Origin of the sequence: Ramlibacter sp. 2FC, assembly GCF_005503345.1 — a bacterium.
Classification (GTDB): domain Bacteria; phylum Pseudomonadota; class Gammaproteobacteria; order Burkholderiales; family Burkholderiaceae_C; genus SCMQ01.
Genome location: NZ_SCMM01000013.1, coordinates 1 through 57,671 on the forward strand (window position 1 = coordinate 1; position 57,671 = coordinate 57,671).

Consider the following 57,671-nt stretch of genomic DNA (forward strand, 5'->3'; position numbering starts at 1 on the left):
GGCTGCGCAGCGCCGACAGCTTGGGCGCGACGCGGGGGTTGGCGGGCTCGAGCTGCTGGGCGCGGCTCCAGGCCTGCGCGGCGAGCCGGGCCTGGATGTCGCCGAGGTTCTCATGGGCCGTGGCGTAGCCGGGCTTGAGCTGTATGGCCATCTCGAGCGACTGGCGCGCCTCGTCCAGCCGGCCCTGGGCCGCCTGCAGCGCAGCCAGGTTGTTGTAGGGCTCGGGCAGCTCGGGGTAGTCCTCGGTCAGGCGCGTGAAGGTGGCCAGCGCCTCGACGGCCTGTCCGGTCTCGGTCTGGATCACGCCCTTGAGAAAGCGCAGCTGCGGATCGCGCGGCCGGGCGGCCAGCTGCCGCTCGACCAGGGTCATGGCCTGCGCATGCTGGCCGGTTCGCACCAGCTGCTGCACCTCGGCATGGGCGTCGGCCCGGGCCAGTCCTGCGGTCAGGGCGAGGGCCAGGCCCAGGGCCAGCAGCGGTCCCGAAGGACGCCGGCGGCGAGGCTGCGAGAGGGCGAGCGGGGCTTGCATCATGGCACGGGACAGCGGGGTCAGAGGGCGGTGGCAAGCCCGAACGCGGGGGCTTATACTGGCGGGATTGTAGCCGAGGGGGGTCTGCCGACTTCGGTCATCAAGTCCGTCACACCATCCCGGAAAAGCCTGCCAGCGCGTGCGCCCGAGCCACGATGGCGGCGCCGGCTTTTTCCAGTTTCTCCTTCTTGTTCATGAGCTTGCGCATCTACAACACGCTGTCGCGTGCCCTGGAGCCTTTTTCGCCGCTCGAACCCGGTCATGTGCGCATGTACGTCTGCGGCATGACGGTCTACGACCTGTGCCACCTCGGCCATGCGCGTTCCATGGTGGCCTTCGACGTGGTGCAGCGCTGGCTGCGCGCCAGCGGCCTGCGCGTGACCTACGTGCGCAACATCACCGACATCGACGACAAGATCATCCGGCGCGCGCTGGAAAACGGCGAGTCCATCCGCAGCCTGACCGACCGGATGATCGCGGCCCTGCACCAGGACGCCGATGCCCTGGGCATCGCGCGCCCCGACCACGAGCCGCGCGCCACCGACTACGTGCCGCAGATGCTGGCGCTGATCGACCGGCTCGAGCAAAAGGGCCTGGCCTACCGCTCCGCCAACGGCGACGTGAACTACGCGGTGCGCAAGTTTCCCGGCTACGGCAAGCTGTCGGGCAAGTCGCTCGACGAGCTGCACGCGGGCGAGCGCGTGGCCGTGCTCGAGGGCAAGGACGATCCGCTCGATTTCGTGCTCTGGAAGAGCGCCAAGCCCACCGAGCCGGAGGAGGTGAAGTGGGACAGCGCCTACGGCCGTGGCCGCCCGGGCTGGCACATCGAGTGCTCGGCCATGAGCTGCCAGCTGCTGGGCGAGAGCTTCGACATCCACGGCGGCGGCGCCGACCTGACTTTTCCGCACCACGAGAACGAGATCGCGCAGAGCGAGGGCGCGACCGGGCACCCGTTCGCGCGCACCTGGATGCACAACGGCTTCATCAACGTGGACAACGAGAAGATGTCCAAGTCACTGGGCAACTTCTTCACCATCCGCGACGTGCTCAAGGCCTTCGACGCCGAGACCGTGCGTTTCTTCGTGGTGCGCAGCCACTACCGCAGCCCGCTGAACTACAGCGACGTGCACCTGAGCGACGCGCGTGGCGCGCTCAAGCGCCTGTACACCGCGCTCGACCTCGTGGCGCCGGAGCAGGTCGCGATCGACTGGGCCGAGCCCCATGCGGCGCGCTTCAGGGCCGCGATGGACGAGGACTTCGGCACGCCCGAGGCCGTGGCCGTACTGTTCGAGCTGGCCGGCGAGGTCAACCGCAATCGCTCGGCCGAAATGGCCGGCCTGCTCAAGGCGCTGGGCGGCTGCCTGGGCCTGCTGCAGGACGATCCCAAGGCCTTCCTGCGCGCCGGCGCCAGCCTCGACGAGGCGGCCATCGTGCAGCAGATCGAGGCGCGCGCCGCGGCCAAGAAGGCCAAGGACTTCGCCGAGGCCGACCGGATCCGCAACGAACTGCTGGCCCAGGGCATCGTGCTCAAGGATTCCCCCACCGGCACCAGCTGGGAGGCGGCCCAGTGAGCGCATGCGGTATACGGTGCAGGACAAGCACCTGAAGGACGGTCGATGGCAGCCACAAAAACAACAGCCCCCACGCTCATCACCCCGGACTACTGGGAAGACGCCTGCAAGTACCTGGCCCGCAAGGACCGGGTCATGAAGCGCCTGATTCCGCGGTTCGGCGACGCCTGCCTGCAGTCACGCGGCGACGCCTTCACCACCCTGGCGCGCAGCATCGTCGGCCAGCAGATCTCGGTCAAGGCGGCGCAGTCGGTCTGGGACAGGTTCGCGGCGCTGCCGCGCAAGATGACGCCGGCCAGCATCCTGAAGCTCAAGGTCGACGACATGCGCGCGGCCGGCCTCAGTGCGCGCAAGGTCGAGTACCTGGTCGACCTGGCGCTGAACTTCGACGCCGGCACGGTGCATGTCAAGGCCTGGGAGGCCATGGAGGACGAGGCCATCGTCGCCGAGCTGGTGGCGATCCGCGGCATAGGCCGCTGGACCGCCGAGATGTTCCTGATCTTCCACCTGATGCGGCCCAACGTGCTGCCGCTGGACGACGTGGGACTGATCAACGGCATCAGCCACAACTACTTTTCCGGCGATCCGGTCAGCCGCAGCGACGCGCGCGAGGTGGCCGATGCCTGGAAACCGTATTGCAGTGTGGCGACTTGGTATATTTGGCGATCCCTTGAACCCGTGCCGGTGGCTTACTGAGCGATGGACGGGATCTTCCGGCCCCAGGCGGCGCCGGGGGCAAGTGGCATTACAAGGAGAATGACGTTGGCCAAACGAACCTTTCTCGATTTCGAGCAGCCCATCGCGGAGCTCGAGACCAAAATCGAAGAACTGCGCTATGTACAGACCGAATCGGCGGTCGATATTTCCGAAGAGATCGACCAGCTGAGCAAGAAGAGCCAGCAGCTCACCAAGGACATCTACTCGGACCTGACGCCCTGGCAGATCACCAAGATCGCGCGCCATCCCGAGCGGCCCTACACGCTGGACTACGTGAACGAGATATTCACGGATTTCGTCGAGCTGCACGGCGACCGCCACTTCTCGGACGACCTGTCCATCGTCGGCGGCCTGGCGCGCTTCAACGGCAGCGCCTGCATGGTGATCGGCCAGCAGAAGGGGCGCGACACCAAGGAGCGCGCCATGCGCAACTTCGGCATGAGCAAGCCCGAGGGCTACCGCAAGGCCCTGCGCCTGATGAAGACGGCCGAGAAGTTCAAGCTGCCGGTGTTCACCTTCGTCGACACGCCCGGCGCCTACCCCGGCATCGACGCCGAGGAGCGCGGCCAGTCCGAGGCCATAGGCCGCAACATCTACGAGATGGCCCAGCTCGAGGTGCCCATCATCACCACCATCATCGGCGAGGGCGGCTCGGGCGGCGCACTGGCGATCAGCGTGGCCGACCAGGTGCTGATGCTGCAGTACTCGATCTACTCGGTGATCAGCCCCGAGGGCTGCGCCTCGATTCTCTGGAAGACCAGCGAGCGGGCGCAGGACGCGGCCGACGCGATGGGCATCACGGCGCACCGGCTCAAGGCCCTGGGCCTGGTGGACAAGATCGTCAGCGAGCCGGTGGGCGGCGCGCACCGCGACACCAAGCAGATGGCGGCCTTCCTCAAGCGCGGCCTGAACGATGCCTGGCGTCAGCTCGGCGACCTCAAGGTCAAGGAACTGCTGGACCGCCGCTACGAGCGCCTGCAGAGCTACGGCCGCTTCAACGACACCAAGGCCGACAAGTAAGCCCCAGCTCGTCCCGGGCTGTCGGCGGCAAGCCATGAGCCAGACCCTGCCGCAGGCGCTGGCCGCTTTCCGGCCCGGCCTGCCGCTGGCCGTGGCGCTCAGCGGCGGTGCCGACTCCACGGCCCTGCTGCTGGCCTGCGCGCGCCAGTGGCCGGGCCAGGTGCGCGCCATCCACATCCACCACGGCCTGCAGGCCGCGGCCGACGATTTCGAGCGCCATTGCGTGGCGCTGTGCGCTCGGCTGGCCGTGCCGCTGGCGGTGCGCCGCGTCGACGCGCGCCACGCGCCCGGCGAGAGCCCCGAGGACGCAGCGCGCCGGGCCCGCTACCAGGCTTTCGCGGCCGTGGCCAGCGAGGCCTGGCCCGAGGCTCCGGTCGCCGACATCGCGCTGGCCCAGCATGCGGACGACCAGGTCGAGACCCTGCTGCTGGCGCTCTCGCGCGGCGCCGGCCTGCCCGGGCTGGCGGCCATGCCGGCGTGCTGGGCGAGCGGAGGGCTGAACTACCACCGGCCGCTGCTGGCCGTGCCCGGGCCCGCCGTGCGGGACTGGTTGCGCGAGCAGGGCGAGCCTTGGGTCGAGGACCCGAGCAACACCGACCAGCGCTTCACGCGCAACCGCATCCGCGCGCGCCTGCTGCCGGCGCTGGCGGCCGCCTTCCCGCGCTTTCGCGACACCTTCGCGCGCAGCGCCGCGCATGCGGCCCAGGCCCAGCAGCTGCTGGCCGAGCTCGCGGCCGAGGACCTGGCGCGCCTGGAGCAGCCGCCGCTGATCCGCCCGCTGCAAGCGCTGTCGCGCCCGCGCCAGGCCAATGTGCTGCGCCACTGGCTGCGCAGCGTGCATGGCACCACGCCCAGCGCGGCCCAGCTGGCCGAACTGCTGGACCAGGTCGCGGCCTGCCGCACGCGCGGCCACCGGCTGCGCCTGAAGGTCGGCGCCGGCTACGTGGTGCGCCAGGGCGAGGCCCTGGGCTGGCAGGCGGACTGAGGGCGGCCTCGGGTCGAGTTGGTACAATTGCACGGTTTTGCCGGAGATCCGCGCGAGACCTTTTCCCGGCGCACCCGGCGACAACGCCGGCGGCCCGTCCGCCGCGCCCCCACTGCTTTTTCCGTATCACACCAATGGCATTGATCGTTCACAAATACGGCGGCACGTCGATGGGCTCGACCGAGCGCATCCGCAACGTCGCCAAGCGCGTGGCCAAATGGGCGCGGGCCGGCCACCAGATGGTGGTGGTGCCCAGCGCCATGAGCGGCGAGACCAACCGCCTGCTGGGCCTGGCCAAGGAGCTGGCCCCGGCCAAGCCCGACGCCGCCTACAGCCGCGAGCTCGACATGCTGGCCGCCACCGGCGAGCAGGCCTCGTCGGCCCTGCTGGCCATCGCGCTGCAGGCCGAAGGCCAGCAGTCGGTCAGCTACGCCGGCTGGCAGGTGCCGATCAAGACCAACAGCGCCTACACCAAGGCCCGCATCGAGTCGATCGACGACGAGAAGGTGCGCGCCGATCTGGAGGCGGGCAAGGTGGTGATCATCACCGGCTTCCAGGGCGTGGACGAGGAAGGCCATATCACCACGCTGGGCCGTGGCGGCTCCGACACCTCGGCCGTGGCCGTGGCGGCCGCGATGAAGGCCGACGAATGCCTGATCTACACCGATGTCGACGGGGTCTACACCACCGACCCGCGCGTGGTGCCCGAGGCGCGCCGCCTGCATACCGTGAGCTTCGAGGAAATGCTGGAGATGGCCTCGCTGGGCTCCAAGGTGCTGCAGATCCGCTCGGTCGAGTTCGCCGGCAAGTACAAGGTGCCGATGCGCGTGCTCTCCAGCTTCACGCCCTGGGACATTGACATCCACGAGGAAGCCAAATCCGGCACCTTGATCACTTTTGAGGAAGACGAACAAATGGAACAAGCCGTCGTTTCCGGCATCGCGTTCAACCGTGACGAAGCCAAAATCTCCGTGCTCGGCGTGCCCGACAAGCCCGGCATCGCCTACCAGATTCTGGGCGCCGTGGCGGATGCCAATATCGAGGTCGATGTGATCATCCAGAATGTCAGCAAGGACGGCAAGACCGACTTCAGCTTCACGGTGCACCGCAACGACTACGCCAAGGCCATGGACCTGATCAAGGACAAGCTGGTGCCGGCGCTGGGCGCGCAGGAAGTGGTCGGCGACACCAAGATCTGCAAGGTCTCGATCGTGGGCATAGGCATGCGCAGCCATGTGGGCGTGGCCAGCAAGATGTTCCGCGCGCTGTCGGAGGAGGGCATCAACATCCAGATGATCTCCACCTCCGAGATCAAGACCTCGGTCGTGATCGACGAGAAGTACATGGAGCTGGCCGTGCGCGCGCTGCACCGCGCCTTCGACCTCGACCAGGCCTGAACGCAGCTTCGGAAGCCGCCGTTTTCTCTGGCATAATGACGTCTTCCTTTGGAGACGTGACCGAGTGGCCGAAGGTGCTCCCCTGCTAAGGGAGTATGGGGTGTAGAGCCTCATCGAGGGTTCGAATCCCTCCGTCTCCGCCAGAACAATGAACCCCGCCTTGTGCGGGGTTCAGTGTTTTTGGGGTTCGGGAGGGTGAGAACCCTCGCAGGGTTCGCTCAACGAGCGTCCGGGGACTCTCATTGGCCGTGCGCAGCACGGGGGCGAAGCCCCGAGAAATTCGCGCAAGACGAATTTCGAGCCATCCCTGCGCTGTGCTGGCTCAAGCGCCGCATCCTTTTGTGCAAACAACGACGCTTGGGTAACACCGAAGGGGCGACGTCCTGGTCGTCTACAAGCTCGACCGCGTGGTGCGATCGCTGAAACACCTACTCCAGGTCCCTGACGAGCTGCAGGCCAAGGGCGCGGAGTTCCGGTCGCTGACCGAGAGCATCGGCACCTCTGCACCGAGGTGCACCACATCATGCACAAGTGAGTTTTCGCGTGCGAAAATTTGCTGGAAGGTAAACTACCGCCATGGAACTCGAGATCTACAACGCCTTTGTCAAGGCCGGCATCAGCGAATCGGACGCCAAGGCCGCCGTCGAGTCGATCAGCAAGGAGATCGACAAGCGGTACTCCTTGCACTCGGAAGCCCTGGCCACCAAGACGGACCTGGCTGAGGCCAAGGTCGAAATCATCAAATGGACCGTGGGAACCATGTTCGCGTCCGTAGCCCTCTTCGCGACGATCACGAAGCTCTGGCACTGACCAGGCCAGACGAGGAAAAAAACCGCCTTCGGGCGGTTTTTTATTGGATCAGTTCCTGCTCTGGGCCATTCAGGCCATGGCATCGAGCTTGGCCTCGCTGGGAAGCGCTGGCGGGACCGGGAAGCCCCTGGCATCGACCAGGGCGGCGACCTGGTAGGCCTGCTTCTTGACGTCGCCGAACTCCGTCTCGCTCGAACCGATCTCGGGTTCGACCTTGACACGGCGGCCGTCGTCGTGGCAGGTGCACTGGCCTCGCCACACGGCGCAGCCGGCGTAGGCCCGGACCGGCTTGCCGGACTCGAGACTTGCTGCACCAGTTGCTGAAGCACTTGCCATCGATGCCGACGCCGCGGACTGCGGGCCGAACGCGGGAACTGTGACGCGTCACAGCCGAGCGCGACATCTCAAAAGCGGGTACCTTATGCCAAGAAGGAGATGGTCATGCCCCGCAAAACACCCATTGAGCGCTATCGCAACATCGGCATCAGCGCCCACATCGACGCCGGCAAGACCACGACCACTGAGCGGATTCTTTTCTATACCGGAGTGAATTACAAGCTCGGCGAAGTTCACGAAGGCACGGCGACCATGGACTGGATGGAGCAGGAGCAGGAGCGTGGCATCACCATCACGTCCGCCGCGACCACAGCGTTCTGGAAAGGCATGGCCGGCAATTACCCCGAACACCGGATCAACATCATCGACACGCCGGGGCACGTGGACTTCACGATCGAAGTCGAGCGCTCGATGCGCGTGCTCGACGGCGCGGTGATGGTCTACGACGCGGTCGGTGGCGTGCAGCCGCAGTCGGAAACCGTCTGGCGCCAGGCCAACAAGTACAAGGTGCCGCGCCTCGCGTTCGTCAACAAGATGGACCGCGTCGGTGCCGACTTCTTCCGCGTGCAGCGCCAGATCGGCGAGCGCCTGAAGGGGGTCGCGGTGCCGGTGCAGATTCCGATCGGCACCGAGGACCACTTCCGGGGCGTGGTCGATCTCGTGAAAATGAAAGCCATCGTCTGGGACGACGTCAGCCAGGGCGTGCATTTCGAGTATGGCGAGATTCCGGCCGGTCTTGTCGATACCGCGAACGAATGGCGCGAAAAAATGCTCGAAGCCGCCGCCGAGGCGAGCGAGGACCTGACCGGCAAGTACCTGGCTGGCGAGCCGCTTACCGAAGACGAGATCAAGCGGGGGCTGCGCCAGCGCACGATCGCGAGCGAAATCGTTCCGATGCTGTGTGGCAGCGCGTTCAAGAACAAGGGCGTGCAGGCGATGCTCGACGCGGTGATCGACTACCTGCCCTCGCCCGCGGACGTGCCGGCGATCCTCGGCCACACCGAGGACGAAGGGCAAGCCGAGCGCCATCCGGGCGACGACGAGCCGTTCGCGGCGCTGGCCTTCAAAATCATGACAGATCCGTATGTCGGGCAACTGATCTTCTTCCGCGTGTATTCGGGCGTGGTCAGCGCGGGCGACACCGTGTACAACCCGACCAAGGGGAAGAGGGAGCGGCTCGGACGGATCCTGCAGATGCACGCGAATGCGCGCAACGAAATCAAGGAGGTCCGCGCGGGTGACATCGCGGCGGCGGTCGGACTGAAGGATGCGACCACGGGCGACACGCTGTGCGACCCGGACCAGGTGATCATCCTCGAACGCATGGTCTTCCCGGAACCGGTGATCTCGCAGGCCGTCGAGCCCAAGACCAAGGCCGATCAGGAAAAGATGGGGATCGCGTTGAGCCGGATGGCGCAGGAAGACCCGTCGTTCCACGTGCAGACCGATGAAGAATCCGGCCAGACGATCATCTCCGGCATGGGCGAACTGCACCTCGAAATTCTCGTCGACCGGATGAAGCGCGAGTTCGGTGTCGAAGCGTCCGTCGGCAAGCCGCAGGTTGCGTACCGCGAGACGATCAAGCAGGCGGTCAATGACGTCGAAGGAAAATTCATCAAGCAATCGGGCGGGCGCGGCCAGTACGGCCACGCGGTGCTGAACATCGAGCCGCTGCCCTCGGGCCAGGGCTACGAGTTCGTCGATGCGATCAAGGGCGGCGTGGTGCCGCGCGAATACATCCCGGCCGTCAACAAGGGCATCCAGGAGACCCTGAAATCCGGCGTGCTCGCGGGCTATCCGGTGGTCGACGTCAAGGCCACGCTGGTGTTCGGTTCGTACCACGACATCGATTCGAATGAAAACGCGTTCCGCATGGCCGGCTCGATCGCGTTCAAGGAGGGCATGCGGCGCGCCAAGCCGGTGCTGCTGGAGCCGGTGATGGCGGTCGAAGTCGAGACGCCGGAGGATTTCATGGGCAATGTGATGGGCGACCTGTCGTCGCGCCGTGGCCATGTCCAGGGCATGGAGGACATCGCCGGTGGCAGCGGCAAGCTGGTGCGCGCAGAGGTGCCTCTGGCCGAGATGTTCGGCTACTCGACCACATTGCGCTCCCTCACGCAGGGCCGCGCGACCTACACGATGGAATTCAAACGGTATGTCGAAACGCCGCCCGCGGTGTCGGCGGCGGTCACGCGCGACAAGGCCGGGTAAATACTCCCAGGCAAAGCCGAGGGCCTCCATTGACAGGCGCGATCCAGGTCCGCCAGCACCGCCAAGGGGCGGCCCCCGGGTCCAAGGGGTTCATGCCGGAGAAACGGTGTTCGTCTCGTGTTGGCAGAAGTTTTACCTGCTACCGAAGAAGCTTTCCCTGCAATCCGCACGTGCTCGCCGCCCGGCTCAGCGGCGCTGGCCGACCTTGTGGATCAGGCCGTCCAGCTCGGGGAAGTCGACGCGGCAGCGTATGCCGCCGGGCAAGCGGCCCTTGGGGTTGGGCAGTTCCAGGCGCACGCCGTAGGTGCCGCTGGCCGCATCGAAGACGCGGTCGACGATGCGCACCGTGGCTGCGTAGGCGCCGCCCAAGCCTTCGGGCACGACCTGGGCCTGCATGCCGGGCTTGAGGCGGCCGTAGGTCGCGAGCGGCAGCACCACCTCGACGCGCAGCGGATCGACCTGCGCGAGCTTGAGGATGGGCTTGCGGCCGTTGCCGGACTCGGCCAGGTCGCCCGGGTTCAGCATGCGGTCGACGACCACGCCGTTGAAGGGGCTGCGCAGTCTCTTCTGGTTCAGCAGGTCGATGCTGCGCTGGTAGTCCAGGCGCGCCAGCTCGCGGTTTTCCAGCGCCTCCTTGAGCTCGGACTCGGCGAGGTTCCTCTCGGTCTCGGCCTCGTCGCGGGCCTGGGCCGAGATGAAGCTCTGGCTGTGCAGTTCCCTGGAGCGATCGCTCTTCTTGCTCGCGTACGCCATGCGGTTTCTCGAGGCCGTGATCCGGCCCTCGGTCTCGGTGCGGTACTTGGCGGCGGCGGCGGAAGAACGCTCGACGGCCGACTCGAGCTCGACCAGGGTCTGGCCCGCCTTCACGTCGTCGCCGCGCTGCACGTGGATGCGGCGGATCAAGCCCTCGACCGCGCTACGGATCTCGACCACTTGGTTGGGCTCGAGCAGGCATTCGAAGGACTCGGCCTGGCCTGCCAGGGGCAGGATGGCCAGGGGCCAGGCCAGGGCCAGCCGGAGACGGTGGACGGTGCGGGTCCTGCGGTTGGGCAATGGGTTCATGGCTGCCTCCCTGAAAAAGCCAGCAGCTGGTCCAGCTGCCGGTCGTGCTTGAGGTTGCGGATGCGCACGCGCGCGTTCTTGCGCTCGGCGGCCGACTGGGCCAACCGGCGCAGGCCCTGGATCGCCGGCTCGGGCAGGGGACGCCCGCTGGCGCGCCAGGCCCGGGTCAGGCGTGCGCCCAGGGGCGCGTGGACGGCGAACAGCTCGTCCTCCAGGGCCACGAAGACGGCGCAGCTGCCGGGATCGCCCTGGCGCGCGCAGCGGCCGTACAGCTGGCGGTCGATGCGCCGCGACTCGTGGAATTCGGTCAGGATCACGTGCAGCCCGCCGCGCTCGGCCACGCCGGGCCCCAGGTGGATGTCGGTGCCGCGGCCGGCCATGTTGGTGGCCACCGTCACCCTGCCGGCCTGGCCGGCCTGGGCGATGACCCGGGCCTCGTCCTGGTCCTGCTTGGCGTTGAGCAGGGCGTGGGGGATGCCGCGTGCGTGGAGCACCGCGCTGATCTCCTCCGAGGCCTTGACCGAGCGCGTGCCGATCAGCACGGGCCGCTCGCCGGCCACGGCCAGGCGCTGCACCGCATCGGCCACGGCCTGCCACTTCTCGGCGCAGGTGGCGAACAGCCGTGGCGTCTCGTGGATGCGCCGGCTGGGCCGGTGCAGCGGGATGGCGGCCACGTCGAGCCGGTACACCGAGCGGATCTCCGGCGCCACCTCGCGCGCGGTGCCGGTCATGCCGGCCAGCCGCACGTAGCGCCGGAACAGGCGCTGGTAGGTGATGCGCGCCAGGGTGCGGCGCTCGTCGCTCAGGCTGCAGCCCTCCTTGGCCTCGATCAGCTGGTGCAGGCCGCGCTCCCAGCTGCGGTCGGGCAGGATGCGCCCGGTGGACTCGTCGACGATCTGCACCTTGCCCTCGGCCACCACGTAGTGCTCGTCGCGCCGGAACAGCAGCAGGGCGCTCAGCGCCTGGCTGACCAGGGCCTCGCGGCCGCGCGTGGAGGTCCAGGGGCCGCTCAGGGGTTCGGCGAAGGCGTCGATCTTCTGCTTGCCGGCGGTGCTCAGCTCGACGCGGCGCAGCCTTGCGTCGAGCCGGTAGTCCTCGCCGGCGACCAGCTCGCGCGCCAGGTCCAGCGCCTGGCCGCAGTGCTCGGCCGACTCGGTGTTGGGCCGCGTGCTCGAGAGGATCAGCGGCGTGCGGGCCTCGTCGATGAAGACGCTGTCGGCCTCGTCGACGATCGCAAAGTGCAGGCCGCGCATGACCAGGCGCTGGTCGCGGTCCGGGCCGCCGCCCAGCCGCTCCAGCGCCAGGTGCAGGGGGCTGTCGCGATGGCCGAGCGCGACGCGGTCGCGCAGGTAGTCGAAGGCCAGCTCCTTGTTCGTGCAGTAGGTCACGGCCTGGGCATAGGCCGCGCGCCGCGCGGGCTGCGCCATGCCCTGGACCACGGTGCCCACGCCCAGGCCCAGGAAGCTGTAGAGCGGCGCGAGGTCGGCGGCGTCGCGCTGCGCCAGGTAGTCGTTGACGGTGACCACATGCACGGGCTGGCCGGCCAGGGCGGCGGTGCAGGCCGGCAGCACCGCGGTCAGCGTCTTGCCCTCGCCGGTGGCCATCTCGACCAGCCGGCCCTGCAGCAGGGCCCAGCCGCCCATGAGCTGGGACGGGTAATGGCGTCGGCCGAGCACGCGGAAGCTGGCCTCCTGCAGCAGGGCGAAGCAGTCGGCGACCAGGGCCTCGGCGAAGCCCTCGCGCCGCAGGCGCGGCCGCAGGGCCTGCAGGCGCCCGGACAGCTCGGCATCGTCCAGCGCGTCCAGGCCCTGCGCATGCTGCGCCACCCGGTCCGCAAAGGCCTGTAGCCGCCCCGGGCGCTGGGCGCCGAAGCGGCGCCAGGGGGCGAGCGCGGCGCCGAACAGGCCCTGTGCGAGCTCGTCGTGCCAGGGCAGAGGGGGGTCGGCGCGCTCCGCGTGGGGGCGGGCGGCGATCTCGGCAGCGTCTGCGACAAGCATGGCCCTAGACATGGAAGTGGGTCAGGAAAAGCCGGCGCAGCTGGCGGTACCACTGCCGCGCCAGGGGTTCCCAGGGGTGCTCGAAGCGCACATGCACACGCTGGCCGAACAGGTCCGGGCGCGGCTCGCCGGCCAGCGCCACGTCGAACTGGAACAGCCGTTCCAGCGCCTTCGTGCCCTGGCTGTCCTGCGGGTCGACCGAGATCTGGCCGCCGCCCTGGCGGGCCAGGGCCCGGCTGGGCAGCTGCGCCCCGCCGGCCGGGACCTGGCGCACCAGCCGGCCCTCGAGCACCTGGTGCAGCGCCGGCGCCGGCCGCACCTGGACCCGCTCGGCCGCCAGGCGCACCAGATCGACCTCGGCCTGCGTGACCACCACGCGTGCCAGGGCCTGGTGGCGCTGGTCGGTCAGGTAGCCCAGCAGTTCGCCCTTGCGGTAGTAGCGCCCCGTCAGGTCCGCCGCCTGGGGCAGCTCGAAGCTGCCGTCGCTGCCGGCCACGGCGATCAGCGCGGCCGCCTTCTCGCGCACGCGCGCCAGCGTGGCCTGCTCGCTGAGAAGCTGCTGGCGCAGGATCTGCGCCTGCGCGGGGCTGACGACGAACTGGGCGGCGTAGCCGGCCTCGAGCTCGGCGACCCGGGCCTCGGCCAGCCTCAGCTCGGCCTCGAGCGCCGGGTCCTCGAGCCGCGCGAGCGGGTCGCCCCGGGCCGCGCGCCGGCCCGGCTCGGTCAGCAGGCTGCGCAGGAAGCCGTTGCCGCCGGCCCGCACCATGGCCTCCTCGGGCAGCCAGACCACGCCCTCGGCCTGCGAGCGAAACGGCATGGGCACGGTGAACAGGAACAGCAGCACCAGCGCCAGGCCGCCGCCCACCACGGCCAGGGCGCGTCGGCGGTTGCGCTGCAGCCGAGGGCTGAGCACGAGGTGGCGCAGGCCCTTGGCCAGCGGCAGCACGGCCATGGCCACCAGGGCCCAGATGGCGAGCAGCACGCCGATGAAGAAGAACTCGCCGGCGATGAACAGGGCGATCGCCACCGTGACCAGCACGCGGTAGATCGAGGAGGCCAGGCCGTAGCACAGCAGCCAGGCTTTTTCGCTGGCGGAGGCCGGCGGCGGCGTGGCGTCGGCGCTGCCCAGCAGGTAGCGTTCGAGCAGGTAGCCCCAGTAGCGCAGCGCGCGCTGCGCGAGGTTGGGCATCTCGACCAGGTCGGCGAGGATGTAGTAGGCGTCGTAGCGCAGCAGCGGATTGCCGTTGAAGATCAGGGTGGACACGCCTGCAATCAGCAGGGTGTTGAACAGCAGGGCGCGCAGCGTGCCGGGCTCCACCAGCAGCCAGGCGTAGAAGGCCAGGGCCGCGATGAAGAGCTCGACCAGCATGCCGGCCGCGCCCACCAGGGCGCGCCGGTAGCGGGACTTGAACACGCTGGCCGCCGAGGCGTCGACATAGGGCACGGGCATCAGCACCAGCAGCATCAGGCCCATGTCGTGCACCTCGCCGCCGCCGGCCTTGGTGGCCATCGCATGGCCCAGCTCGTGCAGGGCCTTGACGAGCGGGAACACCAGCCACAGCAGCAGCAGGTTGTCCACTGCCAGCACGCGGTCCGAGAAGTTGTGCGTGAGCTCGGGCCAGTGCAGCGGCGCGAGCAGCAGGGCGGGCAGCACCACGGCCAGCCAGAGCAGGGCGCCCCAGCGCCCCCACAGCGGCGCGGCCAGGGCCTGGACCCGGTTGAGGAAGCGGTCCGGGTCCCACAGCGGCAGGCGCAGCGCCATGGGGTTGGTCCAGGAGCGGCGGCGCTTGGCCTTGTCCTGGCGCTCGCCGCGCTGGAAGACCTCGGCCGTGTCGGGCGTGACGTCGCTTTGCAGCAGGTCGGCCGCGTGCAGCTGGCCGAGCAGGCGGATCATCTCGTCCTGGGTTGGCGCGGCGTCGCCCAGGTGCCGGTTGGTCAGCTCCCACAGCTGCTCGACGCTGCGCCGCCCGTCCATTGCGGCGATCAGCAGGCGCGCCGCGGGCGTGAAGCGGTGCACGCGGCCCGAGGCCGGGTCCTGCAGCAGGTACCAGACCTCGTCGCGGTAGCGGTGGCGGTACAGCCGCGCCTGGCTGCGCAGACGGGGCCTGAGGCCCGCCACGCGGTGCCAGGAGTCGCTGGTCAGTGACTCGCTCATGGCATCCAGTTCCAGCTGGCCAGCCGCAGCCAGTCGAGCAGGCCATGGGTCCAGATCCAGATCAGCCGGTGCTCGCCGACCGCGATCTTGCCCACGCCCTCCATGCCGGGGCGCAGGCGCTCGGACGCCTGCTCGAGCTGGGCCTCGACCCGGAAATGGTTGCGCCCGTCCTGCGCCTGGGTCACCGGCGTGATCTGCTTGACCGAGAAGGGCAGGGTGCCCAGCGGCAGGCCCGACAGGGCCAGGGTCCCGGTCTGGCCCAGGCGCACCTGGGCGATGTCGCGCTCGTCCACCTGCAGGATCACCCGGTAGGCGTCCAGCGGCGCGATCTCGAACAGCACCTTGCCCTGCTCGAGCGGCGTGCCCAGCAGCTGGCTGAGGTCGCCCGAGACCACCACGCCGTCGAACGGGGCAACCAGGGCGGCGCGCGCCAGCTTGCTCTCGACCAGGGACAGCTGGGCCTCGGCCTGGCCGATCTGGGCCGCCACCAGGGCCATGCCGGCGCGGTCCTGCTGGGCGAAGGCCTGGCGGTGCTTGCCCAGCAGCTGCTCGCGTTCGGCGCTCCAACGCTGGCGCTCGAGCAGCAGGTCCTTGTCTTCCAGGCGGCTCAGCAGCTGGCCCTGGCGCACGGTGTCGCCGGCGCGCACCAGGCTCTCGGCCAGGTAGCCGTCGAACGGGGCCACGGCGGCGCGCTGCACCGCGCCCTCGACCACGGTGCGGGCCGCGACGCGGTACTCGCCCGTGGCCAGGCTGAGCCACAGCAGCAGCGCGCCCAGCAGCAGCGCGCCGAGCTTGAGCCCGGGATGACGGGGCCCGAGCAGGCCGGCCAGCGCGCCGCGGCCCTGCTCGCGCGCGCGCTGCCAGGGGCCGCGCTCGTTGTCGCGCTTGAGCGCGAGCACCGGGCCCAGGGCCAGGCCCACGGCCTTGCACAGCGCCACGGCGTCGGCGTCGAAATTCGGGCCCGCGCTGCGCTCTAGCGTGAGCACGCCCACCGCATGGCCATGCTCGACCAGGGGCACCGAGCAGATGGCCTGGTCCCGGCATTCGCGCGCCAGCTCGGCATGGGCCAGCACGCCGAACTCGTCGCCGTCGATGGGCGGGTAGACCATGGCCAGGTCCAGGTCCAGGACCTCGTCCATGGCCTCGCCGAGCAGCCGGACCAGGTTGGTGCGCGGGTCGAAGCTCGCGGTGTGCGAGATCGCCTGCACCTCGACGCTGCCGGCCTGCTCGAAGCCCAGGCTCACGCGATCGCAGTCCAGGCGCGCGGCCAGCTGGTTGGCCAGCGCCAGGGCGGCCGGCGCGAAGGCGCGTTCACCGACGGCCGTGGCCAGCACCTCGGTCACCAGGCTCAGCCGGCCCAGGCGAGCTTCCTGCTCGGCCTGCAGCTGCTGGCGGAAATGGTCGACCAGCCAGGAGGTGCCCCAGTGCACCTGGCGCATGGCGCGCTGCAACTCGGCCTCCGAGCAGGCCGCCAGGTGCAGCACGACCGCACCGTAGAGCTCGCCCGCCACCTCGATCGGGTAGCCGACATGGGCCGGCTGGTCGCGGCTGGGCGGCGAGCTGCCGTCCGGCGCCACGACCACGCCGGCGCGTTCGCGCAGCGTCTTCTCGGCCGCCGGCCCCAGGTACTGCATGGGGCGTGCGGGATCGGGCCAGACCGCGGCCGCCACATAGCCGCTGTCGTTCGCCGAGCGCAGCAGCAGCAGGGCGCCGCGCGCCAGCTCCACCTGGGCGCAGAGGATGCCCAGCCAGCTGGCGTTGAACTCGCTCGCGTCGGCCGGCGCGGCAAAGCGCGCCCAGGCCGCGGATTCGGCCCGCGCGCGGTCCTCCTTGACCAGCGAGTAGATGGAAGCCGTGCCTGTCATGGGCAGCCCTCACGACGGGAGAGGAGGCGCACCCCTGCCTGCGCCGCCGGGGGCGCTGCGGGGCGCGCGCACGGGCCTCAGGCCGCTGCCGCCTGCGGGGCTCCCTTGCCGTTGAGACGGTTCGCCTCGGCCGCCTCTTCGTCCGAGGTGCCGGCTTCTGCCTCGGCCTTGCCGCCGGGGATCACGACCAGACGCTCGCGCATGCTCGAGAAGTTGCGGATCGACTCCAGGTGCAGGTAGATCAGCTCCAGCTCGTCGGTGCGCGCCAGCTCGCTCAGGGCCTCGCCCGACAGGGCCTTGAGGCGCTTGCGCTCGACCGCCATGAAGCCGGTCAGCGAGAGGCGCTCGCCGCTGGGCAGGGTGACGTTGGCCTGCATGGGCTCGAGCAGGTCGAGTTGCTTGAGCTTCTTGCAGAAGGCCTGGGTGCGCTGGAACTGGGCCTGGTAGTTCTGCAGGAACTGCAGCACGTTGTCGACATAGGGGGTGGCCTTGCCGTCGTCGGTGAACAGGCGCTCGCCCCGGCCTTCCTGGTTGCAGCCGGCAAAGGCCTCGTCAATGCACAGGGTCAGGGTCTTGCCAGTGTCGTTGCTCGAGAACACGAAGGGATAGCGGCGGATGAAGGCCGGGATGTACTTGGCCTGCCATTTGCCGTCGGCGTCGAGGTAGACGTTCTCCTGGCCGCGCATGCCCAGGATGACCACCGGCATGATGCTGTCCTCGTTGCCGGCAAACACGATGGCGTACTCGCCGGCCGCGGCGGGGAATTCCACGCCCATCAGGGGGACCGAATTCACCTGCTTGCAGAAGGCGTAGCTGCTGCCCGCCTCGACGCTCCATTTGCCGTGGCGGCGGCTGGAGACGGGGTATGCGGTTTCGTAGATCAGAAGTTGCGTGCTCATGATGTGTCTTTCCCTGTGATGAGGTTAGCCAAGCCGTGCCCGCAGCAAGCGGGCGTCCACCACGACTCCCTGATGCTCGATCCGGAGCCGAAACCGCAGGCTGGCGTGGCCGACCGCCCTCGCTCCCCCTGCGAGATCATGCTAAGGCGGGCGCACGTAGAAATGACCTAGGAATGGCGAAACTCGGCCCGGGCGCCAGCGCCACAGCCGCGTGGGCGTGGCGGGCCCGGCCTGGAGCACCCGCCCGCCGCGGCGCGCGGGGCGGGCGGGGCAGGGCGGAGAGGCCAGGCAGCGCCTAGCCTACGGGCGGCTGGCCGCGGGCCGCGACTCGCTGGCCACCGGGATCTGGATGCGCAGGCTGGCGTTGGGATTGCGGTGTGCCTCGCTTTGCCCCATGTGCTGCACGAAGTCCTTGACCCAGACCGAGTTCGCGGCACCGGCCGGGCGGCGCCCGATGTCGGTGTAGCCGCCCTCCCAGTTGATGCGCGGCGAATGGGCCTCGGCCGGCGCGGCCGCGCGCGAGGCGGCGAAGGCCAGCGCGTCGAAGTCAGGCGCCTCGAAGCCCGGCGCGCCCCAGCCTTGCCCGTCGGCCTGCTCCGGTTCGCGGGTCGGCGGCGCCGCTTGCAGTGCGAGCGTGGCACTCGGCAGGGTGCGGCTGCCCAGGGACAGGCTGTGGTCCATCCAGCCGTCCTCGGTGTGGGTCAGGCCCAGGCCATGGCCCAGCTCGTGGGCCAGCACCGACAGCAGGTCCATGCGGCTGGCCGCAGCGCCGTGCTCCGCCACCCCGTCCAGGCCGAACTCGCTGTCGTCCGCCGGCGTATGGTCGATGTACCAGCCATGGCCAGCGGCGTCGACGTCGATCACGATCACGCCGTCCTCGTACCTGGCCAGCTCCTGGCCGGGCAGGTCTTCGATGCGGATGGCTACATCGGCCAGCGCGGCCAGCAGCGTCGCGTCATCGGTCAGCGAGAGGCGGCTCAGCGCCTCGTCCAGCAGGGGCTGGACCTGGGTGGGCACCTGGGCCTGGGTCAGCCGCGCTCCCTTGGGATGCTCGGCCTCGGTCTCGGCCTGCAGGCTGCGGGTGGACGCGCTGGCCGTGCCGCTGGCGAAGGCCGGGTCGTTGGTCTTGAGCGTCACGTTGTCGAAGGCCGTGGTGCCGCCCTGGCTGAACAGGCCGAAGCCGCCATCCACCGTGAGCGCGTTGAAGCCGTGGCTGAGCGCGAGCTGGCCGTTCAGGCTGACGCTGACGCTGGAGCCGCGGAGCGAGATGGCCAGGGTGTAGTCGCTGCCCGCGTTTATGGTGCGCGAGACCACGGCGTCTATGGCCCAGCCGCCGCGCGCCGTGCGGTGGCCAATCAGGATCTGGTCGGTCGCGGCGTCGATGGCGACGAACTTGAAGTCGTCCGGGCCGTAGCGGTCGAACACGAAGCCCGCGCGACCCTGGGTGTTGAGCGTCGCCGACAGGTCGAGCATGGAGCCCGCCTGCAGGCCGTCCACGCCCAGGTCGATCAGGCTGACGGCCAGCGTCTCGCCGGCCAGCGGCGCGCCGAGGTAGCGGCCGGCGCTGACGGTCCAGCTGCCGCTGGTCTCGCCATCGAACAGCGGGCCGGGGCCGGCGTCGAAGCGCTCGGTGTGCTGGAAGGTGATCTGCGGCGGCAGCACGCGCACCGCCACGTTGTCGAACACGCCGCGCGAGTTGTCCGAGCCCACGCCCACCAGGCCCTTGTTGAGCCCGTAGGCGACGCCGTCGATCATGCGCGGCGTGAAGCTGTGGCTGAAGTAGGTCTTGTTGTCGACCACCACGCTCACGTTGCTGCCGTTGACGGCCACCAGCACCTGGTAGAACACGCCGGGCTTGACCTGCACCGGGGCGGTGGACTGCACGTCGACCACCCAGCCCGTGGCCGTGCGGTGGCCCATCTCGATCTTGTTGGTCGACACGTTGATGCCGGCGAACTTGAAGTCGGTGGGCGAGAAGTAGTCGAAGATCACGTAGGCGTTGGCCTTCCAGCCGGCCGTGGGCTTGTCGGCCTTGACCGATGCCGAGACCTCGTAGTACCCGGGCAGGTACTGGTCGAGGTAGAGCACGGCCGCCGCATCTTTGCCCTGCGAGGCGGCCGAGACGCTGAGCGCCCCCTTGCTCACCTGGAACACGCCGCTGTCGACCGCGAAGCCGCTGGTGCTGCCGTCGTTGAAGTCGGCCGAGCGCAGCACGTCGCGCGAGCCGCCCGGGATGTTGCCCGGCTGCGGGTCGGTGGGGCCGCCGGTCTGGTCCTGCCACAGGCCATGGTCACTTTGCACGATCAGGCCCAGCTCGCCGTCGGGCTCGCCGTTGCGCAGGGCGCTGTTGCCGGTGTCGCTGTCGCGCGTGGGGTCGGCGCCGTCGCTGGCCGAGAGCGCGTAGAGGAACTCGGGCAGCTGCGGCTCGACCTGGCGGCTCACGGTGTTGATGCCGAAGGGCGCGAAGGGAACGATGTAGCTGTTCCATTCGCCGACCCAGTCGATCAGCCGGTCGCCGCCGGTGTTGCCGATCAGGATGTCGAGCCCGGCGCCGCCGAACACGCGGTCCTCGTAGACCGGGTGGCTGTCGGTGCTGTCGTTGAGGCCGCCGTTGGTGGTGAGCACGTCGTCGGCGTTCATGAGGTCGTTGCCCCAGCCGCCGTAGAGGTTGTCGCGCCCGGTGCCACCGACCATCCAGTCGTTGCCCAGGTCGCCGAACATCACGTCGTTGCCGTCGGTGTTCTTGAAGGCGAACGTCAGCGGGGTGCCGTTGGGCGAGAAGCTCGTGGCCCCGTAGATCGATACGCCTTCGTCGGACACCTGGTTGAGGAAGAACTGCTTGGTCGGTGCGGTACCACTGCTCCAGACTTGGCCGTTGTCTTGGAACAGGATCTCGCGCCGCGGGTCGTACTCGTTGTAGAGCAGGAACTCGCCGAGCCGGCTGACCACATGGTTGTTGACATGCCAGGGGTTGGTGTCGGCGCCGAAATGCAGGATGTCGCCCGGGTTCCAGGGCCGGTAGAAGTCGGTGCGCACCAGGCCGGGGTTGGCCACGTTGGCCGGGTCGAGCTGGATGTAGGACTCGCCCAGGGCTTCGCCGCCGGCCATCGCGTCGTCGCCCGATCCGCCGTGCAGGAAGTCGTCGCCCAGGCCGCCGAAGATCACGTCGTCCACGCTGTTGGCGTCGAACAGCGGGTCGTCGGCGCCTGCGGTATTGGGCCTGAGGTTGAACGGCGTGATGTCCACGGTCTTCTTCAGCGCCTGGTTCGGGTTGAGCACGGCGGTCTGCACCTGTCCCGGGGTGTAGACGAACTCGTCGATCACGTTGCCGTGGATCACCTGCGGGTGCTTGGGATCGGGGTCGGTGGCGAGCAGGTAGCTGATCGCGTAGAGCGGCTCGGCGAACTGAGAGATGTCGCCGGCCGTGTTGCGGCTGGTGAAGATGCGGCCGTCGTCGCCGATCACGCCGTCCTGGCCGGTGCCGCCCGAGATCCAGTCGTTGCCCCAGCCGCCGATGATGTCGTCGTCCTGGCCGTCGCCGAAGGCGATGTCGTGGCCGGCGCCAAGGTAGACGGTGTCGTCGCCGGCTTCGCCATGCACCTCGTCGCGCCCGCCGATGTCGATGCGCGAGGCCAGGCCGTTCACCGCGTAGTAGCCGGCCGCATTCGTGCCGAACAGGTCGGGCCGGAAGTCCGGGCCGCCCGGCGTGTAGTCGAGGTGGCTGACGCCGCGCACGACGATCTTGACCGGGCCGTAATTGTCGTAGTTGAACGTGAGGTAGAGCTGGGGCGAGATGTTGTCGATCAAGTCGTCGCCGTTGGTGCCCACGATGCGCACGATGTTGCCGTTGTCGCCCACGATGGCGTCGGCGTCGTCGGCATGGCCGGTGGCCGTGGTGGTGATGAGGTTCTGCGTGTTGGCGTCGGGGCTGGTGATCGTGGCATCGCCGATGTCGTTGCGCGCGGTGTTGGTGCCGGCGCCGCCGAAGATGATGTCGTCGCCGTCGGGGCGCTGGTGCAGCTCGGCATCGTTGACAAGGTTCACGCCGGTGTTGGTCAGGCCGAACAGGCTCGAGCTGCCGCCGACGATGTCGTCCTGGCCCAGGCCGCCGAAGACCACGTCGTTGCCGCCGCCACCCTCGATGTAGTCCTGGCCGTCGGTGCCGGCCTCGTAGGAGGCGATCACGCTCAGCGGGCCCACCGGGTCGGTCGGGCCGCCGGGCGTGCGCGAGGCGCCGGCGTGCGAGGTCGCGGCGAATGCGTCCTCGATGCCGCCGTCGCCCTGGATCACGTCGTTGCCGAGCTGGCCGAACAGCAGGTCGTGGTTCTCGCTGCCGGCCAGGTAGTCGTTGCCGAAGCTGCCCTTGCCGGCGTGGCCGCGGTCGAAGGCCACGGTGTGCAGCGCGGCGTAGTCCACCGTGTACTCGGCCCACCAGGGCGCGCCGTCCGGGTCGCGGTACTTCCGCGCTACCCCGTCCACCAGCAACACACCGCTGTTGTCACCGGTTACGGCGTCGAAGCCGGCCGGCACCGGCTGGTCGGTGCGGCTGTAGAGCAGGGTGCCGCCCAGGGTCTGGAAGCGCAGGCTCTCGGTGTCGTCGAAGACGTTGCCGTCGGCGCCGCCCATGCGCGTGAGCGCCGTCACGTTGTCGCCGAACACCAGGTCGTCGGCCTCGTCGCCGTCCGCCATGTCGTGGCCGGCGCCCGCGACGATGATGTCGCGGCCCAGGTTGCCGAAGATCACGTCGTCGTTGCCGTTCTGCAGGTCGGCCGAGCCGATCTGCAGCACCGAGTCCAGCAGCGTGGTCTGGATCTTCTGCAGCAGCGGGTTGGGCAGGTTGGGATCGGCCGTGTTCTGCTGCACGAAGCCGTGGTCGCCGAAGATGATGTCGTCGTAGGCATACTGCGGCGCGCCGCCTGTCGTCACCGTGCCCGGACCGTCGCCGTAGATGAGGTCTCGGCCCGCCTCCATGGTGTCTCGCACCAGCGATGCGAAGGGCTTGATGGTGATGCCGGTGTCCAGGAAGCTGGTGTTCAGCGGGTCCAGCGTCGGCAGCGGCGCCTGGTCCTGCGTGCTGATGGTCAGCGCGCGGGTCAGGATGTTCACGTTCACGCCGGAGTCGCCATAGATGTGGTCGACGCCGCGCAGGCCCAGGATGGTGTCGTCGCCCGAGCCGCCGGCCAGATGGTCGCCGGCCTGGCTGCCGTAGATCAGGTCGTTGCCGGCGCCGCCGTAGGCCGTGAAGCCCACGGAGGGCAGGTTGTCCGGCGCGAGGCCGGCGAACAGCGCGCTGGCGTCGATGATGTCGTTGCCGGCGTGATCGAACGGGTCGCCCAGCGGGAACACCCACTCGTCGTCCTCGTTCTCGCCGTCGGGCAGGTGGGTGAAGGCATCGAAGGGCTTCTCGCCGAACTCGTAGCCGAGCACGTTCGAGCTGGAGCCGCTGTACCACACGCCGTCCTGCGAGGTGTCGCCATACACCACGAGCGGCGAATCGGGGCCGGCGCCGCCGGTGAGCACGATGTGGTCGCCGCCCATGCGCACCTCGCCCGCCGCGCGCACGCCCGCGTCGCGCAGGTCGTAGCCGAACACCTGCAGCGTGCCGGTCTGCGGCGTGAGCGCCAGGTTCTGCAGCGTCATGGTCGTGGCCGTCAGGCCGGAGACGGTGAAGCCGCCCGCCAGGCCGGAGACATAGACCACCTGGCCTGCGTAGAAGCCATCGGCCAGCCAGTCGCCGCTGCCGCGGGTGATGGTGCTGAAGCCCGCGGTGCTGGTCGCGATGCTCATCGCGCCGCTGGCTTCCGCCTTGTACGGGTCGACCACAGACACCTGCAGCTTCAAGTCGGAGACCGGCGCGATGTCTGCGCCCACCAGCACCATGCGGCCGCCGACGCCGGCGTCCTCCCATGGGTGCGAGGCCACGTCGTCGTTCAGGTCGGCCAGCGCGACGTCCTCGAAGCCCGCGATCTGCCAGACGCCGGACAGGCCTTCGATGGTGATGAACTGGCCGACCGCGTAGCCGCCCTCCGCCCAGGCGTGGCCGTCGCGCCGCTCGAGGAAGTCTGCGCCGATGTTGATGCGCGGGTCGAGCTCCAGGGCGAAGTTGCCGCCGCCGTGCACCACGGTCAGGCCTCCGTGCAGTCCGGCCACCGACAGCGTGCGCGTGCTGGTCTCATTGGGCAGCGGGTTGCCGCGCACGGTCAGCACCGTGCCGCTGATGCCGGTGATGCGCCAGTTGCCCGCCAGGCCGTCGATCAGCAGAAGTTGGCCCTTCTCGAAGCCATCGTCGATCCAGCTTCCGCTGGCGCGGGTGATGGTGCCGCCGGCCTCGTTCTGGTCGCTGCCGGCGATGTCGGTCGTGCCCGCGTAGCTGGCTTCGACGGTGGTCGTGACCGGGGTGTCGGCCGCCTCCAGGCGGATCAGGTCGTTGCCCAGCGTCAGGGCCGTGCCCGACAGCTGCACCAGGTGCAGCCGCGTGTTGTCGAAGGTGTCGAGCGGGTTGTCGTCGGTGATCGCCGTCACCTGGAAGCTGCCGATCAGGGCGCCCTTGGCGAAGGTCACGGGGTCGACCTCGTAGACCGAGACGATCTGGTCTGGCAGGAAGCCGACGGCACGCCAGTCGACCCCCGCCTTGCTCAACACGAACTCGCCCGCGTCATCGGCGATGCTCATCGTGCCGGTGGCCGACACCGGCACGTCCGGGATCAGCGTGCTCTCGATGTCCAGGCGGTCGTTGCCTGCCCCGCCGAGGAAGTTGACCACCTCCACCGTGCTGCGGGCGCCGTCGGTGACGAACTGGCCGTCGACGAAGGCAATGGTGCCGAAGCTGATGCCGCCGGGGAAGGTGGCGGGCTCGCCAAAGAAGCTGCTGCCGAAGGCCAGGTCCTTGGCCATGCCGAAGCCCTGCAGCGAGGTGGAGGTCAGCGTGCCGCCCAGATCCGCGACGCTCGCGTCGTTGAACATGTTGAGCACGTCGATGGCGCGGCCTTCCGGCGGCTGCGGGCCGATCTGGATCAGCGGCGCATCCGTTTCGCCGGGCAGCTTCAGGCCGTTCTGCAGCGAACGGTCGGCGCTGGTCGGGCCGCCCTCGACGGCCAGCGGGCCGCGCAGCTTGGACAGCAGGTGCGTGGAGGCCGGGAAGACCTTCACGCCATCGCGCGTCAGCGGGACTTCGTAGAAGGGGTCGGCTTCCAGCTCGATGCTGCGCTGCTGGTACCAGTCGGTGTCGGTGAAGGTCACCACGGCCGCCAGGCGCGTCACCGTGACCGTGGCGGCGCCCGCCGCGACGATGGGGGTCTCGAGCGTCAGCTCTATCGTGGTGTCCTTGGTCTTGTTGTCGCCACGGATGATCGCGATCTTGTAGTCGCCCGCGTTGGCGCCGCTGTCGATGCGGATCATCTGCCCCTCGAGGAAGCCGTCGGCCAGCCAGCCGTCCTGTTCCCAGTTGTCGCCCACGTAGACGCGGGTCATGCGGTAGATCGGGTCTCCGGAGTCCGGGTCGACGCCGACCGTGAAGACCACTTCGCCCGTAAAGACGCCCTGCGAGGACAGCTTGGCGATGCGGGACAGCTCGTAGGCGCCGTCGGCCACAGTGGCGAGGCTGTCGGAGAGCGTGATCGTACTGGCGCTCAGCGCTGCGATGCGCAGCGGCGTCACGCCGTCGGTCTCGGTGTCGTAGGCGGTGAAGCTGATGCCGCCATCGGTGGTGAGCGTGAGCCGCACCAGCTGGCCGACCTCGAAGCCTTCCTCCAGGAAGCTGCCCAGGTCCGAGCCCTCGCCACGGGTGATGGTGGCGCCGGCGATGTTGATCGTGCCGCTGAACATGGTCGCCGCCTGGTAGCCGCCGATCTCCTCGATGGTGAAGCCCCCGCCGCTGACGCTGACCACGTCGGCCAGGCCGTCGGTGAGGATCGCCACCTTGACATCGTCGGTCGGCTGCTTGGTCAGCCGCATCAGGTAGGTGTCGGTCTGCGATTCGTCCAGCACCGTGTCCAGGTTGTCCACCACCAGCTGGGTGTTGTTGCCGGTCTCCAGGGCCACCACGCCGGCGCTTTCGTTGTCGATCACCTCGATGTCGAGCAGGCCGGTGCCCGAGCGCAGGTTCGGGAACACATAGTCGCCGTCGGCGTCCACCGGTGCCGCGCTGTAGCTGCCGAAGGTGAAGCCGGTCTTGTGCTGCACGAACTTGATGACCGCCGTTCCCGGGTCCTCGCGGCCGTCGTCGTCGAAGGCCTGGATGGCCACGCGCACCGCATCGTCCCAGTTGCCGTCGTCGAACTCGATGAAGTAGCGTGTCTGGCTGCCGGAGGTGACGACCTTGAGCCGCGGATCGAGGTCGTTGCTCAGGAACACCTGCTGGGCGCTGTCGGGGTCCAGCAGCAGCTCGGTCACGATGAGGTCGCCGGCGTCCGGCGCGCGCGCCAGTTCGACCAGGATCTCATCACGCAGCTGCGTGGTGGTCGTGCCCTCGATCACCAGCGTGCGGCCGTCCTCCGTGGAGGAGCCGGGCTGGACCTCGGTGACGTAGATGCCGGGCGTGTCGTTGTCGCGCAGCTTGACCTCGACGTTGCGGACCGCGACGCCGTCGTAGTCCGCTGCATTGGAGATGACGCTGTGCTGTGTCACCACCACGCGGTCGCCCTCGGAGCGGGTGTCGTCCACCGCGTACAGGTGCACGGTCTGTGGCGTGTTGTAGTTGAACTGGTCGAAGCGCAGGACCACGGCGCGCGAGGGCTCGTGGTGCAGCACGCCGTCGATCAGGTAGTGGCGGCGGAAGTCCTGCATCGGGTCCACGCCGGGCGGCACCGTGCGAAGCCACAGGGTGTCGCCTGCGCCGTCGGTCAGCGGCGCCGGGTTGTTCAGGATGTCGTCGGCTTCCTCCTGCGGCGAACGCGCGGCGGAGACGGTGACGTAGACCACTTCGCCGGCCAGCAGGGGCCGCGAGAGGTGCACGGTGTAGCTGTCCAGGGACAGCCGGGTTCCGGCCAGCAGGTAGGCGCCGCCTTCGGTGACGGTGGTGCCGCTGCCGCTCTCGTTGATCACCACCAGGCCCTCGGTGGCGGTTGCCACGTTGTAGTCGAGGCCGTCGACCGGCAGGCTGTCGTACTCGGCGTCCTCCGAACGGACCAGGTGGTCGATCGCGCCGCTGGCGCCTTCCAGCTCGCGGGTGACGATGTCCTCGGTGACGTCGCTGGCCACGTTGATCACGTCCGAGCCCAGTCCGCCGATCACCCGATAGGCGACGCCGAAGGCGGTGGACTGCACGAAGAACTCGTCGTCGCCTTCCAGGCCGTCCACCTCCACCACTTCCACCGTGGTGTAGCGCACGTTGAGGCCGGCGCCGAAGATGCCCTTTTCCGTGATGGCGATGTCGTCGGCGAACTCGGTCGCGAGTATCACCAGCTTGTCGAAGCCCGTGCCACCGTCCACCGAGACCGGCGCATTGACGTTGTACTGGACCTCGTCCTCTCCGCCACCGGCGCGGATGTCCAGCGGACGGCCGGTCGAGAAGCCCAGGCCGATGATGGGCCGCGCGACCCACTTGCCATCGACCAGGTCCAGCACGATCTTGTCGTCCTGCCAGTGGTTGGGGCCGTCACCCAGGTCGATGCGGCCGTCGCCGTTGGTGTCGGTCGTGGTGTGGGCGTCGGCGGCGTTGAAGACGCCGTCGCCGTTGTTGTCCACACGCCGGTGCAGCGGGTCGAGGATCAACGGCCGCAGCGGATCGAGCGACTCGTCGCCCGCGTCCGCGTAACCATTGCCGTTGGTGTCGATGCCGTAGGGGTCGTCGATGTCGAGCGCATCGAGTACGCCGTCGCTGTTCGCGTCGGTGTCCACGACGGCGGCCAGGGCGAAGGCCCGCACGATGAACAGGTCGTTGTCGTCGTCGCCCTCCAGCCGCAGCTCCGCCTGGTTTGAGTAGACGATGAACTCGTCGTTGCCGGTGCCGCCGTTGACCACCATGGGCGCGCCGGTGCCGGGGCTCAGCCAGCCGCGCGTGGTGGCCAGCAGGCGCGGGAACATGTCCTCGGGTGCGAGCTCGCCGCCGAACTCGGGCGCCGCCGCTTCCACCGGGTCGAGGGTGCCAGGGTCGCCGTCGCGCTGCGAGCCGAAGATCTGGCCGATCTGGAAGGTGTCGAAGCCGACACCGCCATCGAGCTGGACGATGGCGCTGGTGTCGTCGGAGGCGAAGTAGTCGTTGCCCGAGAGGCCGTAGACATTGATGCGGCCGTTGAGCGCGGCGTCGTAGTTGATGCGCTGCACCTCGGTCGGCGCGTTGTCCGGATCCAGGTCGCGGTGCAGGGTCAGATCGCCGTGCAGCAGTGCGATGAACGCCGGATTGTCCGCGTCTTCCGTGCCGCCGTCGCCCGGCTGCAGCGAGGGGATGTATTGCGCGGCACGCAGCAGGAAGATGTCGTCGGCCGGCTGCTTGGCCGCCCCCGGTTCTTCGGAAACGTAGCCGTTCAGGCTGGATTCGATGCCGTAGACGAAGGCCTCGTCCACGCCGTCCGTGGGCGCGCCCGTGTCCAGCAGGTTGAGCACGTAGTTGCGGCGGTCCTCCACGTTGGCCTGGCTGCCCGTGGTGTAGATGGTGTAGTAGTCGGTGTCGGCCTGGCCGTCCAGCGTGAGCGTGTGGCCCGCCGCGACGTCCATGCTCAGCAGCCGGTTGACGACGAAACGGTCTTCGCCGTCGTCGCCGCCAGCGTCCGTATCCTCGCTGCCGTAGACCTCGGTCTTGCCGTCCAGGTCGGCCTCGTCGAAGCTGATCTGGTCGACGTCGGTGTGGCCGAAGATGCGCACGATGTTGGGGTGCGCGGCGTCGCTGCCCGCCAGTGTGCCGGGGCGGTAGGTGCCCGTGAAGGTCGTATGGGCACCGAAGCCGGCATCGAGGTTGACGTCGTCGAGGAAGATGTCTATCCACTCGCCGGCCTGCACGACCGAGTTGCCCAGGGTGCTGGTGGGCAGGCCGGGGCCCTGCTCGTCGACCAGGTCGTCGCCTATGCGCAGCTCGACCCAGCCGGCGGAGGCGATCTCGTAGTCGGTCGCATCGCCGACGTTCTCGAGCACATTCTCGAGGAAGCGGACGCCGCCCTGCACGTTCAGGATCAGGTCCTCGTCCAGGTCGGCGCTTTCGCGCACCGTCAGCCGGATGTCGCCGCTGCTGGTCTGGGCCAGCACCAGGTGCAGGCCGTAGCCGGTCACGTCCTGGGCCTGCGGATCCCCGTTCTGCACGGCCGGCACGGTGACGCCGGGGGCGCCTGCGGAGTCGGTCTCGGTCAGGTAGATGCTGTCGGTGGCGCGCAGGCCGACATCGCCGGTGGCGTATTTCTGCGAATCGATGTCCAGGTCGTTGGACAGCGAGGGATGCGCTGCGCCGAAGCCGGCCACATCGCCGATCGAACCGCCGTTGGCGAAGATGTCGACCGAGTTGGCGATCACGTCGGCCGCGGCATCGCCCACGCCGTTGGCGCGCGCGTCGCGCACGCTGCCGCTGGTCGTGGCCAGCGAGGCGTCGCCGACCGTGTGCACGGTGTGCACCTGCAGCGCGTTGCTGCCGTCCGCCTCGGCGACGCCGCCCAGCGCCGTCAGCACATCGCCGGCGCGCTTCACTTCGGTCAGGTAGATGCCGAAGGTGTTGCCCAGACCGGCGGCCGTGTCGTAGGCCTGCAGCGAGCCGACGATGCCGCCGCCGCCCTGCAGGATGTCGACATTGACCTCCAGGAAGTTGTCGCGCGTGCCTATGCCGCCCACGCCCTCCATGCCGCCGATGCCGTTGTCGCCCGCGGTCATGGTGATGTGGCGGCCGGTGACGTCGGCGTCCACGCCAGGGCCGGCATCGCCGGTGTTGGCCGTGCCGCTGATCGCGTCTAGGATGCGCCGCGGCGAGTTCAGGAACACGTCGCGTCCCACCGAGGCGATGCGGCCGACCCGCAGGTCGCCCTGCACCTCGGTCACCGTGATGTCGCCGTTGGAGATGATGTCGATGTTGCCGAGGTCCAGGATCTCGGTGAAGGACTCCACGTGCACCAGGGCGCCGCTGGTCGGCGCCGTGACGTCGATGTCGCGGCCCGCGATGATGCGCTTGTCGGCGTCGCCCGCAACGCCGTAGGCATAGGTGACGTTGGTGTCGCCGCTGCCGGTGCCGAACACGCCGAGCGGGAACAGCTGGGCCACGCTGCCCGGCTCGCCGGTGGAGCGGAAATGCGTGCGCACCGTGTCGACCACCGAGGGCGTGGGGCCCAAGACGCTCACGGTGCCCGGGATGTTGGTGCCCGGTGCGCCGTTGCCCTGGTCGACCTCGATCTGGTAGTCGACCGAGGAGGGGGTGGTCTGGTCGGTGCCGTGGCGCAGCAGCAGATTGACGTCGCGCCCGGCGCTCAGGCGGTCCACGTCGGTGACGAAGCCGCTGTCGGCGGTCTCGCCACCGGCCAGGGCGCGGCGCTGCAGGCCGCGCTGCTCGAGGTAGATGTCGGTGCCGGCGTCGATGCGGCGGAAGCGGTTGTCCCCGGTCGGGCCGTCGTTGCTCTCGACGATCTCGAGCTTGAGGCGGTGGCTGTCGTCGTAGCCCACGCTGCCCTGCTCGGCGACGATCTCGAAGCTGTCGGTGCGCACCACGCCGGCGCCGGAGGACCAGATGTCGCCCGACACGTTGTGGATCAGGGTGATGCCGATCGGGTTGTCGACCTCGCCGATGAACTCGATGTAGGGGTCTGCGCTGCCGAGCTCGGTGTTCTCCACCGTGATCGTCGTGGGCTTGAAGTCGTGCGTGACGTCGAGCTGGAAGGCCGAGTCTGTCGCCACGCGGATGAAGACCTCGTGCGCGGTGGTTACGGCGGTCTTGTTGATCACGTAGACGTCGCTGACCCGCATGTTGTGGTCGGACTCGTTGGTGAGGTTCACCTCGAGGTAGGTGTCGCGGAAGGTGAACAGCGGCGATCCGGCGGCGGTCTCCGAGATCGAGGCGTCGCCGCCGTTGGACTTGAACAGGGCCTGGCCGCGGTCGTCGTTGACGATGTCGTCCACGGTGAAGGTGCCGCCGGTCATGTAGCCGACGCCGTTGCCGCCGTCGACCGTGACGTTGACCGCCTTGACCACCTGGCCGGCCGAGTTGACCACCAGGGTCGGGCTGGGCCCGCTTTGCAGCACGACATCGGAGTTCCAGGTGATGCTGCGGCTGTCGGCGTCGCCGTCGTCGTTGGTGTAGTCGGGGTTCGCAATCTCGACCAGCAGCGCGAGCGAGGGCACGGGCGTCAGGTCCGTGGTGTCGAGGCTGGTGTCGCCGGTGATGCGCGGCGCGGCGATGAGGGTCATCGCGTCGCCGGTGCTGATGCTGGCGCTGTTGAACCCCTTGCGCACTTCGTCGGGGTCGCCCGCGCTGAGCCCGTAGAACACCGCGTCGGCGTCGACCACGCGGCTGATGCCGGAGAGCAGCACGCGCAGGTCCACCCCCTCGCGGCCATGCACCAGGGTGCCGCCGCCCTGAACGTCGATCTTGGCGTCCAGATCGGCGTCTTCCCGGGCGGTGGCCGAGGAAGTGCCGGTGAAGCCGCCGGCCTCGGTGCTGGCGGTGACCTTGATGTTGACGTCGTCGTAGCCCGAGTGGACCCGCACACCGCGCGCCAGGATCTGGGCGCCGCCGCCTATGGTCGCCGTGGTGCCGCCGTTGTGGTTGGTGCCGTCGTAGCTGCCGTCGTCGAAGATCACGTCGGAATCGGCATCGGCGAAGGCGAGGAAGCCGCCACCTTCGGCGCGCGCATGGGACTTGGCCGTGAGCGAGTTGAACGCATCGAGGGCGAAATCGCCGCGGGCCTCGATGACGCTGCCGCCGCCGACCGAGGCGGCTGTTTCCGAGGCGAAGATCGCGGTCGCGTCGGTATTGCCGGCCTGGACGAAGCCGCCGCCGGTGTTCTTGGCGTAGGCGGAGATGTTGGCGTCGGAATCGGCCGTGATCTCGACGTCGCCGTCGCTGCTGACCGAGGCGGCGTTGAGCTGGGCGGTCACGGTGGCGGTCACGATGATCTTGGAGTCCGGGTCGCCGCCGGCGATGACGCCGCCACCGCCGCCCTGCGCCGATACCGCCGACAGGCCGTCCCCGGGCGGCGGTGCCAGGGTGCGCAGTGACACCCCGTCGGGGCCGAGCAGCAGGTGCTGGCCCGAGCCGCTCGCCATGTCGATGATCAGCCTGTGGGTGTCGCTCGACGAGCCCGCGGCGATGTTGATGCCGGCCTTGGACAGGCTGAACAGGCCGCTGCGCTCGCTGTCGTCCAGGTCCAGCGCCACGTTGGTGCCGACCACCGCGAGCTGGAAGTCGTTGGGGTCGCCGCCGTCGCCCTTGTTGATGACCTCGTAGGTCACGCCGTCCTGCAGCACGCCCAGCGAGGGCCGCACCAGCCAGTGCCGGGCGCGGTTCGCGTCGTTGTCGGCGTCGGTGCCGCTGCCCGAGATGCCCACCGGCGTGATACCGATGTGGGGGCCGCCGTCGTCGTCGTCGGGGTTGGTGCCATCCAGCGTTTCCGACAGGCGGATGCGGTAGGCGTCGACCACGATCACGTAGTAGGTCTGGCCGTCGTTCAGGCCGTTGATCTCGAAGGCGGGCGTATCCGTGCGGTACACCACCCGGTCGCCCGTGCTGAAACTGTGGCCTTCGATCACGTCGTCGTTGTTGAGGTCGGTGCCGACGTAGATGGTGTTGGCGTCTCCTCCGCCCGTGTTGAAGCCGGTGAATGCCCCGGAGCCATCGATCGAGCGCTCGACGCCGTTGGCACGGAACGTCACCGGCGCCGGATCGCGGTAGGTGACGCGGTCGCCCTCGTTGAAGCCGGCGAGTACGATGCGGTCGTCGCCCGTCACGCTGCCCACGCCGAAGCTGGCTTCGCCGTCGTTCAGCGCATCCGCCCGCGATGTGAAGAGCTTGATCGTGAAATCGTCCACCACATGGACGTAGTAGGTGCCTTCGGCAATCCCGATCGAGGGGTCGCCGTCCTCGTGGTCGTAGCGGACCGCGTCGCCGTTCTGGAAGTTGTGCGGGATGGAGAAGCGGATCATGTCCCGGTTGCCATCCACGCCCTGGGTGACGCCGCCGTCGGGGATGAAGAGCTGCAGCGCGGTGATGTTGCCGGCCTGGAACTCGTTGCCCAGGCTCAGCGTGTTGTCGTCGTGCACGATGACGTTGTACTCGCGGCCGGGGCCCGTGCCGCCGTCGGCCAGGGTGCCGCCGCCGGTGGTGGCGATGGCCGGGTTGCCGTTGGCGTTGTAGACCACGGTGTCGCCGGTGGCCAGGCCGTGGGCGAAGAAGTAGATGACGTCGCTTCCGTAGTCCGTCGCGTTGTCGCCGGTGTTGCCGGCGTTGAAGGTGTCGCCGAACTCCGCGCCGCCGGGCGTGTAGTTCTGGACGGCGCTGACGACCACGTCGCCCACGGCTTCGATGGTGGTGCCGGTGCCTATCTTGGCCTCGACCACCGGCGTGACGGTGCCGGTCGCGGTGGCCACGCCGATCTGGACCACGCCGCCGCCGTAGGCGCCGGCGGTCGCGTCGCCCTCGGCCTGCGCCGAGGTCGCGGTCACGCGCACGCTGCCCGTGACGTTGTCCAGGGTCGCATTGGCGCCGATCGAGGACTTGACCGTCGGGTTCACCGTCACCAGCGCCTGCACGCCGCCGGCGGAAACGAAGCCGCCGGTGCCGGCCGTGGTGTTGGACGCGCCCGTGCTCGAACCGAGCGACTCGATCGCCACGTTGGCCGCGCCCAGCACTTCGGCGCCGTCTTCCATCTTGGCCTCGGTGCTGCCGCCAGCGAAGGACTCGGACAGGAAGATGGCCACGCCGCCGAGCAGGCCGCCGGCACCGCCCTCGGTCATCGCGGTCGCGAGGTTGGTGGAGGTGGCCGTCACGTCCAGGTGGCCGCCGATGTCCACGCTGGACGCGCCGGTCAGGGTGGCGGTGGTGCTGCCCGTGGCGTCGGCCTTGGCCGCCGCTGCCGAGCCGCCGAACACGCCCGCGATCGAGATCACGAAGTCCTCGGCCTTGGCCGTGCGGTTGGCTATCGCCGACACGCTGAAGTCGCTCGGCGAGCCACCGCTGTCGGTCGCGCTGCCTGCGAAGCTGGCGCTGGTCGAGCCCTTGGCCTCCATGGTCGAGCTCATGAAGGCCACGGAGCCGCCGAGGGCCAGGGCGCCGCCCGAGGCATAGCCCTCGGCATGGCCGGTGTTCTCGGCCCAGAAGCCCGACGAGCCGGCCGAGGCCACGCTGGACCCGGCCAGGCCCTGCGCGGTCACCGTGGCGGAGTCAATGCCGAGCGCGCGCGCGCCGGCGCCCGAGGCCACGGCCGAGCCGCTGGCTGCGATTGCACGCGAGTAGGCGTAACGGTTGCCGTCGCCCGCGCCGGCGTTGTGGCGGGCCCGGAAGTTCGCGCCCGCGGTGTTCGAGCGTGCGCTCGCGTTCGTGCCCAGGGTGCTGCTCACCATGGGCGTGATCCGCACGTCGCTCCAGCTCAGCGCCGCACCACCGGCCAGGCTGACTGCCACGCCCAGGACCTCGCCCTCGGCGTCGTGGTGGGAGTCGGCGTTGATGTCGATGGCGCCGGTGGTCGTGACCTGGGCATTGTTCCCGATCTTCGCCTCGACGGTGGGATGCACGTTGACGAAGTCAAAGTTGGCCGTGATGCCCACGGCGCCGGCGCTCAGGCCCGTCACCGAGGAGTCCACGTCCACCGTCGAGTCCGCCCATACCGAGAGGCTTCCCACGCTGTCGGTCTGGCCGATCAGCGCGCCCGCGATCACCTGAGCGGTCGCGCCGCCGGTGACTTCGGCGCGGGCGTAGGAGGCACCCGCCGCGGCGGCGCCCACACCCATCTGCGCGGTGGTCTGATGTATCTCGCGCTGGTCGACCGCGCTGACTGTCACGCTGCCGGCCTTGATCACGTTGCCGATGCTCGCCTGAACGAGGCTCGAATCGTTGAGCACGGCGACGGCGCCGCCGATGCCGACGAAACCGGTCGTGCCGGAGAGCGAGGTCATGTGGATGGTCGAGTCGAGCACGGCCTCCACGGTGATGTTGCCGCCTGCGCTCAGCGTGCCTTCCGCGAGCGCAGCCACGTTGTTGGCGACGCTCAGGATCGCGACCGACGCGCCGGCGGCAACCACGCCACCGGCGAACTGGCCCGAGACGATGGTGATGTTGTCGAGTTCGTTCGCCTTGACCCCGATCGCGTCGCCTGAGGTGAGGGTGGCGCCCGCCTGCACGACCGCCGAGGTTCCCGGCGGCGTCGGCGCGCTGTTCAGCCGGGTAGTGATGTCGGTCTTGCTCGGGGTCGCAGCATCGACGCTGGCCGCCGAGGACTGCATCGCCGCGCTGACGCGATTCTGGTTGGTGTTGGCGTTGCCGGTGCCGTCGCCATCGAAGTTGTCGATGCCGCCGCCGTCGCTGCCGTTGCTTCCGCTCTGGGTCACCGACTCGGTGCCGCCCTGGGCCTGCCCGGCCGCGTCCTCGTCCGCGATCTTGCCGCCGCCGCCGTCGACGGCGCTGCCGGTGTCGGCGCCTTCCGCGTTCTGCGTGCCCTTCTGGATCTGGGTGCCGATCGACCAGACACTGACCGCGCCCCCCACGCCGACGAAGCCGCCCGAGCCGCTCGCATCGAAGCCCAAGATGTCCTTGGTCGCGACCGCGTTGACCTCGATGTCGTCCTTGGCTCTCGCCTGCGCGCCGCTCTCGACCAGTGCCTTGGTATTGTTGTTGACCGTGCCGACGTCGACCGCACCGGAGACGCCGACGAAGCCGCCGGCGATGCCGATGATGAAGGTGGTGATGTCGAGCTCGTCCGCCGCGTTGACGTAGACGCTCTGGTTGCCGCTGGCCGAATCTTGGTGCAGCGTGTTGATCCGCGCGTCGCCGTAGACCACGGCTTCGGTGTTCGCTTCGACCAGGGTCAGTCCCACCGCACCTGATACGCCGACGAATCCGCCCGCGCCGGCGGCCACGATGTGCAGCAGGTCCTCGCTCGACTCCGCCTGCACGACAAGGCCGTGCACGCTGGTGGTGGAGGGCTCGCCGGAGCCGATCTCTCCGTTCAGCACGCCGTCGATGGCGTCTGACCCGCCGCCGAGCGCGTCGACGTTGCCGTCAACCGACGCCTCGGTGTCCTTGCTGATCAGCATCACGCCGACCGAGCCGCCGATGCCGACCAGGCCGCCGGCGAGCGCGCCCGACAGCTCGAGCACCTCTGTCTCGTCCAGCGCCGAGACGAAGATGTCGCCGCCGGCGAAGACCGTCGAGTCGCCGATCGACGCCGTCGTCATGTTGTCTATGCTCAGCACGTCGACCGCACCGCCGATGCCGACCACGCCGGCCGCGATGCCGAAGCCGATCATGACCAGGTCTTCGCGCGCGGTCGCCTGGATCGAGATGTCGTCCAGCGCCTGCACGGTGGCCGAGTCGCCGATCAGGGCCTCGGTCGTGTTGCTGACGATGTTGACGCCGACCGCCGGCGCCACGCCCAGCGCGCCGGCCGCGAGCGTGCCCGCCACCGCGAGGTGGAAGAAGTCTGTTCCGGCGCCGACCAGGACCGACTGTGCGCCGTTCGCACCGGCCGTGCTCTCGTTGACCTTGGCGCTGTCGCCGACATAGGCCCGGGTGGTCGCGCTGACCACGTCGACGCCGGCCGAGACCGCGATGCCGACGATGCCCGCCGCCAGGCTGAAGGTGAAGGTGCGGATTTCGTCGCGGTTGGTGGCCGAGACGCCGACGCCGCGGAAATGGTTGTCCGTGCCCAGCGAGGTGGTGCGCCGGCCATCGAGCGAGTCGTTGTCCACCTCTTCGCCGCTGCCGTCGTTGTGCAGGTCCATGGACGCCAGGTCGGGCGTGTTGACCTGGCCGGAGGCGCGCAGCGCGCTGCGGTCGCCGCTGGCTGCCGCGGTCGCGGTGCCGGCGCTGTTGGTCTCGATGCCAATGCCGCTCGGGTTGCCGGCGTCGAAGGTCGGCGCGGCCAGGTCGCTGCCGGTGCTGATGCGCCCGGTGTTGACCGAGACCTCGGTGCCGCCGCCGTCGCCCGTGACCTTGGCGCCTTCGCCGATGAAGGCCTCGGTGTGCTTGGTCAGCACGTTCACGCCAGCGGCCGCGCCCACGCCGACCATGCCGGCGCTGAGCACGCCGACGATCTCGTTGATGTTGGTGTAGTCGTTGGCAGACACCACCAGGCTGCCCTTGGCGTGCACATGGCCGGCGCCGGCGCCCGAGGGGTCGTCCGGGTCGTCGCCGATGAAGGCGCGCGTGGTCAGGTCGAACACATGCACGCCGGCATTGGCCGACACCCCGGCGATGGCGGCGCCCACGCCGGCCGAGATCGAGATCAGGTTCTCGCTCGAATCGGCGGTAACCAGGATGTGGCCGTCCACCGTGGCGGTCACGCCAGAGTCGATGAAGGCATTGGTGTGCTTGGTATAGACGCCCACGTCGGCGCCCACGCCGACCGCCGCGACCCCGCTGGCGGCCAGCGAGCCGGCGACCGAGATCACCCAGGTGTCGTCGTCCGCGCTGACCTCCAGGTCGTGGCCAGCGCCGGTGATGGTGATGCTGGCGTCATGGCCCACATAGGCCGTCGTGTTCTCGTTGATCACGTTGACGGCCGCCGAACCGGCCACGCCCACGGCGCCGGCCACACCGATGCCGGCCGCGATCGAGACCACGTCTTCGCTCGCGTCGGCCGTGACCGAGACCGTGCCGGCCGTGGTGACCGCGGCGTAATCGCCGATGTAGGCCTCGGTCGTGCCGTTGTGCACCAGGGTGGCGTTCGCCGCGCCTATGCCGGCCGAGCCGGCTGCGCCCACCGCGCCGCCGACCATGGTGGTCTTGAAGCTGCTCGAGGCCAGCAGCGCCATCGAACCGGCGTCTATGTCCGCGGCCGTCAGCGCCCCGGAAGCGTTTTCCACATAAGCACGGGTGTGCGTACTGACCACCTGCACGGCGGCCGATCCCGCGATGCCGACCGAGCTGCCTATGCCTGCATTCGCGGCGACCGATACCAGGGTTTCGCTGGAGGTTGCCGTGAGGTTGGCGGCGCCGCTCAGGTCCAGGTCGGCGTTGCGGCCCACATAGGCCTTGGTGTCCTTGCTGATGATCGCCAGATCGATGCCCGCGCCTATGCCGGTGCCGCTGGTGCCTATGCCCACGCTGCCCGCCGCCGAACTCCAGTTCGTCGTGTCGGTGGCGGTCACCGTCAGCGCGCCGGCCTTGGCGTCGCCGCCGAGATAGCCTTCGAGCACCGTGCCGCGTTCCACGCGCGCCTGCGTGGTGGTGTTGAACACGTTGATGCCCGCCGAGCCGGCGACGGCCGAGCCGCCCGCACCCAGCGCGGCCGACACGGCCAGCGAGCCTATGCTGAAGCTGGGGTCGGCTATGCCGGCGTCGTTGATCGGCGTCGGCAGGTCGATCACGCCCGTCATGCCCAGCATGTGCGTGGCGCTGACGTTGACGGCTCCGTTGGCCTGGACCGTGGCGCCGGCGTCGTCGCCGTCGGCGTCGCCGATGCTCGCGAGGGTGTTGGCCCCGCCGCTGCCGAGGCCGACGATGTTGATCGCCACGGCCGCGCCCACGGCAAAGTCGCCCGAGCCTGCGCCCGCGGCGGCGATGGACTGCATGCCCATGTTGTGCTCGGCTGCCACCGTCACGTCGGCGGTGGACTTGAGGCTGGCGCCGTCGCTGACCAGCGCCTTGGTGTCGACGTCGACCACGTTGATCGCGATCGCACCCGCCACCGCGGCCGTGCCACCCTTGTTGCCGCCCAGCGCGTACGCGGTGGCGACGAAGTCGTTGCGGTCGCTGCCCGTGGTCACGGCCTCGACCGTGACGCCGTTGCCGTCCACGACCGAGGCGGCGCCGACGCTGGCCGTGTTGGCCAGCGTCACGTAGTTGAAGCTGACCGCGGCCGCAATGTTGACGTCGCCGCCGAGGTTGACCGAGGTCGCGTCCGACTGTGCCTTGCCGTCGACGCTGGCCTGGGCGCTGACCAGCACCGCGCCGCTGGCCGACACGTCGGCGCCGTTGGTGATGGTCGCGCCGTTGCTCACGGTGAGCACGTTGACGGCGACCGAGGCGGCGATGCCGACGCCGCCGTTGTCGCCCTCGGCACTGCCCGTGCCCGACTCGGACTTCGAGCTGTCGTTGGCGCTGTCGGCGTTGGTGGAGGCCGACTGGGTGTTGCGGCCGCCGCCGGCGCTCGAGGTGTTGTTGGCGCTCTGGCTGGACTTGGCGTCGGCCTTGTCGCCGTCGCCATCGTCGTTGTCGCCGCCCGAGGCGCTGGCGTGCACGTCCAGCGTGCTGGCGAGCGTGAGCTCGCCGCGCAGCGTGACGCCGCCGCCGTTGGCGTCGAGGTTGCGCGAGATGTTGGCCAGGTTGGTGTCGGCCAGGTAGTTGACGCCGACCGAGGCGCCGACCGAGGCGCTGTCGCCCGCGGCCTGCGAGCTGACCTTGGTGAGCACCACATGGGTGTGCTCGCTGGTCACGCTGGCGCCGCCCGCGGTCACGAGGTCGGTGCCGCTGGTGCCTATGCGTGCCTTGGTGTCGGCCTCGCTGATCACCACTGCCACGGCGCCGCCGATCGCCGTGCTGCCGCCGGCGCCGTTGCGCGCCTCGGTTTCCGTGGTGTGGCGGCCCACCGCCTCCACCGTCACGCTGCCGGCGGGCGCACCGCCGATGGCCGCGCCGTCCATGATCTCGGCCGCGGTGTCGTGGAACACCAGGTTGAGCGCGAACGAACCGCCGACCCCGACGCTCGACCCCACGGCGCCTTCGCCTTCGGGCACCGCCTTCGCGTCGTTGAGCGTGGTGGCGTGGGCCCTCACCGAGAGCGCGCCTATGGTGCTGCCGCCGTCGCTGCCGTCGGCCAGCGTGACGTCGCCCGCCAGCTGGGCCGTGGTCAGCACTTCGCCGCGGTTGACGGCCACCGAGCCGGCCACACCGACCTCGTCGCTGCCCGCACCCGAGGTGGCGCTCGCGCGCACCGTGTGGGTGAGCTCGGTGAAGAAGTCGTCGTCGCCCACGTCGTCGGAGCTGAGCGCGATGGCCGTGCCCTTGAGCGCATTCTCGCGCGAGCTCGCGAGCTGGATGCGCGTGTCGTCCAGCTTGATCACGTAGTAGCTGCTGCCGTCGGTGAGCCCGCCCACCGCCGCGCCATCGCCCTTGTGGTAGACCACCTCGTCGCCGGTTTCCAGTCCGCTGTGGGCGCCGACCTCGACGACGCGCAGCGAGTTCGGGTCGGGGTCGAACGTGACCTCGCCGGCCGGAAACGGCTTGTCGAGCTTGTGGCTGTCGCCCGAGCCGGAGGACGTCAGGTTCACGCGGCCGGTGGTGCTGCCCGTGGCCTCGGCATGCGCCTGGGTGTCATAGAGCTCGACCTTGCCGCCGCCGAGGTCGCGCACGTAGTAGGTCGTGCCGTCCGTCAGGCCGCCGATCGAGCCGCCGCCGCCGTTGTCGTATTCGACGGCCTGGCCCGTGCCCAGGCCATGGCCGACGCCGAGGAAGATGGTTTCCTTCGCGGTGTCGACAATGGGGATGGTTCCGGTCTCCAGGTCGACGCGGCGCTCGGCCATCAGCGCCTCGACGACCACGCCATCCGCCGTTGCCGTGCCGCCCAGCCGTGCCTCGTTGTCGACGTCGACCGTGTTCACCGCCACCGCAGCGCCGACCGCGACGCTGCCGCCGTCGACCGCTGTGCCCTCGGCGATCGCCTGGCCGTCGACGTTGCTCCTGGCGCGCAGTGTCAGCAGGCCGCCGGCCGTGATCGTGCGGCCATCGCCGATCTCGGCGCGCGACTCGCTGTCCACGATGTTGATCGCGATCGCCGCGGCCACCGCGACCGCGTCGCCCGAGCCCTCGCTGCTGCCCGGCGTCTCGGCCTTGCCCTCGCTGGAGCTGGCGCTGCCGGAGCCCGACGCGCCGCTGTTCGATGCGCGCTGGTTGCCCGCCGTGCGCTTGCCGTCGCCCTTGGCTTGTGCGTCTTCGCCGTCGTCGCTGGCGCCGCTGGCGCTCGCCTTGGCGCGGGTGTTGTTCTGGCCGGTCGAGCTCGAGGTGAAGGACACGGCGCCGCTCGCGGCCGCGACGTCGCGCAGCGTGGTGGCCACCACGTCGTCCTTGCTGTAGCCGAAGGCGATCGCCGCGCCCACGGCCACGCTGGCGCCCTGGGCCGTGCCGTCGGCGAGCGTGCTGACCTCGCCGACATGCTGGGCGTCGGCCGCCAGGTTGCCGCCCAGGGTCAGCAGGCCGCCCGTGCCCAGGCCGGCCTGCGTGTCGACCGTGGCGATGGAGATCGCGACCACCGGGGCGACGCTGGTGTCGCCCCCCGAGGCACCGGCCTTGGCTTCGGTGAGTATGCCGTGATCGGACTTGGCCGTGAGGCTGAGCTCGTCCGCGCCGCTCAAGGTGGCGCCGTCGCCGAGCTTGGCCTGCGTGTCGTGGTCGGCAATGTTGATCGCCACCGAAGCGCCCACGCCGGTCGTGCTTCCGTCGCCCTCGACCTTGGCCTTCGCAATCGCCTTGACATCGGTCGTGGCCTGGGCCGTCAGATGGATGTCGGCGCCGTTCGCCTGCACATTGCCGGCGATGGTCGCGTAGGCGTCGAGCACCGCCACATTCAGCGCGAGGGCGCCGGCCACGCCCAGGTTGGAGCCGCCGGCACCGGAGGTGGCGGTCGCATCCACCTTGCTGGCGGGGATGAGTGCCTTGACGTTGACATCGCCGGTGGCGTCGACATTCGCCGTGCCGCCGAGCGTGGCGCTCACGTTGGGCGTCACCACGTTGATCGCCACTGCGGCCCCCACGGCGGTGCCGCCGTCGGTCTTGGTCGAGCCGTCGGCAGTCGTCGTCACCATGACCTTGCCGCTCGCCGTCAGGTCCAGGTCGCCGGACGTTGCAGTGACCGTGCCGCCCGTGATGCTGGCCGTCGTGTCGCCGGTCACCACCGCGACGGCGACGGCCGCCGCGAAGCCCACGTCCCCTTCGCCGGTGCTGGCCTTGTCGGCGTTGCTGCCGTCCTTGTTCGGATCGTTCAGGCGCTTTTCCGATTCGTTGTTGGTGCCGGCGCCGTCGTTCGCGCCGCCCACCGTCGCCTTGGCCAGGGCCGTGGACGTGCGCTCGCTCTTGGCCTCGATGCTGACCGCGTCGGCGTCTATCGTGCCGCCGCTCACGCTGACCGAGGTGCCGCCCAGGAACAGGTTGAACGCCACGGTGCCGCCCATGTCGCCGGTCAGGCCGTCGGCCGTGGTGTTCGCAGTCACCGTGTTGGTGGCCTTGATCGTCGCGTTGCCGCCGGCGTCGAGGTCGCCGCCGGCGATCGTGACCACGGGCGAACTGGTCAGGATGGCGCTGGCCACGGCAGCGTCGACCTGGTCGTCGTCGTCCTCGGCGTCGTCCGGTACCGTCGACAGGGTCGAGGTGACGGTCGACTTGGCCTCGATGCTGAGGTTGCCGCTGGAGTTGATGACGCCGTTCGAGATGTTGACCGCGGCATTGGACAGGCCGATGGCGAAGGCGATGTTGACCGAGCCCGGGCTGAAGTCGCTGTTGGTGATGGTGATGGTCGACTCGGCGAGCAGGGAGATGTTGCCCGCCGTGCTTTGCAGCCAGGCGCCGGCGCTGCTCATCGTGATCAGCGCGTCCGCGGTGAAGAGCAGGCCGTCGACCTCCGGCAGGCCCTCGTCGTCCAGGGCCGAGGTCTTGAGCGAGATGTCGCCCTGCGCGACCACGTCGCCGGTGATGACGATCTCCTCGTGCGCCTGCAGGTCGAACGAGGCCAGCTCGTAGCCGCCGTCGCCGATGATCTCGACCTGGTCCGAGGTGACCAGGGGCACGCCGCCCTGGCCGTCCATCAGGACCTGGATCGCGTACCGGTCGGCGTCCTGGCCAATGATGCCGCTGAAATCGATGCTCAGCCGGTCGCCCATGCCCTCGATGCCGGTCAACGTGAGCTTGTTGACGCCATCGTAGGCCAGCGTGCCGGAGGCGAGCTCGGAGTCGTTCTCGGCCAGCAGCTTCAGAACGTCCGCGCCGCCCGAGTCTTCGATGACGAGGCGGTAGTGGTTGGTCGTGAGGTCGCCATCGTCGAAATTCACGGCGTCACCGGCCGAGTAGGTGTAGCTGATGTCGGCCGAGAGCAGCAGCCTGGGCTCGATGGCTTCGAGGCCGAAGCCCTGGTTGGCGCCGGGCTGACCGGCGGCCTGGACGTCTTCGCGCCACCACAGCGGGCCCCGCGCCGTGCCGGCGAGCGGCGGCGCGGCCTGGGCCTCTTGCCGCTGGGCGTAGCTCTCCTTCAGTCTGGACCACAGCCGGCTGGGACGCAGCGCGGCAGGGATGAAGCGGGGCCGTTGCGATGCAGAAATGCCGTGCGCAGAAGTATTCATATTGCCCTCCGACGGGCGGTGCCCGTGCTGCAACCATGCTCTGCGCGGCATCGGCGGTGCGGGCCTCGCGCAGCCATGCGGCACCGGCCCGGCTGGCTTGAGCACGAGACCTCCCGCGGCGCGCGCGCGCAAAACGCGACCGTCCGTTATCGGCAGAAATTCAATTCCATGCTAGTTGGCGGCAACCTAGCGATGGCTTAGAAATCGGAAAAACTGTGCCGCCCGGGATGGGGGCGCAGGGGCTCAGCTCGCGCTCTGGACGCAGGCGCGGCGGATCTCCTCGGTGGCGGCCGAGGGCGAGATGCCCAGGACGATGGACAGCAGCTCCCGGCAGCGGCGGTAGACGCGCACCGACTCGGCGTGCTCGCCGCGCTGATGGTGGCAGAACATGAGGCGCTGGTAGAAGCTCTCTGCCAGGTTGTCGATCTCTATGCCGCGCTCGTAGACCTCGATCGCGGCCTCCCATTGGCCGGCGCTCTCCAGGCGCGCACCGAGGGCGCGCACCAGGCGCTGGAAGCGGTTGCGCAGGCGGTCGCGGTAGGGCAGGGACCAGGGCTGCTCGGCCTCGGACTGCAGGAAATGCCCCTGGTAGAGCCTGAGCGCCGCCTGGGCGCCCGACTCGGAGAACGCGTCCTCGCGTCGGCTGCCGTCCTCGCTGCCGTGGACCCTGGACGTCGTCAGATGCTCGAAGGCCCAGGCGTCGACCCAGCAATGGTCGGCATCGAGCGTGAGCTTGGCGTCGTGCAGGTGCAAGACCTCGTTGTGGCCGAGCAGGCGGCGCAGCCGGTGCAAGGTGTTGTCGAACAGGTTGCGCAGGTTGCTGCTGCTCTCGTCGGGCCACACGGTCTGCATCAGGCGCGTGGTGTGCACCTCGCGGCCGCCCTGGGCGATCAGGGCTTGCAGCAGGTCCAGGGCCTTGCGCGGCGATTTGCCGTTGAAGGCCAGCGGCTGGTCCTCGCAGACCAGGTAGAAGCCGCCCAGCGTGAAGATGCGGACCGGCCAGGGCCAGTGCGGCGTGTCGGCCTTGTGGGGGCGCAGCTGCCGCAGGCGGATCAGGCGCTTGACATAGTCGATTTCGACGCCGGCGTCCAGGGCCTCGCTGCACAGGCGCGCCATCATCTCGGGCAGGTCCGGCAGGGTCTCGTCGAAGCCTTCGCGTCTGGCCCGCTCGAAGGCCGCTCGCAGCATGGCCTGGCAGGCCTCCTGCCAGCCCAGCTGGCGCAGGATGTCGGCGAGGAACAACTGGGCAACGACATGCTGGGCATCGGCCTCGCGGCTGGCCTGCTCCTCGCACTGGCGCGCCGTGCTCAGCGCCTGCTCGAGTTCGCCGCAGGCGGCCAAGGCCTGGGCCAGCAGGCCCTGGGCGCTGACCCGCTCCATGCCGGCCTGCGCGTCGGCGACCCAGCGCTGCGCCTGCGCCCTTGCAGCCTGCGGCTGCTGATACAGCAGGGTGGTCCAGGAGGGCGCGTCATAAGCCAGAGGCGCCATAGGCGATGCCGCCTCGGCCCACGAGGCTGGTAACGCCTGGTAATCATCGGCGTTTATTTGACCTTGTTTCACGAAAACACTCCCTGTCCTCGCTGATTTGGTTTCGATTTTCAGCGTGCAGATGAATTCTTGTACGTTTGTTACCGAGGTATTTACCTGTTGTTTCGTTTGCAACCAATTTGTCATGGGTCACGCCATGGCGGTGCCAATGCACCGGTTACGGGCGCGGGGAGGGGGCGGGGGCGCAGTGGGAGCGCGCCGTTCAGTCGTCCAGCGAAGCGCTCCAGCGGCTGTTCCACTCGCGCGCCTGCTGCTGGTCGCGCCGCTCGCGCTTGGTTGGACGCCCCTGGGTCAGGCTCAGGGCCGGCTCGGGCGCCAAGCGGCGCTGCTCGGCCGCCTTCTCGCGCGCGGCGAGGCTGTCCGCGGTTTCCTCGTAGAGCTGCTGTGCCACCGGGGCCGGGCCGCGCATGGCGCTCAGGCCCTTGACGACGACGCTGCGCTGCACCGGGCCCTGGCGCAGCGTCACGGTGTCACCCGGCCGGACCTCGCGCGAGGGCTTGGCGTCCTGGCCGTTGACCTGCACCCGGCCCTTGCCGATTTCCTCGGCGGCCAGCGAGCGTGTCTTGTAAAACCTCGCGGCCCAAAGCCATTTGTCGATGCGCTGTGTATCCATCAGCAGCGATGCTACGCCGCCTGCGGTGCCAACGGTAGTCGCACCGTCGCGTCCAGCCCGGCCAAGCGGCCCTGGCTCATGCGGTTGTCGAGCGCGATGCGGCCTTGCAGCGCATCCGCGATCTCCCTGCAGATCGCCAGGCCCAGACCCGAGCCATGGCGCACGTCGCCGGCGGAAAACGGCTGGAACAGCCGGCCCGCGAGATCCGCGTCGAGACCGGGGCCGCTGTCGCTGATGGTCAGCGTCGCGTGCTGCGCATCGCTGCTCACGCGCACCGACAGCGGGGCGCCTTCGGGCGTGTGGCGGATCGCGTTGTGCAGCAGGTTGCGAACGAGCTCGCGCAGCATCCAATCGTGCGCCAGCACCGGGGCCGGCGCGGTCTCGATGTCGAAGTCGATGTCGCGCTCGGCCATCAGCGGTGCCAGGTCCAGCGCCACCTCGCGCACGGCGGCCGCCAGGTCCGCCACGGTCGGGGCGCTTTGCTGGCGCAGCTGCTCGACCTTGGCCAGGGCCAGCATCTGGTTGGCCAGCAGGGTGGCGCGGTCCACCGTGCCGTTGATTTCCTGCAGCGCCTGGGTGGGCGCGACGTCGCCGCGCAGCGCCGACTGCACCTGGATCTTGAGCACGGCCAGCGGCGTGCGCAGCTGGTGCGAGGCGTCGCGCACGAAGCGCTTCTGGTGCTCCAGCAGGTGGGCCAGCCGGCCCATGACCTGGTTGGTCGCGTCGATCAGCGGATGCAGCTCGCGCGGGGCGTCGGGCGCGGCGATCGGCGTGAGGTCGCCCTCGGCGCGCGCGCGCAGCTGCGCCGAGAGCACGCGCACCGGCCGCGTGGCGCGCTGCACCACCAGCACCACCACGGCCGCGATCACGGCCACCAGCAGCAGCTGGCGCCACAGCGTGTCGAGCAGCAGCTGGCGCGCCAGCGTGTGGCGCAGCTCCAGCGTCTCGGCCACCTGGATCAGGGCCATGCCGCGCCCGTTGGCGCTGGCCACGGGCTGCAGCAGGGCGGCCACGCGCACCGGCTGGTCGCGGTAACGGTCATCGTAGAAGTCGACCAGCGCGGCATAGGCAGGGCGCTGCGGGATGCGGCCGCGCCAGGCCGGCAGGTCGGCGAAGCCCGACACCGGCTCGCCGCTCGGGCTCGAGACCTTGTAGAAAATGCGGCTCTGGTTGTCGGCCTCGAAGGCTTCGAGCGCGGAATAGGGCACCAGGGCGCGCAGGCGCGCCTGCTCGTCGTAGCCTTGCACGTCGAGCTGCTCGCTGATGGTCTTGGCCGAGGCCAGCAGGGTGCGGTCGTAGGCCGTGTTGGCCGCGGCCAGGGCCTGGCGGTACAGGCTCCAGGTGTTGAAGGCCACCACCAGGCCGACCGGCAGCAGGATGCCCAGCAGCAGCTGGCGCCTGAGGGACTGCGGGCGCAGCCGGGCCGTCAGGCTTGCGGCTAGCGCGCCTGGCTTCACGCCGCCACCTTGAGCAGGTAGCCCAGGCCGCGCAGCGTGACCAGGGCCACGCCGGTGTGGGCCAGCTTCTTGCGCAGCCGGTAGGCCACGACCTCGATGGCCTCGTACTGCACCTCGGCCGCGCCGGGAAACACCAGCTCGAACAGGCGCTCCTTGGCCACGGCCTGGCCGGGCCGCGCCAGCAGCGCCTGCAGCAGCGCGAGCTCGCGCGGCGCCAGGTCCAGCACCTCGTCGCGGCAATAGACGGCGCCGCTGTCGCGGTCCAGGCGCAGCGTGCCGAAGCCGGTCGTGGCGGGCAGGGGGGCCTCGGTGGCGCCGGCGCGCGCGGCGCTGCGCCGCGCCAGGGCGCGCACGCGCGCCTCGAGTTCGTCGAGGTCGAAGGGCTTGGGCAGGTAGTCGTCGGCACCGGTGTTGAGGCCGATGATGCGGTCGCCTACGGTGCCACGCGCGGTCAGGATCAGCACCGGCTGGCTCCAGCCGCTGGCGCGCGCCTGCTGCAGCACCTGCAGGCCGTCCAGCCCGGGCAGGGTCAGGTCCAGCATCACCACATCGGGCTGGAAGGCCGGCCATTTGAGCAGGGCCTGGTGGCCGTCGCCGCAGGCCGCCACCTCCATGCCGCGGCGCGACAGGCTGCGCTGCAGCGTGGTCTGCATGGTCGGATCGTCTTCTACAAGCAACAGTTTCATGGGTAAGGCCTGCGAACAGGCCCTTGACATTAGCACTTTCCCTGATGTCCAGGACAGCCGTTTGACAGCTTGAGGGCCCATCATCGCCCCCTATCGCAACCACAAGTTCAGGAGACAAGCCATGCGTCGTGACACCTTCCTCAAGTCCCTGGCCGCGCTGGCGGCCGCCGGCGCGCTGCCGCTGCCGGCCCTGGCCGCCGCCAACCTCAAGATGATGATCCCCGCCAATCCCGGCGGCGGCTGGGACACCACCGGTCGAGCCCTGGGCAAGGCGCTGCAGGACAGCGGTGCTGCCTCGTCGGTGAGCTACGACAACAAGGGCGGCGCGGCCGGCGCGATCGGCCTGGCCCAGTTCGTCAACGCCAGCAAGGGCGACCCGAACGCGCTGATGGTGATGGGCGCCGTCATGGTCGGCGGCATCATCACCGGCAAGCCGCCGGTGAGCCTGTCGCAGGCCACGCCGCTGGCGCGCCTGACCAGCGAGTACAACGTCTTCGTGCTGCCGCCGAACTCGCCCTTCAAATCCATGAAGGAGGTGGTCGAGCAGCTCAAGAAGGATCCCGGCAGCGTGAAGTGGGGCGGCGGCTCGCGCGGCTCCACCGAGCACATCGCGGCCGCCATGATCGCGCGCGAGGTCGGCGTCGATGCGGCCAAGATCAACTACGTGGCCTTCCGCGGGGGCGGCGAGGCCACCGCGGCCATCCTGGGCGGCAACGTCACGGTGGGCGGCAGCGGCTACAGCGAGTTCGCCGAATACATCACCACCGGCAAGATGAAGGGCATCGCCGTGACCTCGGGCGCGCGCCTGAAGGGCGTGGCCATTCCCACGCTCAAGGAGCAGGGCATCAACGTCGAGATCGGCAACTGGCGCGGCGTGTACGGCGCGCCCGGCATCACGGCGACGCAGCGCAAGGACCTGATCGAGATGATCGTCAAGGCCACCAAGCACAAGAGCTGGCTGGACGCGCTGGAGAAGAACGGCTGGACGCCGGCCTTCATGACGGGCGACGAGTTCGGCAACTTCGTGGACAACGAGTTCGCCAGCATGCGCGCCACCATGGCAAAGAGCGGAATGATCTGAGCATCCCGCGCATTGCCTTAGTCTTGACCGGCTGAACCCCTCCCAACCCTTCCCGCCGAGCGGGAAGGGGCGGCCCCTCGGGCCGCATCGCTTTTCTCCCGCGGGGCATCCCATGACACAACATTCCTCCCGTTCGCCTGCCGCGCAGGCGCTGATCGGCGCCGGCACGCTGCTCGTGGCCGGCGTGCTGGCCTGGGGCGCGGCGACCACCTCGTCCGATGCCGGCTACGCGGGCGTCGGCCCCAATTTCCTGCCCTGGCTGGTGGCCGCCGTGATGGCGCTGTGTGGCGCCTGGCTGATCTGGGAAGCGCGCAGCGGCGGCTTTCGCGAGCTGGAGGAGGGATCGGGCGCCGAGACCGGACACTGGCCCGGCTTCGCCTGGGTGAGCGCCGGCCTGCTGCTCAACGCCGCGCTGATCACCACGCTGGGCTTCATCCTGAGCTGCGCGCTGTGCTTCCTGCTGGCCGTGCGCGGCTTCAGGAGCTCCGAGGGGCGGCTGGACCTGAGCCTGCGCGCCTGGGTGCGCGACGCCGCCATCGGCATCCTGATCGCGGCGCCCGTCTACTGGATGTTCACGCAGCTGCTGGCCATCAACCTGCCCGGCCTCACCGGCACCGGCTGGCTTTAACCTAGAAACGGCAGTTGACCGCTTGTTTCCCGCAGGACGTACCCGTGCCCATGGACGTTTTTGACCACGAACCGCATCACCTGCATGGTGAGAGCGCTACGCACCCGATTGCGCCGCCCTGGGGCGCGCTGGCGGCGTTGCTCCTCCTTGCTGGCAGTAGCCAGCCGCATCGTCGCGCCTTGCCAGCCCACCCCATGACGGCCCACTCGGGCGCGTCCAACTGCCGTTTCTAGGTTTAAAGAGATCACGACATGGACATCCTGAATTCCCTGCTCGCGGGCTTCGCCACGGCGGCCACGCCGCTGAACCTCATGTGGGCCTTCGTCGGCTGCGTCATCGGCACGGCCGTGGGCGTGCTGCCCGGCATAGGCCCGGCGGTGGCCGTGGCCATGCTGCTGCCCATCACCACCAAGGTCGACCCCACGGCCTCGCTGATCTTCTTCGCCGGCATCTACTATGGCGCCATGTACGGCGGCTCGACCACCTCGATCCTCTTGAACACGCCGGGCGAGTCCGGCTCCATGGTCACGGCCATGGAAGGCAACAAGATGGCCAAGAGCGGCCGCGCCGGGGCGGCGTTGGCGACGGCGGCCATAGGCTCCTTCGTGGCCGGCACCATTGCCACCGTGGTGGTCTCCTTCTTCGCGCCGCTGGTAGCCAACTACGCGGTGCGCCTGGGGCCGCCCGAGTATTTCCTGCTCATGGTGCTGGCCTTCACCACCGTGAGCGCGGTGCTGGGCAAGAGCACGCTGCGCGGCATGGCGGCGCTGTTCGCCGGCCTGGCGCTGGGCTTGGTCGGCATCGACCAGATTTCTGGCCAGGCCCGCTACACCGGCGGCGTGCCGGAGCTGATGGACGGCCTTGAGGTGGTGCTGATCGCGGTCGGCCTGTTCGCCGTGGGCGAGGCGCTCTACCACGTGCTCTACGAAGGGCGCGTGCAGGAGACGCAGAACCGCATGAGCAAGGTGCACATGACGAAGCAGGAGTGGCGGCGCTCCTGGCCGGCCTGGCTGCGCGCGACCTTCATCGGCATTCCCTTCGGCACCATCCCGGCCGGCGGCAGCGAGATCCCGACCTTCCTGAGCTACGCCACCGAGAAGAAGCTGTCCGCGCACAAGAACGAGTTCGGCACCACGGGCGCGATCGAGGGCGTGGCCGGTCCCGAGGCGGCCAACAACGCCGCCATCACGGCCACGCTGATCCCGCTGCTCACGCTGGGCATCCCGACCTCGAACACCACGGCCATCATGCTGGGCGCGTTCCAGAACTACGGCATACAGCCCGGCCCGCAGCTGTTCGACAGGAACGCCGCCCTGGTCTGGGCGCTGATCGCCTCCATGTTCATAGGCAACCTGATGCTGCTGATCCTGAACCTGCCGCTGGTGGGCCTGTGGGTCAAGCTGCTGCGGATACCGAAGGCCTACCTCTACGCCGGCATCCTGATCTTTGCGACCCTGGGCGTGTACGGCATGCGCCAGAGCGCCTTCGACCTGGTGCTGCTCTACGTCATCGGCCTGCTGGGCGTGCTGATGCGCCGCTACGACTTCCCGACGGCGCCGGTGGTGGTCGGCATGATCCTGGGCCCGCTGGCCGAGGCGCAGATGCGCAATGCGCTCTCGATCGGCGAGGGCAAATGGACCGTGTTCATCGATCGCCCCGTATCCATCGTGCTGCTGTCCATCGTGATCACGGTGCTGGTGCTGCCGCGCCTGGGCAAGCACTGGGCTGCGCGCCGCATGGCTGCCCTGCAGGGCTGACGCGGAAGCGCCTGCGGGGGAGAGGGCCGGGGGAGGGCTCTCGCAGTTCCTCGCGGCAAAGGCGTGCGCGGGCAGGCCGCAGCGCTTCAAGCGATGCGGTCGCTGCTGTGCAGCGACTCCCCTGCGATGCTCGCGCCCGCGGCCCGTCGCAGAACTCGCTGCGTTCGCTGCGCTCACTCCGCTCAAACAACTGCGACGAGTCAGATCACGATGCGCGCTGCGCGCGCGGCCGCAGTCGCTGCGCTTCTCGGCGCCTCGCAGGCGCGCTGCAACCTGCCCGCGCACGCCTTTGCAGAGGCCGTGTTGGTGCGCCAACGGCAACGAGCGCCGCTTCGTCACTTTGCCGCGGCAGGCGGTGCCCGGTGGGGGCGATTTCTGTGGCGGCTGCGCTGGGCGGTCTGGGGTCGGGCGCGCTGCTCCAGCGCGCTTCGTTTCTGACTCGCGGCCGCTGTTTGAACGTAGCGCCCGCAGGGCGCGAAGTGAGTTCGGCCGCGCCGGCCCCAGGCCGTTCAGCGCAGCGGAGTCGGCGCCAAGCGCCGACCGCCACAGTATGAGCCCCTGCCGGGTACTGCCTGCCGCGGTGCGAGGTGCGCAGCCTGCGAAGCGGGTCCGTCTTGCTCTGCGCAGCAAACAAAGCGGGAATCCCATCCCGAAAAGAACCCGCGCAGCCCCATAGAGATCGTGAACAGGCTCTTATCCGGCGAAGCTGCCAAAATGGTCCTGTGCCACCCGACGCCGCCCAGGCCCCGCCCGCCGCCGCGCTGTTCCATCCCGCCGTTTCCGGCTGGCTGAAGGCGCGCTTCGGCCAGCCCACCGAGGTCCAGGCCCAGGCTTGGCGCCACACCGCGCTGCGCCGCCATGCGCTGATCGCCGCGCCCACCGGCTCCGGCAAGACGCTCGCGGCCTTCCTCTCGGCGATCAACGAGCTGGTGCAGGAGGGCCTGTCGCAGGGCCTGACCGACGAGGTGCACGTGCTCTACGTGTCGCCGCTCAAGGCCTTGTCCAACGACATACGCAAGAACCTGCAGGAGCCGCTGGCCGGCATACGCGCCGGGCTGGTCGCGATGGGCCTGCCCGACGTGGGCATCCGCGACGCCGTGCGCACCGGCGACACGCCGCCCGCCGAGCGCGAGCGCATGCGCCGCGCGCCGCCGCACATCCTGGTGACCACGCCGGAGTCGCTGTACATCCTGCTCACCTCGGACGCCGGCCGCCAGATGCTCAAGTCGGTGAGGAGCGTGATCGTCGACGAGCTGCACGCGGTGGCTGCAGCCAAGCGCGGCGCGCACCTGATGCTCTCGCTGGAGCGACTGGAGGCCCTGTGCGGGCACGCGCCGGTGCGCATCGGCCTGTCGGCCACCGTGAAGCCGCTCCACGATATGGCGCGCTTTCTCGTCGGGCAGCGTGACGAGCCCGTGGCCATCGTCGACGCCGGCCATGTGCGCGAGCGCGATCTCGCGCTGGAAGTGCCGCGCTCGCCGCTGACCGCGGTGATGGCCACCGAGGTCTGGGCCGAGATGTACGACCGGCTCGCCGAGCTGATCCAGCAGCACCGCACCACGCTGATCTTCGTCAACCAGCGGCGCATCGCCGAGCGCGTGGCGCGCCATCTGGCCAAGCGGCTCGGCGAGGCCCATGTGACCGCGCACCACGGCAGCCTGGCGCGCGAGCACCGGCTCCAGGCCGAGCAGCGGCTCAAGGCCGGCGAGCTCAAGGCGCTGGTGGCCACCAGCTCGCTCGAGCTGGGCATAGACATAGGCGACGTCGACCTCGTGTGCCAGCTGGGCTCGCCGCGCGCGGTGAACGCCTTCCTGCAGCGCGTGGGCCGCGCCGGCCATGCGATCGGCGCGATCCCGAAGGGCCGCTTGTTCCCGCTGGCGCTGGACGACCTGCTGGAATGCGCGGCGCTGCTCGACGCGGTGCGGCGCGGCGAGCTCGACCGCATCCATGCACCCGAGAAGCCGCTGGACGCGCTGGCGCAGCAGATCGTCGCCGAGGCGGCCTGCCGAGATTGGGTGCTCGACGCGCTGTACGAGCGCTTCCGCCTCGCGCAGCCCTACCGCGAGCTCACGCTGCGCGAGTTCGAGCAGGTGGTGCAGATGCTGGCCGAGGGCTACAGCACGCGGCGCGGCCGCCGCGGCGCCTACCTGCATTACGACGCGGTGAACCGCGTGCTGCGCGCGCGCCGCGGCGCCAGGCTCGCCGCCGTCACCAATGCCGGCGTGATCCCCGACCAGTTCGACTACGACGTGGTGCTGCTGCCCGAGGAGCACCGCGTCGGCACCCTCAACGAGGACTTCGCCTTCGAGAGCATTCCCGGCGACATCTTCCAGCTCGGCAACACCTCCTACCGCATCGTCAAGGTCGAGACCGGCAAGGTGCTGGTCGAGGACGCCAAGGGCCAGCCGCCGACCATGCCGTTCTGGCTGGGCGAGAGCCTGGGGCGCAGCGACGAGCTCTGCCACGCGGTGTCGCGCCTGTGCGAGCAGGCCGATGCGCTGCTGGGGGACGGCACCGAGGGCTGCGAGCGCTGGCTGCGCGAGGAGCTGCAACTGCCGGCCGCGGCCGCGCAGCAGCTCACGCTCTACCTCGCCGCGTCCAAGGCCGCGCTGGGCGTGCTGCCCAGCCGGCGGCGCATCGTCTTCGAGCGCTTCTTCGACGAGGTGGGCGACACGCACCTGGTGATCCATTCGCCCTACGGCTCGCGCATCAACAAGGCCTGGGGCCTGGCGCTGCGCAAGCGCATGTGCCGCAAGTTCAACTTCGAGCTGCAGGCCAGCGCGCTCGAGGACAGCATCGTGCTCTCGCTGGGGCCCACGCACAGCTTCGCGCTGGACGAGGTGAAGGGCTACCTCAAATCGGCCAGCGCGCGCGAGTTGCTGATCCAGGCGCTGCTCGACGCGCCGATGTTCGGCACGCGCTGGCGCTGGAACGCCACCGCGGCGCTGGCCGTGCGGCGCATGAACGGCGGCCGCCGCGTGCCGCCGCAGTTCCAGCGCGCCGACGCGCAGGACCTGCTCACCGTCGTCTTCCCCGACCAGCTCGCCTGCGCCGAGAACCTGGTCGGCGAGCGCGAGATCCCCGACCACCCGCTGGTGGCGCAGACGCTGCACGACTGCCTGCACGAGACCATGGACGTCGACGGCTTCCTGCGCCTGCTGGCACGCATCGAAGCCGGCGAGGTGAGCGTCACCACCTGCGAGCTGGCGTCGCCCTCGCCGCTGTCGCACGCCATCCTCAACGCGCGGCCCTATGCCTTCCTCGACGACGGCGCCGCCGAGGAGCGGCGCACCAAGGCGGTCCACCTCCAGCCGCTGATGGACGTGGCCACCGCGGCGGACCTCGGCCGGCTCGATGTGCAGGCGATCGCGCAGGTGCGCGAGGAAGCCCGGCCGGAGATAGGCAGCGCCGACGAGCTGCACGACGCGCTGCTCGTGCACGGCTTCCTGACCAGCGACGAAGCCGTTTTCCCCGATCTCGTCGAGGTGCTTGCGCAGCAGCGCCGCGCGACGCGGCTGCAGCCGCATTCCGGCCGCGCGCTGTATGTCGCCGCGGAGCGCCTGCACGAATTCCTTGCCGCGCTCCCCGGCGCCGCGCTGTCGCCGGCCATAGCGGCCGTTTACCAGGAGCTCCCCACACCCGAAGACGCGCTGCGCGAGATCCTGCGCGGCCGGCTCGAGCTGCTGGGGCCGGCCAGCGCCTTGGAGCTTGGCGCGCCGCTCGGCCTGGACGCCGACGCCGTGCTGCCCGGCCTGCTGGCGCTCGAAGCCGAGGGCGCCGTGATGCGCGGCGCCTTCACGGCCGAGGCCCGCGACGAATGGTGCGACCGCCGCCTGCTGGCGCGCATGCACCGCTACACGCGCGACCGGCTGCGCGCCGAGGTCCAGCCCGTCGCGCCGGCGCAGTTCATGCGCTTCCTGCTGCGCTGGCATCAGCTCGCCGGCACCGACGGTGACGAGCGCCGCCAAGGCGAGGGCGGCCTGGCCGAGGTGCTGCGCCAGCTCGAAGGCTTCGCCGCGCCGGCCGCGGCCTGGGAGGAAGACCTGCTGCTCGCGCGCGTGAAGGACTACGCGCCGGCCATGCTGGACCGGCTGTGCGCGGCCGGCCGCGTGGTCTGGTGGCGGCCGGGAGAGGCCGGCGACCCACCCGCTCGAAAGACCGGGCCGATCCGCGGCACGCCCGTGCTGCTGTGCGAGCGGGACGCGCTGGCGCACTGGCAGCGCGTCGGCGGCGACGCAGCCCAGGAGCCGCCGTTGACGGCCAAGGCGCGCGAGGTGCTGGAGGCCTTGCGCACGCACGGCGCCAGCTTCTTCGCCGACCTGCAGCACGACGCACGCCTGCTGGGCACCGAGGTCGAGCAGGCGCTGGCCGAGTTGGTGGCGCAGGGCCTGGTCACCTGCGACTCGTTCGCCGGGCTGCGCGCGCTGGTGATGCCCGCCGAGCTGCGCCAGCGCCTGCGCCGCAGGCGGCCCGGCCACGACGCGATCGACGACGCCGGCCGCTGGTCGCTCACGCGCCGCCCGCGTGCCGTGGCCCAAGCCCCCGGCGCGCTGGCCGATCCGCATGTGGAGCACATCGCGCGCGTGCTGCTGCGCCGCTACGGCGTGCTGTTCCGCAAGTTGCTGGAGCGCGAGGAGGGCCTGCCGCCCTGGCGCGATCTGCACTACGTGCTGCGGCGCCTCGAAGCGCGCGGCGAGCTGCGCGGCGGGCGCTTCGTCAGCGGCTTCTCCGGCGAGCAGTTCGCGCTGCCCGAGGCCGCCGCCGCCTTGCGCAAGACCGCGAGGACGGCGGGCAGCGAGCGCGTGGCGATCTCTGCCGCCGACCCCCTGAACCTCGCCGGCATCCTCACGCCCGGCGACAAGGTGCCGCGGCTGGCGGGCAACCGGCTGCTGTTCGAGGGCGGGGTGCCCATCGCCGTGCAAAGCGGCGGCGAGCTGCGCTACCTGGCGCCGCTGGACGCCGGCGCGCAGTGGGAGGCGAAGAACCAGCTGATCCGCAGGCCGCGGGGGGCGTAGGGCGCAGCCGCTACCATTGCGGCATGCCCGCATCCGACGCCTTCGAGCCCACCCTGCCGCTGGACGGCCAGGGCATCCTGGCGCTGGCGGCGCGCTCGATGTTCGAGCTGTTCGCCAACGCCAGCGAGGGCATGCTGCTGGTGGACCGGCAGGCGCGCGTGGTCTGGATCAACGACCAGTACCGGCGCTACCTGCCCGCGCTGGGCTTCGCGCGCGAGGAGGATTTCGTCGGCCACCCGGTGTCGGCCGTGGTGCAGAACACCCAGATGCACCAGGTGCTGGAGACCGGCAAGCCCATCCTGATCGACCTGCTGAGCAACCGCGCCGGCACCTTCGTGGTCAGCCGCATTCCGCTGCGCGACGAGAGCGGGCAGGTGATAGGCGCCCTGGGCATCGTGCTGTTCGACCAGCCCGAGACCAATTTGCAGCCGCTGATCGCCAAGTTCTCGCGGCTGCAGCGCGACCTCGACGACGCGCGGCGCGAGCTGGCCAGCCAGCGCGTGCGCCAGCAGGGCGGCCAGCGCCAGTCGCGCTACACCTTTGCCAGCTTCGTCGGCAGCAGCCCGGCCGCGGTCGAGGTCAAGCGCCAGGCGCGGCGCGCCGCCCAGTCCTCCAGCCCGGTGCTGCTGCTGGGCGAGACCGGCACCGGCAAGGAATTGCTGGCCCATGCCATCCACGCCGCGTCCTCGCGCGCTGGCGGCCCCTTCGTCGGCGTCAACATCGCGGCCGTGCCCGACACCCTGCTCGAGGCCGAGTTCTTCGGCGTGGCGCCGGGCGCCTACACCGGGGCCGACCGCAAGGGGCGCGAGGGCAAGTTCCGCCTGGCCGACCGCGGCACGCTGTTCCTCGACGAGATCGGCGACATGCCCCAGGCCCTGCAGGCCAAGCTGCTGCGCGCGCTGCAGGAGGGCGAGATCGAGCCCCTGGGCTCGAACCGCCTGCTGCCCTTCGACGCGCGGGTGATCGCCGCCACCTCGCGCGACCTGGCCGCGCTGGTGCGCGAGGGGCGTTTTCGCGAAGACCTCTACTACCGGCTCAACGTGCTGCCGGTCCGCGTGCCGCCGCTGCGCGAGCGGCGCAGCGACATCCCGGCGCTGGTCGAGCTGCTGGGCGAGGACATGGCGCAGCGCGGCGACACGCCGCCGCCCGAGCTCACGCCCGAGGCGCTGGCGCTGCTGACGGCGCAGCCATGGCGCGGCAACATCCGCGAGCTGCGCAACGTGCTGGAGCAGGCCGCCATGCGCAGCGAGGGGCCGCAGATCGACGCCGCGCTGGTGGCCGAGGTGCTGCGCGCCTCCGGCGTGGCGCAGATCCTGGCTGCGCCGGCCGCGCCCGAGGCCGCGCCGCCGGACCCGGCGCCCGCCCAGCTGCGCCCCCTGGCCGAGCAGGTGGCCGAGCTCGAGGCGCGCGCCATCGCCGCCGCCCTGCAGGCCACCGGGGGCAACAAGCTCGCCGCCGCGCGGCTGCTCGGCATCTCGCGGGCCACGCTCTACGAGCGGCTGGGCATGTCTGTCTGAAATTCAGGCAATTGTCTGAATTTCAGACGGTAAATTCGTCTGTTTTTTGGGCAATTTTCCGTTCGCTTTCTTGAAACTCCTTGCAAATCAAGGGCTTGCTGAGTGGGCACGGTCCATGCTGTAGCTGCCTGGCCTGTCACACAACAAGGAGACCGTCATGCAAAGCCGCACCCTCATGGCCCTGGCTGCCGTCGCCGCGCTCGCCGCGCCCGTCGCCTTCAGCCAGTCCGGTGAGATCCGCATTGCCCATGTCTACAGCAAGACCGGTCCGCTCGAAGCCTATGGCAAGCAGACGGCGACCGGCTTCATGATGGGGCTGGACTACGCCACGGGCGGCAGCATGACGGTCGCAGGGAAGAAGCTGGTGGTGATCGAGAAGGACGACCAGGGCAAGCCCGACCTGGGCAAGAGCCTGCTGGCCGCTGCCTATTC

At 69.8% G+C, this 57,671-nt stretch carries 25 protein-coding genes, 1 tRNA gene and 1 pseudogene (1 of these 27 running past the window's edge); 15 read left to right on the forward strand and 12 right to left on the reverse strand.

Going from position 1 to position 57,671, the window contains the following annotated elements:
* Positions 1-532: tetratricopeptide repeat protein (locus FFS10_RS07880; protein WP_249931206.1), on the reverse strand; the 532-nt coding region annotated here is incomplete at its 3' end.
* A gap of 191 nt (positions 533-723) precedes the next feature.
* Here FFS10_RS07880 and cysS point away from each other — a divergent pair.
* From cysS to FFS10_RS23440, 8 genes and pseudogenes are all read left to right on the forward strand, one after another.
* Positions 724-2,100, forward strand: a complete 1,377-nt coding sequence (gene cysS / locus FFS10_RS07885; RefSeq protein ID WP_137893295.1) for a cysteine--tRNA ligase — start codon at positions 724-726, stop codon at positions 2,098-2,100.
* A gap of 45 nt (positions 2,101-2,145) precedes the next feature.
* Complete coding sequence (locus FFS10_RS07890) at positions 2,146-2,796, forward strand: DNA-3-methyladenine glycosylase family protein (protein WP_137893297.1); 651 nt, start codon at positions 2,146-2,148, stop codon at positions 2,794-2,796.
* A gap of 66 nt (positions 2,797-2,862) precedes the next feature.
* Entirely contained in the window at positions 2,863-3,837 is a 975-nt protein-coding gene (locus tag FFS10_RS07895) for an acetyl-CoA carboxylase carboxyltransferase subunit alpha (protein WP_137893299.1), read from the forward strand.
* 34 nt (positions 3,838-3,871) lie between these two features.
* Positions 3,872-4,822, forward strand: a complete 951-nt coding sequence (gene tilS, locus FFS10_RS07900; RefSeq protein ID WP_137893301.1) for a tRNA lysidine(34) synthetase TilS — start codon at positions 3,872-3,874, stop codon at positions 4,820-4,822.
* A gap of 134 nt (positions 4,823-4,956) precedes the next feature.
* Positions 4,957-6,219 (forward strand): aspartate kinase, encoded by a 1,263-nt coding sequence (locus FFS10_RS07905; RefSeq protein ID WP_137893303.1) that lies wholly within the window; start codon positions 4,957-4,959, stop codon positions 6,217-6,219.
* Between the two features lie 50 nt (positions 6,220-6,269).
* Positions 6,270-6,362 (forward strand) — tRNA-Ser (locus FFS10_RS07910).
* Positions 6,363-6,602: 240 nt separating this feature from the next.
* Positions 6,603-6,719: pseudogene (locus FFS10_RS23645) on the forward strand (recombinase family protein); the annotation flags it as partial.
* Positions 6,720-6,795: 76 nt separating this feature from the next.
* Positions 6,796-7,029 (forward strand): hypothetical protein, encoded by a 234-nt coding sequence (locus FFS10_RS23440; protein WP_249931208.1) that lies wholly within the window; start codon positions 6,796-6,798, stop codon positions 7,027-7,029.
* Between the two features lie 69 nt (positions 7,030-7,098).
* On the opposite strand, the gene FFS10_RS07920 is transcribed toward FFS10_RS23440, so the two are convergent.
* Positions 7,099-7,365, reverse strand: a complete 267-nt coding sequence (locus FFS10_RS07920; RefSeq protein ID WP_137893305.1) for a hypothetical protein — start codon at positions 7,363-7,365, stop codon at positions 7,099-7,101.
* 105 nt (positions 7,366-7,470) lie between these two features.
* Here FFS10_RS07920 and fusA point away from each other — a divergent pair, with 105 nt between their 5' ends.
* Entirely contained in the window at positions 7,471-9,576 is a 2,106-nt protein-coding gene (fusA, locus tag FFS10_RS07925; protein ID WP_137893307.1) for an elongation factor G, read from the forward strand.
* A gap of 186 nt (positions 9,577-9,762) precedes the next feature.
* Here the strand turns inward: fusA and FFS10_RS07930 are convergent, their stop codons facing one another.
* From FFS10_RS07930 to FFS10_RS07975, 10 genes are all read right to left on the reverse strand, one after another.
* The gene (locus FFS10_RS07930; protein ID WP_137893309.1) at positions 9,763-10,638 is read right to left on the reverse strand and encodes an efflux RND transporter periplasmic adaptor subunit; all 876 of its coding nucleotides are present in this window, start codon (positions 10,636-10,638) and stop codon (positions 9,763-9,765) included.
* Positions 10,635-12,635, reverse strand: a complete 2,001-nt coding sequence (locus FFS10_RS07935; protein ID WP_171016001.1) for a preprotein translocase subunit SecA — start codon at positions 12,633-12,635, stop codon at positions 10,635-10,637. Before FFS10_RS07935 ends, FFS10_RS07930 begins: the two co-directional genes overlap by 4 nt.
* 4 nt (positions 12,636-12,639) lie before the next feature.
* Complete coding sequence (locus FFS10_RS07940; protein WP_137893313.1) at positions 12,640-14,790, reverse strand: hypothetical protein; 2,151 nt, start codon at positions 14,788-14,790, stop codon at positions 12,640-12,642.
* Entirely contained in the window at positions 14,787-16,655 is a 1,869-nt protein-coding gene (locus tag FFS10_RS07945) for an efflux RND transporter periplasmic adaptor subunit (RefSeq protein WP_137893315.1), read from the reverse strand. The genes FFS10_RS07940 and FFS10_RS07945 overlap by 4 nt, the downstream gene beginning before the upstream one ends.
* A 77-nt stretch (positions 16,656-16,732) precedes the next feature.
* Positions 16,733-17,554 carry a SapC family protein gene (locus FFS10_RS07950; RefSeq protein ID WP_137893317.1) on the reverse strand — a complete coding sequence of 274 codons (822 nt, stop codon included), beginning with the start codon at positions 17,552-17,554 and terminating at the stop codon, positions 16,733-16,735.
* A 300-nt stretch (positions 17,555-17,854) separates the two neighbouring features.
* A complete protein-coding gene (locus tag FFS10_RS07955; protein WP_171016002.1) occupies positions 17,855-42,937 on the reverse strand; it encodes an LEPR-XLL domain-containing protein in 25,083 nt (8,360 codons plus the stop codon).
* Between the two features lie 243 nt (positions 42,938-43,180).
* Positions 43,181-44,425, reverse strand: a complete 1,245-nt coding sequence (locus FFS10_RS07960; protein WP_171016003.1) for an AfsR/SARP family transcriptional regulator — start codon at positions 44,423-44,425, stop codon at positions 43,181-43,183.
* Positions 44,426-44,687: 262 nt separating this feature from the next.
* Positions 44,688-45,098, reverse strand: a complete 411-nt coding sequence (locus FFS10_RS07965) for an RNA-binding S4 domain-containing protein (RefSeq protein WP_137893323.1) — start codon at positions 45,096-45,098, stop codon at positions 44,688-44,690.
* An 11-nt stretch (positions 45,099-45,109) separates the two neighbouring features.
* The gene (locus tag FFS10_RS07970) at positions 45,110-46,555 is read right to left on the reverse strand and encodes a sensor histidine kinase (protein WP_137893325.1); all 1,446 of its coding nucleotides are present in this window, start codon (positions 46,553-46,555) and stop codon (positions 45,110-45,112) included.
* Positions 46,552-47,241, reverse strand: a complete 690-nt coding sequence (locus FFS10_RS07975) for a response regulator transcription factor (RefSeq protein WP_137893328.1) — start codon at positions 47,239-47,241, stop codon at positions 46,552-46,554. Before FFS10_RS07975 ends, FFS10_RS07970 begins: the two co-directional genes overlap by 4 nt.
* A 121-nt stretch (positions 47,242-47,362) precedes the next feature.
* Between FFS10_RS07975 and FFS10_RS07980 the strand changes: the two genes are divergently transcribed.
* The 6 genes from FFS10_RS07980 to FFS10_RS08005 all read left to right on the forward strand — a co-directional run.
* Positions 47,363-48,322 carry a Bug family tripartite tricarboxylate transporter substrate binding protein gene (locus tag FFS10_RS07980; RefSeq protein ID WP_137893330.1) on the forward strand — a complete coding sequence of 320 codons (960 nt, stop codon included), beginning with the start codon at positions 47,363-47,365 and terminating at the stop codon, positions 48,320-48,322.
* Between the two features lie 112 nt (positions 48,323-48,434).
* The gene (locus FFS10_RS07985; RefSeq protein ID WP_137893332.1) at positions 48,435-48,950 is read left to right on the forward strand and encodes a tripartite tricarboxylate transporter TctB family protein; all 516 of its coding nucleotides are present in this window, start codon (positions 48,435-48,437) and stop codon (positions 48,948-48,950) included.
* A gap of 251 nt (positions 48,951-49,201) precedes the next feature.
* The gene (locus tag FFS10_RS07990; protein WP_137893334.1) at positions 49,202-50,707 is read left to right on the forward strand and encodes a tripartite tricarboxylate transporter permease; all 1,506 of its coding nucleotides are present in this window, start codon (positions 49,202-49,204) and stop codon (positions 50,705-50,707) included.
* 722 nt (positions 50,708-51,429) lie between these two features.
* A complete protein-coding gene (locus FFS10_RS07995; protein WP_171016004.1) occupies positions 51,430-55,722 on the forward strand; it encodes a DEAD/DEAH box helicase in 4,293 nt (1,430 codons plus the stop codon).
* Between the two features lie 23 nt (positions 55,723-55,745).
* Entirely contained in the window at positions 55,746-57,239 is a 1,494-nt protein-coding gene (locus tag FFS10_RS08000; protein WP_137893336.1) for a sigma-54 interaction domain-containing protein, read from the forward strand.
* A 157-nt stretch (positions 57,240-57,396) separates the two neighbouring features.
* Positions 57,397-57,671, forward strand: the 5' portion of a protein-coding gene (locus FFS10_RS08005) for a substrate-binding domain-containing protein (RefSeq protein ID WP_137893338.1). Its footprint extends 910 nt past the window's final position; the window shows 275 of its 1,185 coding nt (coding positions 1-275); its start codon is at positions 57,397-57,399; its stop codon lies beyond the right edge, outside the window.

Bases quoted from the DNA above. Each gene is read 5' to 3' on its own strand.
- FFS10_RS07965 (WP_137893323.1), bottom strand. From the start codon at position 45,098: ATGGATACACAGCGCATCGACAAATGGCTTTGGGCCGCGAGGTTTTAC.
- cysS (WP_137893295.1), top strand. From the start codon at position 724: ATGAGCTTGCGCATCTACAACACGCTGTCGCGTGCCCTGGAGCCTTTT.
- FFS10_RS23440 (WP_249931208.1), top strand. From the start codon at position 6,796: ATGGAACTCGAGATCTACAACGCCTTTGTCAAGGCCGGCATCAGCGAA.
- FFS10_RS07945 (WP_137893315.1), bottom strand. From the start codon at position 16,655: ATGACAGGCACGGCTTCCATCTACTCGCTGGTCAAGGAGGACCGCGCG.
- FFS10_RS07920 (WP_137893305.1), bottom strand. From the start codon at position 7,365: ATGGCAAGTGCTTCAGCAACTGGTGCAGCAAGTCTCGAGTCCGGCAAG.
- FFS10_RS07935 (WP_171016001.1), bottom strand. From the start codon at position 12,635: ATGCTTGTCGCAGACGCTGCCGAGATCGCCGCCCGCCCCCACGCGGAG.
- FFS10_RS07975 (WP_137893328.1), bottom strand. From the start codon at position 47,241: ATGAAACTGTTGCTTGTAGAAGACGATCCGACCATGCAGACCACGCTG.
- FFS10_RS07990 (WP_137893334.1), top strand. From the start codon at position 49,202: ATGGACATCCTGAATTCCCTGCTCGCGGGCTTCGCCACGGCGGCCACG.
- FFS10_RS07940 (WP_137893313.1), bottom strand. From the start codon at position 14,790: ATGAGCGAGTCACTGACCAGCGACTCCTGGCACCGCGTGGCGGGCCTC.
- fusA (WP_137893307.1), top strand. From the start codon at position 7,471: ATGCCCCGCAAAACACCCATTGAGCGCTATCGCAACATCGGCATCAGC.
- FFS10_RS07905 (WP_137893303.1), top strand. From the start codon at position 4,957: ATGGCATTGATCGTTCACAAATACGGCGGCACGTCGATGGGCTCGACC.
- FFS10_RS07960 (WP_171016003.1), bottom strand. From the start codon at position 44,425: ATGGCGCCTCTGGCTTATGACGCGCCCTCCTGGACCACCCTGCTGTAT.
- FFS10_RS07980 (WP_137893330.1), top strand. From the start codon at position 47,363: ATGCGTCGTGACACCTTCCTCAAGTCCCTGGCCGCGCTGGCGGCCGCC.
- FFS10_RS07985 (WP_137893332.1), top strand. From the start codon at position 48,435: ATGACACAACATTCCTCCCGTTCGCCTGCCGCGCAGGCGCTGATCGGC.
- tilS (WP_137893301.1), top strand. From the start codon at position 3,872: ATGAGCCAGACCCTGCCGCAGGCGCTGGCCGCTTTCCGGCCCGGCCTG.
- FFS10_RS07890 (WP_137893297.1), top strand. From the start codon at position 2,146: ATGGCAGCCACAAAAACAACAGCCCCCACGCTCATCACCCCGGACTAC.
- FFS10_RS07930 (WP_137893309.1), bottom strand. From the start codon at position 10,638: ATGAACCCATTGCCCAACCGCAGGACCCGCACCGTCCACCGTCTCCGG.
- FFS10_RS07950 (WP_137893317.1), bottom strand. From the start codon at position 17,554: ATGAGCACGCAACTTCTGATCTACGAAACCGCATACCCCGTCTCCAGC.
- FFS10_RS07955 (WP_171016002.1), bottom strand. From the start codon at position 42,937: ATGAATACTTCTGCGCACGGCATTTCTGCATCGCAACGGCCCCGCTTC.
- FFS10_RS08000 (WP_137893336.1), top strand. From the start codon at position 55,746: ATGCCCGCATCCGACGCCTTCGAGCCCACCCTGCCGCTGGACGGCCAG.